Here is a 41,417-nt window from a genome sequence, read left to right on the forward strand (position 1 = left end):
TGATATGTTCTTTAACAGGGTGGGAAACAGTGGCGAAGAAAAAGGCTGCTAAATCAGGGGGAAAGGTCCGCTCAACTGTATGATGGCGTCGGGATAGTGCCTAAGACCCGATTGGATTAGCAGGGGGCATAAACCTATACACGTATGCCCCCAATCCGATGACATGGATCGATCCTTGGGGATGGAGTTTTCTTGAAATCGTTGGTGATGCGGCCCAAACAACTGGAAAGAAATTTCAAGGGGCTGAAATTTATAAATTTACAAACAAAGTAAAAGTTGAAGGCGTAGCTTTTAAGAAAAATGATTATTTTTATTTAGATAATCTTCACAAAGATCACTACGAGACATTTTCATCATTGGATAAGTCCAAAGGAGTGTTCAATTTAGATGGCTCCTATAATGAGAAAAAATCAATTAAAGCAGCAAAAAGAAAAGGGCCAGGTTGCTGATATGAATGAGAATATTAAACTTCGTCTTCTAGAAAATAAGGATGATTTAATTGAGGGAACATTTTGTTACTCATTATTTGAAGAATCCATTTTTTGCCCGAATTTGATGACGGAATTTATTGAAATTTCTGAGTTTTTCTTGAGTTATAATAATGATCTTGAAATTAAACAATTATTGGAATGGATTATTAGCTGTGTTGAACAATGCTTTTTATCTCATCATGATGAGAATGATTATTACCATATAAAGAATTATTCAATAGATATAGAAAGTAAATGGGAAAACATATGGAAACCAAAACTTAATTATTTACTTGATATAAAGGGAAATTGATTTAATACGTAATAAATAAAATTTGAAACCGGAAGATCTTTATTATCTTCCGGCCTTCTTATGATCTATCTTGGCCAATACCCACGGTAAGCCAGAGCAGATTGAAGCTTAGCGATCGCATCTTTGATCTGATACGCTTCCTCGTCATTCACGGCACAGGCCCGTATCTCCGCCCAGTTCAGCCGCTTAGGGCCAATGCTTCGGTGTGGTTAAGGTTAATGTCCTGTAAATGTTCAACCACTATCGTCATCTCATCCTCTCCCCTTAACCCATAAAACCGGTTATCAGCACCCGCAGTTGAGCCTGTTGCCGCTGGTACTGCTGATGCTGCTGTTGCGTGGCTTCACTGTCAGGAATGAGCACCAGACAGCCGACCATTACCTTCACGTTATTAAGCAAATTTCCCTTTGCCAATCGCTGCATCAGTCCACGCGGTCGCTATGGCGATTTTTGCTTTACTGTCCAAACTCGCAATAAAACCATTATCACCCGCTGTCGGAGAAAAACTACTCATTGCCTGAATCAATGAATCAACGGCATTGTCAGAAAGTGCAGTAAATTCTCTCTCACCTGATTTGTCTTTATCCCCCATCTGCCTCACCAATTTGGCTCGATGACCATTAAAGTAATCATCAAAGGTGACTGCTCCCACTGATTCAAATACGCCTTGAGCGGTTTTGTCCCTGGGATGACGATTCACCGATAGCACCAGATCATATCCGCTGCGTTGGAACCACAGGTTTTTCCAGTCAACATTGTGTAACAGAATGATATCTTCTGCGTTGATATCACTAACCCGACTATCAATCACTTCGCCACTGACCATAAAACTGTCTACGCCTGCCCCACCCTGGAAGCGGTTCTGATAACCGCCCAGCACTAACAAATCCTGACCATCACCACCGTCAAATTGGCTGAACTTCGAAATCGCAGCGGCTATCAGGTGATCATCACCTTCTCCACCATTAATCACCGCATGGTAGCCCATTAGTTTGATCTCATCGTTACCCGTGCTGCCATCGATTCGGTTATCGTTGCCAAACACTCTGGCACTGTCATTGCTTTTACCTAAATCAACCCGGTTGTTATTGCCGATGATCACCGTATAGTCCCGACCGGCCCCGGTATCTACCCTGTTATAGTTACCGGAAGCAACAACGTAATCCTGCCCGTTACCCGCATCAATAAAACCACCTTCACCAAAGACAAAAGCTTGATCATTACCTTCTCCCATAAAGACTTGGTTAATACGTCCGGCTACCACGGCGGTATCATCACCATTGCCGCCAAACATCCAGTTTTCACGCCCCATCAGGACGCCCATGTCATTCCCTTCGCCGCCCGTAAAGATGTTGGAGGTACCCATCGAGTAATAAACATCATCACCACGACCACCCCAGAAGTTGTTGTTATCACCCAGATAAGCGCTGAGATCTTTACCGTCACCACCCCAGTTGAAGTTGTAGTTCCCCAGCGAGATATGGATGTCACTATCCCCTTGCAGATGACCGCTGTTACACAGGAAATCAAAGGTTTTTTGCTCCATGTTAAGCAGATCTGCCGTTAAGTTTTCTTTTAAGTTAGCCATTAATGACTGCATTTCTGTTTGCTTATCTTGACTGAACATCGTCGCAAACAGGTTAGGTAAATTCAGTGAATTAAAGCCAAATTTACGCTCTGATTCGTCGCTAGCCTGAGCATCCGCTCTGTTGTTAATAACAACCGGAGATCCCTGTTCCGGGGTTTCATCAGGCGTTTGCTCTATCAGACCATGACTTTCCGCAAATGACCTGACACCCTCTGTCCCCATATCGATGCCAGCTCGCAAACCATTAAGTAATTTTTCTGGGTTAGTGAAGGCTTTCAGTTGGTCACCACTAAATTCTCCTATCACTTCCAGCATCTCTCGCAGAATAGCCTCGCCATCAACAGGCTCGCCTGTACGGGAAACAATTTGCCCCTCTGCGGTGTAATCCACTCCAAAGATATCCGATAAGGTGGTATCCGCACTGACACCCGCCAACCGACCAAGTAATTTGTTTTTAAGCTGACGCGGCAAGTCCTGCGGGTTATAGGTGAAGGTGGTCTTTACCAGCCCGGTTGTCGTGAATTGCTGGCTCATCAGACCAAACAGTGAACCCAAGTTGGTATCCAGAATTGACTGGATATTGTCACCGAACATTAAGTTCCAGTTACCGGTTGTCACCTGGATATCTGCCCCACGTCCGCCAACAGCAAAGTTGAAAGCCAGCTTCTGATTGGCCTGGCGGAATTTATTTGCGCGGCTCATTTTGCCTGTATCAGTACTATTACCACTTAGCCATTGGTAGTATCTCTTGTTCAACGCTGCTTCCGCGTCACTCTTCAAACCACGACTGCTTCGTTCATGTTGTGAATCCAGATTAACCAGTGTCTTGTAGTCCACACTGCTGGTTTGGTCTAAGCCAGACATATCCTGCACAAACTTCTCCGCACCAGATAACGTCCACTGCTGATCTTGCGCCACCAACCAGTTCCATTCTTCACCAGAACGGGCTATCGATTGCAGTACACCAGTAACACGAATCGCACCATCAAATGGATTGACCAGTGGTGGCGTTGGAATGGATTTATCCATCATGACGATCAGATCATTACTTCGCCCCCGGTTGAAACTGACGTTACGGTTACCGATAAACATCTGTGCTCCCTCAAATGCCTGGTAACCGTCAATATCGAAGCTGTGTTTGCTATCACCATGACCAATGTGAACCATCACATTGTTGTCACCGAAGGCCAGTGATTTAAAACCACCACTTCCCACTTTAACGCCTACATTCGATGTTCCCCAATTGAGCGCAGTAAACTCACCTTCCCCTACGTTTATCTGAATATTGCCAGTGTAACTGAGCGAGCGATTCAGTTTATCGTTTGCGTCAATCTCAATATTCTTTGTACGTTTTTTAGGTGCTGTAAAAGTACGATGGTGATCCGCAATCGCCCCTTTAGCCATGGCATCAGCGGATGTGTAACCTACTTTAGAAAGGGTGATATCACTTTCATCAACACCGCGAATAACCCTTTCTGTATTGGTTGTCAGTTCACTCTGTTTATTCCATTTGAATACGATTTTGTTATCAGGCAGGTTATTGACCCATTGGTTATTTTGGTCACGGGTAAATTTACGACCACTGATATCAACCGCCACTTCGCTACGGCGAGCGGAAACATCACTGCGAATACCTTGTTTATCCATAGCGACGATAAAACGACGGGCAAAACCGTCCCGTTTGTCATCACTGATCAAAGAACAACCCACAATGCTGATATGGATAGGTTTACCGGCCCGCTTAAGATCCTGACTGAACTGTTTTAGTTTTACTGCCAGTTCATCGGCACTGTAACCACTCAGGCGAGTGTTATTGTGTGCTGATCCGTCACGACCATGACCCACAATCTGCCAACGTAATACGCCTGATAATTTGGACGGGTCTCCATAAACCACCTGGTATTTACCATTGGAATCGAGCTGTACAACCACGCTAGAATCAGGATGTTTACCCGCCAAATTAGCGGCAGCTTTAGCAACTACCGGGTCATCCTCCAACTGAATAATAACCTGACCAGTGAAACGTGTTTCACGATTATCAGTTTGGGATGTGATAGCAACACGTTCCCAATTTTCGACATTTTTGTTTTTAACACTGTCATTTGATGCCAGTTTTTCCAATCCGGGGAATATCATGTCACCGTCAGCCGACGCTTTTAGTATCAGTTTGTTTGCTGCCGGATAAGTCAGTATTTTGTTGATATTCGACTGCACGAAACCAGCAGCTTGTTTAAAATTATTGTTCTCAACTTCGACTAGGATTTTCTTACTTTTCTTACCTTGCTTCGTTGTGACTTCCAACGTTATCTCACGCTCACCGTAATCAACCACGCGTCCAGTAGCATCTGAACCCAAGGTAAAGATCTTGCCCTGCTCTTTCAGAGCGCGCAGTATGTAACCTTGTTCGCCCTCACGCGCCTGTTTCCAAACACCGTCATATCTCGCAATGGTTCCCTTTTCAAATTTATTGAATTGAACATAGAAACTTTGGTCTGGTTTTTCACTCGCCTGGAATTTGTAACCCGTGAAGTACGTTTTAAGGTACCCGTTATGGAAAGAGTCCATAAAACGGTAGAAATCATGATAATTAGCAAACGATTTGGCACCATAGTTAGGATCGTAGAATGACCAAACCATTTGAGTGCTATTTTTATCCACCACAACCGACATGGCATGATCTTCAGACATAAATGTCATGTAAGTTGATTTTCTTACATTGCGCAACTTATCCATGACAGATTCATAGCCTTCTGCTTCATAATTCAATGCAGCGTGGATATTCGGCCCGGTCAGCCCATTGGCTTTTAATTTTCCGCCATAAGCGGCGTTGGCTTTGTGATACGCAGCAACCGTAGAGCTATCCATCGATTGGCTGTACTGCATCGACAATAAATCTTCAATCAGTGGGCCGATATTTTGGCGACGATATTGAACCAGCAAAGAAGATTCAATGGAGTTAATATCGGTTTTCTTATTAACTGATGTGTCGTTGTAAGCTTTAACAGCATCCTTCAACCACATCATATAAGCTTTACCCCCCCCTGAGCCATGTACCCGTTCTTCTATCAGATAACGGGCAGATAGGGCAAAACATAATCCCTTACGCAATGATTTTGACTTAACTTTATCTCCGTCCGTCAAGAGTACACTGCCAATTTCTGGAATAATCTTATCAAGTTTCTCCAGCAGGTTATCACCCTGACTGAAATGGAATGAAGAAGCCTTCAGCTCTTTCCCACGTGCCATAAAGTCAAAGATTTTGTTGTCAATTTTTTGTAACACATCTCCCTTGATAACATCACGATTTTGAGAATTAGCGATTTGTTTATCAGATGCCGATATTGCAAGTAATGTTTTTTCTTTCTTGTCGATTGGTGTATCCGTCGATAAATTTTTACGGTTTTTCTCTACTGAGAATTGATCGTTCATCGAATAGCGGAAATTGGCATTAATTTGCAATCGGTTGATGGCACCTTTCGCCTCTTTCAGCTCGTCCAGATCTTCTTCTGTCAATCTTGTACTGAATCGTCCATCGGCATGTATGACAGATTCAGCGTTAACATGGCTGCCAGTTTCTACTATCTCCGTCGATTCATAAGCCTTGCCAGATAAACTACTACCAGATGCACCTACACGCTGTGGTTTTGTATGCTCATTCTGCTTTGCCCCTTTTGCATCGGTTTGTACCTGAGCCACTGTATTCTCAGCCAGTGTAATGTCACGTTTGCCCCGATTTTCTGCATCTTGATAGACGATATTGGCGTCATTTGCCGCTTTTTCTGCCTGCTGTTGCTGCAACAACGCCTCTGCTTTTCTTAACGCTGCTTTTTCCTGAACCTCTGCAATATCTTGCTTCACGCTGACACGATGTTGCTCACTTTGTGCTACGCCGACCTCTGATTTCGCAACCGCTTCTTTTACTTGTTGTTGGTTATCCGTAATAATCTGTTGAGCATAAACTAATTTTTCCTGTGCAATATGTTTAGTGTGATTCAATTTATCCTGCACACTGCCTAATAATTCGCTAGCAAATTGATCACGCCACTGGTCACCTGATTCGCCGTGGTAATTCGCATAGCCATTGAGCGCATCCAGACCTTGAGTCATTGAGATAAGTTCGTTAGTGACGGCCTGTGATTCTTCTTTCACTGCATCACACTGCATTTGCCCATTGGTGTTTAACACCGTCTGATCTGTTGATTCAAGTTGAGATTGTGTTTCTGCAATCGCTGCCAGTTGTTTATCTTTTTCTTGCTCCAGAAGACGATGATCTTTTTCGGCTTTTTCTTTATCGTTTAACGCACCTTGCGCCGCTTTATCCTGTTTCGCTTGTTCGGTAACAGCATTGGCTTGTCGGGAATTCTTAAATTTTGCAACGATATTATCCACAATATAGCCTATCCCATCACTCAAACCGGTACCTTTAAACTCAATTCGGTTACTACCCGTTTTTGCTGTCAACTCCAGTGTTTTATTTTGCCATTGAGTGACATCTCCAGACGTTGAGAATACAGATTTACCGTTCCAAAAAACCTCCATACCATTGCTGGTGAGAAAAGCCTTGGAACGATTGGCAAAATCAAAGCTCAGTACAATCACTTCTCCTGCAAACAAGTTTCGCAGGTCCTGATAAATAGCCGTGTTTTTATCCGCATCAAGTTCACTGACTCGATCTCCATGACCTACATTATCCAGACCGTAAACACTCGCTGAGTGATTTGCTTCCATACCATTGGTTACTAACCAGCCATGATTACCTTGTTCAAAATTACCATTGATGATCAGATTGGATTCCTGGCCTGAACCAAAATTTTCATTAATATCTAATGAACGATGAATCTTATCAAGATCAGGCGTTGCTATCTCTGTCACAGAACCACTCAAGCGACGGTTTAAATCCGAACTTATCGGGGCAATTTCCCCTATTTTAAAACCATCAATCGCAGAGACTTCAGCTACATTAATCGCCCCTCGCCCCTTATGGGTGCCAGATGTGTTAGCCTCATTCCCCTGAATCAGATAGTTGATCGCCTGGCTGCCACCTACACCTAATGCCGTCTGTTTGATATTTTCAAAGAAGGCAACGAGTTTATTACTTTCGGTACTACTTTCTGCAACTGCAAGGCTGTAGAAATCGCCGTTACCAATCTTAATCGCCACGTTATTGTGTGCATAAGAAGCATTGATACCCAAACCATCACCAATATGGATATTGGCATTACCTTTGCCTTTCATAACTGCAACATTAAGACCATCCCCAACTTTGGTATTGACGTTATATTTCCCCCACGCCACATTAACTGAAACACCATTACCCACTTTGGTATTCACATTAAGATCACCCTGCGTTGCGGTCACACTTAAGCCGTTACCTACCGTTGTCGTGATGTTAGCTTTCCCTTTTGCTGCAATAACCTGTACACCATCACCGACTTTGGTGATGATATTGCTTTCGCTCCATAAGGCATTAAAACTGTCTCCCTTCCCCACTTGGGTGACGATGTTGGCTTTACCTTTAGCAAGCACCACATTGCGGCCTTCTCCCACTTTAGTGATAACATTCGCCTCGCCCCAGACCCCAGTATAATCATCACCGCTACCCGCATGAGTGATAATATTGATATCCCCCTGAACAACCGTAACTTCCTGTTTATCCCCCACTTTGGTAATAATGTTCGCTTTACCTTTCGCGAAGTTGTAACGGTCGCCATTTCCCACTTGTGTCAGGATATTAGCCTCTCCCCAGACAGCATTAATCCCAGTGCCGCCTCCAACTTTGGTAATAATATTGGCTTTACCTTTGGCAAAACCAACCGTAGTACCATCACCAATATGAGTCATGATGTTACCCACATCGGAAATAAGCAGGCCAACCGTGGTACCGTCTCCCACTTTGGTCAGAATATTGCCTTTGCCAAGCAGTACGCCAGCGGTTACCGAGTCACCCACATGCGTGATGATGTTAGCTTTCGCTGTGGCAACAACTCCCATAAAATCATTACCCACTTTAGTAACAATATTCGCTTCACCCAGTGCTAAAACACCGGTTAAGCCATTGCCTGCATGGGTCATAATGTTGGCTTTGCCAAACATTGCCGCCAGCGTTGTACCGTCACCGACTTTGGTCATCACGTTCAGTTCACCGGCGAACAAGCCAATACTGGTACCATCACCTATATGCGAATAGATATTAGCTTTACCCATCATTAAGGCCGCGGTCAGGTCATTACCGACTTTGGTCAGCACATTGGCACCTCCGATCATGGCAGCAAAAGTATTGCCATCCCCCACGTGGGTAAAGATATTAGCCTCACCTATCATTGCCGATAGCGTCATACCGCTACCCACTTTGGTCGCGATATTACCTTTTGCTAACATCAGAGCAACGCTCGTGCCGTCACCAATATGGGTAAACACATTGCCGACAGCTAGCATCAGCGCCAGTGCATTACCGTCACCCACTTTGGTAAAGAGGTTTATTGCGCCGCCCATCAACGCCCACGCATCACCCTTGCCAACATGGGTAAAGAGGTTGCCCGCGCCGATCATAGCGGCAATCGCGCTACCCTCCCCAACTTTAGTGAAGATATTGCCTGCCGCACCCATCACACCCAGCGTCTGACCGTCACCAACATGAGTCAGCACGTTACCGATACCCAGTATGGTACCAATCGTATCGCCGTTTCCTATTTTGGTCAGAATATTGGCACCACCCAGCATAACGCCCGTCGTATTGCCGTTACCGATATGGGTTAGAACGTTTGCGCCACCCCCCATCACAGCTAACACATCTCCCCACCCTTTCCTGGTAAGAATATTAGCGCCACCTAACGCAATTGCCTTGGTATTGGACATTTCAACATCACTACTAATATGCGTAATAATGTTGCCCCCCCCTAACATGCCAGAAACCAAATCACCTGCACCAAGCTTAGTCAGCACATTAGCACCGCCCACCAGCACCGAGGACACATTACCGTTACCCTTTTGGACCATGAGATTAAAACCGCCAGCACCTGACCAGTTCGCTCTACCATTACCAATATGCGTGTGCGTATTATAACCACCCAACATCATCACTTGGCTGTTGCCATTGCCTTTATGAATCGAGATATTACCAACCGCCAGAAGATGGGCCAGATAACGGCCATCACCGACTCGTACAAGAACATTTGCTGCACCGCCAGCGTTAACATCCATTTCTCCATGCTGACTTTGGTTAACGATAACGTTTGCTAAACCAGCACCACGGAATGTTAAATCGCCCTCTTCACCACTTTTTACAATAACGTTAGCAGCACCGCCGCCTGCAAAATCGACATTGCCACGGGTAACACTAGAGTTAATAACGTTTCCACCACCCACGCCGTTAAACTGGATGTTACCGGAACTATCACCATTGTTGGTTAATGAGTTCACAAGCTCTTGCTGGCTATATTCTTCGGTATGTGCTAACCGATCAAAGGCACGACGTACCGTTGTATTATGGCTATATTGAAGCTGGCTCAACATGTAGCCACCCGCACTCATAGAGAGATAACCGTTTGCAAATGAAATATCTTCATCAGCCAGATTACTGGTATGATCGCCTGCTTTGAACCACGCGCTAGCAAAGTATTTGAGTTCCTGCGTAATTGGATCGTTTTCTAGCTCAACGACGACTACCTTGGTGTATGATTCCAGATATTTGGCATACACATAAGTATTCGGCTGACGATTCGATTTCACTGCGGAAACATCAACTTTTTGACTATTGTAAAAGATCGATCGTCCCCCCATTTTTGCATTAAGGAGCATGATATCTTCTACTTTAACCGTCGTTCCGCCAGCATAAACAACCCACTCGTTTTCAGATAAACTCTCCCCAACCACACAACAACAAATAGTAATAGGCTGACGGTGCTCAACAATTAAATTGGAAAGACGGTAGGCACCATTAATGTTTATATCGATAAATCCATTAGCTGAAGATATATCCGTTGAAGCAAGATCTTTAAGGTGATCGCCTTCTTTATACCAAGAGGTAGAGTAATAATTGAGATTACCGGTTTCAGGATCGTTAAAAAGATGCACTTTGCTGATCTTGGTATATATTTCGTCAACAAACGCAAAGAGATAAGTATCAGGCTCAATCGTTGATTTAATGCCTGTCACTGGCTGGGACTCCTGAATCCAACTTCCTCCCATCGTCGCTGTCGTTAAGACGATCTCACCAGCTTTAGCATATTCCAGTGATTCACCGCGAGGGCGGTCATTTGCGCCTATTCTTAATATTTCGTTGTAAGCACCGATACCGGAGAAGCTAATATTGCCGTGCCCAATATCAGAATAAATTTTGTTATAACCGCCAATACCTTCAAAAGTAATATCACCGCGAGTCCGTACGTAGATATCTTCTTTTTGGCGAATACGCTTAATCCGGTTAGATGCTCCAGCACCGCGCAAAGTAATATCACCTTCTTTACCTTTGCGTATAATGTGATTATCTGCTCCTGCGCCAGTGAAATTAATATTACCGCTTTCAATCCGCGAGCTGATGCTATTTGCAGCACCAGCACCATTAAACGTTACATCTCCATTGCTTCCACTGTAACGGTCATACCAGGTGTGATCGATTTGGTTACCTGCTCCTGCGCCATCAAAGTACAAATTACCCTGATTAATTTCATGCCATAATTTATTGTAGCCACCAGCACCTTTAAAGCTTACGTCACCAGTCAGACCTTTACGGATCATTTCGTTATAAACAGCCGCACCAGCAAAATCCAGCTCACCGTGGTTACCTGTGTGATTCAGGGAAGCGCCACCTGCAACGCCAGAAAATAAAACATCACCATCACCTCTTTTATCAATATCGGCGTAACCTGCCCCTCCTTTTACGGTCAAATTACCCGTAGAATCCTCGATTTCTAAATACGCGGCACCACTAACCACTGTGTCATTACCTGTACCGGTATATACCTTAGCCGCTATCGAACCCAACGTAATATAGTCATTCCCTCCGCGGGCATAAATGTAACCACCAAATCCAATAGCATCAATGTCATTATCATCATCATCAGCGAAATAATTCCCGGTAAAAAAATATTCTGCACTCCTGTTTGATGATTTACCCATAAGCAATCCCTTAGTTTGATATCAAAGTTAAAACTGTATCCGACGGACAATGTTGAATATCCTATTTCACGCACAATACAAACCCACTGCGCCTTCCAGAGAAAAAGAGCCGACAGAACAAATTATTAATAAATAATGCACAACAACGACAACATTAAACTCAGAAAAATATTAATCTGATGTATCTATAAACACGTTTAAATAAATAAATCGAATAAAATAAAAATTCAAAAACAATGTTTAACGAAGAATATAACGAATTAAAACTAAGATATAACGTTTTACAAATTATGACCAATTATTTATTATCTCTTTATGAAAATATTAATTACACTTATTACCAACGGCAATTAATACTTAAGAAACAATATTATTTTGAGATAATTACATAAAGAAATTTATAATGGTAATCTACCTGAAGAAATTAGGTAAGATAATGAATACATAGAAAAAATCCGGCATAAGCCATTTATACCCTATGGATTTCAAGATGGATCGCGACGGCAAGGGAGCGAATCCCCGGGAGCAGAGATAACTATGTCATAGAGAACTCTGTGACCGGGGTGAGTGAGTGCAGCCAACAAAGAGGCAACTTGAAAGATAACGGGTATATACCGGATTATGAAACAAACACAGGATCATTAGCCTCAATTAAATCATCACTGAACCTCTCCGTCACAACTGATTGTCAGTGCCATATTTAAAGCTCGAATTAAAACGACTTTATCCTCGCTATCTTCCAGCAAACTAAAATGGTTACCCGAAATAGGAATTAGCCGCAGCAAAGGAGCCGGTACTATCTGCGCCCAACCTAATGACGGCTCCATACTTAAAGGCCGTGGGTTGTCATCCGTAACCAAAGGAACGAGTGGAGAAGGTTCCATTGCATAGAACTGATGAAGAGTTACCGTTAATACTTGCGGTTCATAATCCCTGACGATTTGTGCATAATTTTCTATCTGTTCCCAACGCTTCGCGATCAAATTAGGACTCAGATTTAACGGGTATAACGCCAGTTCCTGCGCCGCGGCAATAAATTGCACCAAACTCAGTTCGTCGATTCTTTGGTACAATGCGGCAATCTCTTCAATGCGTTCTTCCCCTAAGTGCCTTACCAATTCAATAAAGAACTGAAGCTTAGGCGGTATTATCTGTTTCCTGGAATAGTGAGGCGCAGGCGTATCAATTAGCCCCAGAAAATTGATCGTCTCACCGGCATTCAAAAGTTGCTGAGCAATGGCATAAGCCAATATACCGCCAGAAGAGTAACCACATATTCGGTACGGGCCTGCCGGTTGAATGGCCTTCATAAAGATGATCATTCTTGTCACCTGCTGCTCTATCGTTGACATGGGTCCTTCACTGATAGACGGCCAAGGCAGCGCGTAAATTGGATAGCCTGATTGAATATGCTGGGCCAGCCCAAAAACATAGGAATAATCACCCATCCCACTGGGAACAAAGAACAACGGTAGCCTGGTTCCGTCAGGTCGCACAGGTATGGCATGACTCCGTGGCTGAGACAGCCAATCTGAGGTCATTTTTGCCGCCAGTTCCATCAGAACCGGAAATTGAAACAAATCATTCAATGTACATACCAAATCATAACCTGCGGCAAGGTTTACCATCCGCATGGCAAGTAATGAATGTCCTCCCAACGTAAAGAAGTTGTCATGTCGGCTAATCCGCTCAATACCCAATAACTCACGCCAGATAACCGCCAATGTGGTTTCTATTTCTCCCTGCGGAGCTTCATAAATCTGACGGGCAAAAGCCTCTTTACCCGGAGCAGGTAACGCCCGGCGATCTAACTTACCATTAGTGGTCAGCGGGAAGGCATCCAGACGCACAAAGGCTGTCGGCACCATGTAGTCAGGTAAAATTGTGCTCAGATAGGTACGCAGACTATTAACCAGCCCGTCCTCTGTGTCTGCCACCACATAAGCAACCAACCGCTTATCCTGTCCATCACTCAACGCCAGCACAGCCGCCTCACGCACCGCAAAATGCTCCGTTAACCGGGCTTCAATTTCTCCCGGTTCAACGCGGAAACCGCGAATTTTAACCTGCTGGTCATTCCGGCCAAGGAATTCCAAATTACCATCTGGCAGGTAGCGAGCCAGATCCCCGGTTCGGTACATACGCGCGTTCGGTACATCACTAAACGGATCTGTCAAAAAGCGTTCAGCGGTCAATTCCGGGCGATTGAGGTAACCACAAGCAACCCCATCACCGCCAACATAAATCTCACCAGCCACCCCTAACGGCACCGGCTGACCATCATCATCCAGCAAGTAAACACGCGTATTGGCTATCGGTCGGCCAATGGAGACCCTTGTCGCCCCCGGTGGTAACGCGGCAATACGGTACATGGTAGTAAAGGTAGTTCCTTCACTCGGACCATAAGTCTGCAATAATCGTTGTGGCGGACTGTTGTCCAAAACCTCAGCAATCACATGCAGAGCGGGGATATCTCCCCCGAAAATCAGAATTTTTATCTGCGGAAGAACCGGTGACAACGCTACAACCAGCCGATTAAATAATCCGACAGTTAGCCACAGAATCGTGACTCGATGATCCTGTAACACCCGTACCAACGCCTGCGGCGTTAACAAAGTGGCATGATCAATCACCACCAGTGCCCCACCGTTGAGCAAAGGCGCCCAGACTTCAAAGGTGCTGGCATCGAAAGCCGGGTTAGCGGTAAAGGACACCCGATCATCTTGCTTAATTTCCGCATAGCCATTGTTAATGACCAGCCGAACCACCGCGCGGTGAGGCACTACCACGCCTTTTGGTATACCGGTCGAGCCGGAGGTATACATGACATAAGCGGGGTCTGAACTGTGACCAGACCAATCAAGATTGAAACCTTCTTCTTCCCTGCTTGTGTCTGCCTGATCAGTAAGTCGAAATAACGGAACAGTAAGGCTAATCGGAATATCAACCCGCCCATCAGTAAGCAACAATTTGGCTGAACAATCGTTTATCAACCAATTTTTCCGCTCATCCGGCGCTCCGGGATCAATAGGAACATAAACGGCACCTACTTTGAGAATCGCCAACTGTGCCACCACCAGTTCAATCGAACGCTCTAACAGCAGTGCAACATGGTCATTCGGGCAAATTCCCTGTGCAATCAATTGACGGGCTAGCCGGTTAGCTTGAGTATTCAGTTCGGCATAGCTAAGGGTTTTATCTCCTGCGATCAATGCCGTGGCTTCCGAGGTTTTCTCCACCTGTTGTTCAAATAATTGATGAATACACAACTGATCGGGATAGATTGTTTCAGTGGCATTCCAGGTTCCCAGCAATAACGTGCGTTCAGCCTCCGGCAGGATGTCTGGCATCTGCACCGATATTTCCGGGGTCTGTTCAAGTGCTCGCACCAAACTTTCCAATGCTTGTTGCATATAACCGCATATACGTTTCGGATCAAACGGCTGAACAATTTGAGCCGTCAACCCTAGTGCATCACCAAAATCTTCCACCGACATGACAAACGGATAATTAGTACGCTCCTGTCCACCAAAGAGTTCAATACCACTTATCGTTTCATGCAAGGTTTGCAAAGAGGCATTATGTCGATAATTCAACAGAGTATTAAAGAGTGGCGTTCCGCCCGGTACACCACTACAACGCTGAGCTAACACCAGAGATGCATGCTCATGTTCCAGCAACTCAGCCAGCCGGGTATGTACTATCTGTACACTATCTCGTACTGGAGTATCATCTACATCCAGTCGTAATGGCAGGGTATTGATAAACAATCCCATTCCATTATCAACCCCTTCCCCCGCTTGCATACGCCCAAACAGGACAGTCCCGAACACCACCTGCTGTTGTCCGCTGGTACGCGACAACACCTGCGCCCAGGCAAGATGACACAAAGAAGCCAAACTCACACTCAAACGCCGGGCTTGACCCCGTAAGCGGTCATTAAGTTCAGCTGCCAGCATCTGGTGTGATTCTGTGACTTGCGAACCATCATGATGCACGTCTGTCAATCCGAATGGTAACGTCGGCTCATTGACTCCAGCCAACATGTCGGTAAAGAAGCGGGTATGCTCTTCCTGACTTACCCCCAATCGTGCCTGAGCCACCAGATTGCGGAAGGGAACCGGAACAGGCAAATTGTCCCCTTGTCCGGCAAGATACGCCTGAACTTCACGGTTCATCACCCCCAATGTTGTATGGTCACCAATCAGATGGTGCAGTAATTGCAGCACTATCCAGCGGCCATCCTGCTCCTGTGCCACCGCAAAGCGCAGCAATGGCGCCTGTTCCAAGCCAATACGATGTTGGCGTGTATCAAAACGTCGCATCAATTGATCACCAACCGGACCATCATCCGGGTGTAGGGTCAATTCAGTCACGGATAAAGGTGCTTGACGCCAAACCACCTGAACTGGAACCGATACCCCTTGCCAGATAAAAGCGGTACGCAAAATATCGTGACGATCAACTACCTGTTGAACCGCGGCCAGATAACGATCCAATAAAGGCCGGTCAGCAAAAGCCATTTGACTGACCAGTAGATACGGATCACCTTTATTTGCCAGTAGATGATGGAACAAAATACCATCCTGCAACGGTGACAAAGCATAGATATCCTGAATATTGGTCATCCCGCCCGGCACTTGCCCGATGATACGGTCAATTTCCGCCTGAGTCAGATCAATCAGTGGTAACATCTCTGGTGTCAATGTAGTCGCTGCCGGTGTCATAACATTAGGCGGTACCACCACAGCCCAGTACTGTCCCAGCGTTTGGGCAAGTTCAGACAACACCGGAAATTGGAACAAGTCACGCACGGCCAGCGTCAATCTAAGAGTACGCAAGCGCTCAACCATCCGCACAGCAAGCAACGAATGTCCCCCCAGCGCAAAGAAACTATCATGCCGACTGATCTGTTCAATTCCCAGCAATTCGCGCCAGATAGCCGCCAGTGTAGTTTCTGTCTCCCCCTGCGGGGCGGCATAAACCTGATGAGCAAAATCTTCCTCTGCCGGAACCGGCAGCGCCCGGCGATCCAGTTTGCCGTTAGGCGTCAGCGGAAAGGCATCCAGACACACAAAAGCCGCCGGCACCATATAGTCAGGCAAAATTATGCTCAAGTGGCGACGCAAGTTATTAACTAACCCGTCATCCGCTTGCGCCACCACATAGGCAATCAACCGTTTGTCTTGCCCGTCACCAGCAACTAACACGAGTGCTTCACGTACCGCAGAGTGCTCCATCAACCGAGCTTCTATTTCCCCCGGCTCAATACGGAAGCCCCTAATTTTAACCTGCTGATCATTACGGCCAACAAACACCAGATTGCCATCCGGCAAGTAACGCGCCAAATCTCCGGTTCGGTACATGCGCGCATTCGGGTCATTGCTAAATGGGTCCGTGAGAAAACGTTCAGTGGTCAGTTCTGGTTGGTTCAAATAGCCACGTGCTACACCAATACCGCCAATATACAGCTCACCTACCGCCCCCAGCGGCACCGGCTGACCGTCGGTACCCAGTAAATAAACACGTGTGTTGGCCGTCGGGCGACCCATCGGCACCCATTCATCGGTATAGTCTAGCGGGCAAGACCAGACAGTCGCACAAACAGTAATTTCCGTCGGGCCATAAGCATTGAACAGATTCACCCGACCACTCAGAGCCTGAAGCAGTGCTGCACTGGGTGCTTCACCACCCAATATTAATGTCGGTCTTATCGTCATCACCGGCAAACCCGCCCCCTCCCGGAGCATAGCTGGTGTCAAACAGGCATGTGTCACCGCCTGCTCTTCTAGGTAATGCCAAAGGTGATGTGGCTCCTGACGAACCATGTCGGCAGGAATATCTAAAGTGGCACCACCACATAGCGCCATCATGACTTCCCAAACACTGGCATCGAAACCAAACGAGGCGAACTGCAACATTCGGCTGCCTGAATGAACATCAAACTGAACAATTTTTTCCTGAATAAGATTAACTAACCCACGATGTTCAATCATCACCCCTTTCGGTGTGCCGGTTGAGCCAGAGGTATAAATCACATAGGCCAGATGACGGGAAGTCAATGAAGACACCAAGGGATTGCTGTCCGGTTGGTCAGGCAATGAATTCGGATCAAATAGAGTTAATCCGGCTAACGCTTTCTCGCCTAACGCATCACATCCAGCACTATCCGCCAGCAAAATCGCTGGCGCGGCATCGGTCAGAATATGTATTAAACGCTCACCCGGATAAGCCGGGTCCAGAGGTACATAGGCTCCGCCAGCTTTTAGTATTGCCAACAGCCCTATGACCATTGCAGGTGAGCGTGTTACGCAAATCGCTACTCGCTGATCCGGTACCACACCCAATGTAATAAGCTGGTGGGCCAGCCGGTTAGCACAGGTATTTAATTCGGCATAACTTAAACGCTGACCTTCATGCACCAACGCAATAGCATCAGGATGCTTTTCAACTTGTTGTTCAAATAACCGATGAATACACCATTGGTCAGGATACCAGGCATTTGTGGCATTCCAAGTTTCCAGTAATAGCCTGCGTTCCGCTGACGCCAAAATATCGATTTTTCCAACCAACTGCTGAGGATTAGCGGCCATCTCTTGCAGTATCGTATACAAATAACCTGTATGTCGTTCAATTGTCTGCCGATCAAACAATGCGGTGGCATAATTCAGATAACCCACAATCCTGCCATCCACCTCAGACAGATTCAGCTCAAGATCAAACTTAACCACATCAAAAGCGTGATCAACGGGTGAGATGGTCAACCCCGGTAGCCTCAATTCCATATTCTCATTGTTCTGCCAGGCAAACATCACTTGAAACAACGGGGTATGCGCCAATCGGCGCGGTGGCTGCACAATTTCTACCACCTGTTCAAATGGCAAATCCTGGTGTTCCTGTGCCGCCAGCGCGGTTTGCCGCACACGCGTAAGTAACTCGGTAATGTTCAGCGAACCTGATAAATCAATACGTAAAGCTAACGTATTGACAAAGAAACCGATCAGCGATTCCACCTCTTGGAGACTACGGCCCGCACTCGGCGTACCGATAACCAGATCTTCTTGACCTGACAAGCGCGACAGGACTATAGCCCAGGCTGACAACAGGGTCATAAATAGCGTGACACCCTGCCGTTCACTCAAATGTTTAAGGGATTTCGTTAACTCTGCATCCAAATTAACAGGCAATACATGTCCGACAAACGACTGGTGAGATGGACGTAGCCGATCAGTTGGCAAATCTAATAGGACCGGCGAGTCAGCTAGCGCAGCACGCCAATAATCAGATTGGATTTGGACTCGTTCAGCTGAAAGCCATTGACGTTGCCACGCGGCATAATCAGGGTATTGAATCGCCAACGGTGGCAACGGATCGGGCTGCTCTAGCAAGAAAGCCGAATAGAGGGCATTCAGCTCACGCATTAACACGCTAACAGACCAGCCGTCTGAAATAATGTGATGCTGGGTCAACAAGAATACATAATCATTGTCAGCCCGTTGTATCAGACAGGCACGGATCAACGGGCCACGGGTCAAATCGAATGACGTCTCAGCTTCCTGTATACACAAATGTTCAAGTTGTTGATCCACATCAGGCACTTTACGCAGATCGTATTTTTTCATTGGCAAGCCAAATTCCACTGACAACAGTTTAACTTGAGGCTGACCATCAACAGAGATGAATACAGAACGTAACGCTTCATGACGAGCAAACAGGCGATTAAGCACCTGCTGCCAGACAGCAATATCAAGCGGCCCCTGCAAACGCAGTGCTATGGGAATATGATAGGTATCACTGACTCCCTTAAATTGAGCCAGGAACCACAAGCGTTGTTGCGCGAATGACAGCGGCAACTCACCCTCACGAGATATTGGCATAATGGCGGGTAGTTTACTGCCTTGTTCTGTCAGTTGCTTACTCATCACCTCAGCAAAGGCGGCTAAAGAAGGGGATTTAAACAACATGGTCAGCGGCAATTCGATACCTAAAGCGGCTATTCGATTGATCATCCGCACAGCCAATAGTGAATGACCGCCCAGTGCGAAAAAGTTGTCATGGCGGCTAATCTGTTCAACCCCCAATAACTTGCGCCAAATAGCGGCCAAAGTAGTTTCCATCTCTCCTTGCGGCGCTGCATAAACCTGACGAGCAAACGCTTCTTCTCCCGGCGCGGGTAATGCCCGACGGTTCAGTTTACCGCCAGATGTCAGTGGAAATGTATCCAAACGCACAAAAGCCACCGGCATCATATAATCAGGCAAAATCATACTCAGATGGGTACGCAAACTATTAACTAATCCGTCATCCGCGTCTGCCACCACATAGGCAACCAGCCGCTTCTCCTGTCCGTCATCGAGAGCTAACACCGCGGCTTCACGCACCGCAAAATGTTCCGTTAACCGGGCTTCGATTTCCCCCGGTTCAACGCGGAAACCGCGAATTTTAACCTGTTGGTCATTACGGCCAAGGAATTCCAAATTACCGTCCGGCAGGTAGCGAGCCAGATCCCCGGTTCGATACATCCGCCCATTCTGTTCATCACTAAAGGGATCTGTTAGAAAACGCTCAGCCGTCAATTCCGGGCGATTGAGATAACCGCAGGCCACCCCATCTCCGCCAACATAAATCTCACCAACCACCCCCAACGGCACCGGCTGACCATAATCATCCAGCAAGTAAACACGCGTATTGGCTATCGGTCGGCCAATAGGCACTCTCATCGTTCCTTGTGGTAACGCGGCAATACGGTACATGGTGGTAAAAGTGGTTCCTTCACTCGGACCGTAAGCCTGCAATAATTGTTGCGGCGGGCTGTTGTCCAAAACCTTAGCAATCACATGCAGATCGGGGATATCTCCGCCGAAAATCAGGACTTTTATCTGCGGGAGAACCGAGGATAATTCTACTACCAGCCGGTTAAATAACCCGATAGTCAGCCACAGAATCGTAACTCGATGAACCTGTAACACCCGTACAAACTCCTGCGGCGTCAGCAAAGTGGCATAGTCAATTACCACCAGCGCCCCACCATTAAGCAAAGGCGCCCAGACTTCAAAGGTACTGGCATCAAAAGCCGGGTTAGCGGTGAAAGCAACCTTGTCATCCGGCCTGATTGCAACATAGCCGTTATTAATAACCAATCTGACCACCGCACGATGAGGCACCACCACGCCTTTTGGTGTACCGGTCGAGCCGGAGGTATACATGACATAAGCTGAATCTGAACTATGACAAGGTAAATCAAGATTGGCGCGATCTTCCGCTCTGATTGTTCCCATCTCACTGGAAAGACAGAACAGAGGAACTGCAAAATTAGTCGGAATATCAAATGGTAAATCAGTGATCAGTAACCGTGCTGAACAATCGTTTATCAACCTGTTTTTCCGCTCGTCCGGTACGCTGGGATCTATCGGCACGTATACAGCATCGACCTTGAGAATAGCCAGCTGGGCCACCACCAGTTCAATCGAACGCTCTAACAGGATTACAACGCGATCACCCGGACAAATCCCTTGTGCTACCAATTGACGGGCCAGCCGGTTAGCACTGGCATTCAGCTCTGCATAACACAGCGCCTTATCTCCTGCTATCAACGCGACGGCATCCGGGGTTTTATCCACCTGTTGTTCAAATAACTGATGGATACACAACTGGTCAGGATAAGCGACTTCCGTCGTATTCCAGATTTTCAGCAGTAAATTCCTCTCTGCTTCCGGCAAGATTTCCAGCGCCCGAACGGGTTTTTCCGGGGTCTGTTCAAGCGCCTGTACCAGACTTTCCAGTGCTTGTTGCATATAGCCGCATACGCGTTCCGGATCAAACGGCTGGACGATTTGCGCTGTCAGTCCCAACGCATCACCAAAATCCTCCACCGACAGCACAAATGGATAGTTGGTCCGCTCCTGCGCACCAAGGAACTCAACACCGTTTATCATTTCATTCGAAGCTGCTAACGGCGCATTATGCCGATAGTTCAACAGAGTACTAAAGAGCGGGGTTCCACCCTGCACACCACTGCAACGCTGAGCCAATGCCAGCGAGGCGTGTTCATGCTCTAACAGCCCTGCCAACCGGGTATGTACCGCCTGTATGCTGTCCCGCACCGGGGTATCATCGATATCCAATCGTAGCGGCAAGGTATTAATAAACAGTCCCATGCCACTGTCAGCGCCTTCGCCCGCCTGCATACGCCCAAATAGCACCGTGCCGAACACCACTTTCTTCTGGCCGCTGGTACGAGACAACACTTGCGCCCAAGCCAGATGGCACAATGTGGCTAAACTTACCCCCAGACGCCGAGCCTGATCACGTAAACGGTCATTCAAGTCAGTCGTCAGCATCCGATGCGATTGTGTTACCTGTGAACCACCATGGTGTACCTCTATCAACCCAAACGGCAACGTCGGTTCCTCCACCTCCGCTAACATGTCGGTAAAGAAACAAGTATGCTCAACCTGATTGACACCCAATTGAACCTGAGCAATCAAATGACGGAAAGGTACCGGAACCGGCAGCCTGTTCTGCTGCCCGGTAAGATACGCCTGAACCTCACGGTTCATGACTTCCATCGTAGTATGATCGCCAATCAAGTGATGCAACAATTGCAACACCACCCAACGGCCATCAGTCTCCTGCGCCATCACAAAACGTAGCAGCGGAGCCTGACTCAAATCGATACGATGCTGGCGTGGATCAAACAATTGAGCTAACTGTTCGCAGATCGGTCCGTCAGCCAGGTTCAGCACCCGTTCCGCCACGGGTAATTGAACTTGACGACAAACCACCTGAGCCGGAACAGATAATCCCTGCCAAATAAAGGCAGTGCGCAAGATATCATGGCGATCAACCACCTGCTGAACCGCCGCCAGATAACGATCCAGCAAAGGTCGGTCAGCAAAAACCATTTGACTCGCTAACAGATACGGATCACCTTCGTTCGCCAGCAGATGATGGAACAAAATACCATCCTGCAACGGCGACAAAGCATAGATATCCTGAATATTGCTAATTCCGCCAGGCACCTGCTCGACGATGTAATCAATCTCTGACTGAGTTAGCGCAATCAACGGCAACATCTCCGGCGTCAACGCCTCAGTTACCGATGTAATGATATTAGGCGGCACCACCACAGCCTGATATTGTGCCAACGTTTGAGCAAGTTCAGACAGCACTGGAGATTTAAACAGATCACGCACTGCCAACGTTAAACCCAGATTACGCAAACGCTCAACCATCTGCACAGCGAGCAACGAATGTCCTCCCAGCGTGAAGAAACTATCGTGCCGGCTAATCTGCTCAACTCCCAACAAATCACGCCAGATAGCGGCCAAAGCAACCTCAGTGTCCCCTTGCGGTGCTTCATAAACCTGATGAGCAAAAGCGTCCTCTCCCGGAGCCGGTAATGCCTGACGATCTAATTTACCGTTAGAGGTCAACGGAAAAGCATCCAGACACACAAAAGCCGCTGGCACCATATATTCAGGCAGAATTGCACTTAAATAAGTCCGTAAACTATTAACCAATTCGTCATTCGCATCTGCCACCACATAGGCAACCAACCGCTTATCTTGCCCATCTCCCAACGCCAGTACAGCGGCCTCCCGTACCACAGGATATGCCATTAGCCGCGCTTCAATTTCCCCCGGTTCAATGCGGAAACCCCGAATTTTCACCTGTTGGTCATTACGGCCAAGGAACTCCAGATTACCGTCAGGCAAGAAGCGGGCCAGATCCCCGGTTCGATACATCCGCCCATTCTGTTCATCACTAAAGGGATCTGTTAGAAAACGCTCAGCCGTCAATTCCGGGCGATTGAGATAACCGCAGGCCACCCCATCTCCGCCAACATAAATCTCACCAACCACCCCCAACGGCACCGGCTGACCATAATCATCCAGCAAGTAAACACGCGTATTGGCTATCGGTCGGCCAATAGGCACTCTCATCGTTCCTTGTGGTAACGCGGCAATACGGTACATGGTGGTAAAAGTGGTTCCTTCACTCGGACCGTAAGCCTGTAATAATTGCTGTGGCGGGCTGTTGTCCAAAACCCCAGCAATTACATGTGGATCGGGGATATCCCCCCCGAAAATCAGAACTTTTATTTGCGGAAGAATGGGGGATAACCTTGCCACTAACCGGTTAAACAACCCAATAGTCAGCCACAGAATCGTGATTTGATGAGCCTGTAACGCTTGTACAAATTCCTGTGGTGTCAGCAAAGTAGCGCGATCAATAACCACCAATGTGCCACCGTTAAGCAAAGGCGCCCAGACTTCAAACGTACTGGCATCAAAAGCCGGGTTCGCCGTAAAAGCAACCTTGTCATCCAGCCCGATTGCGGCATAACCGTTATTAATAACCAGCCTGATTACCGCACGATGAGGCACCACCACGCCTTTTGGTGTGCCGGTCGAACCGGAGGTATACATGACATAAGCTGAATCTGAACTGAGACAAGGTACATTGAGATTGAAACACGCTTTCTCCCTGATGGTGTCCATCTCACTGGAGAGACGAAACAGCGGAACTGCAAGGTCAATCGGGATATCAAACTGCAAATCAGTGAGCAGCAATTTGGCTGAACAATCGTTTATCAACCCGTTTTTCCGTTCGTCCGGCACGCTGGGATCTATCGGCACATAAACAGCACCAGCTTTAAGAATGGCTAATTGTGCCACCACCAATTCAACCGAGCGTTCTAACATAATCGCCACGTGGTCATCCGGGCAAACCCGCAGTTCAATCAGTCGATGGGCCAATCGGTTAGCATAAGCATTCAGTTCCGCATAACTGAGGATTTTATCTCCCGCTATCAGCGCTGTCGCTACCGGGGTTTTCTCTGCCTGTTGTTCAAATAACTGATGAATACACAACTGGTCAGGATACGGTGCTTTAGTCGCATTCCAGATTTCCAACAGCAACCTGCGCTCCGCCGACGTCAGAATATCGATCTCCCCGACTGATTGCTGAGGGTTAGTCACCATCTCTTGCAGCACCGTGTACAGATACCCCAAATGCCGCTCGATGGTTTGTTGATCAAACAGGGCCGTTGCATAACTCAAATAACCAACAATCTTGCCATCCTTCTCAGACAAATTCAGTTCAAGATCAAACTTAGCGGTATCAAGGCATTGCTCGGCAGGTGAGACTGCCAACCCCGGCAGTTTCCAATCTGGATTCTCATTGTTCTGCCAGGCAAACATCACCTGAAACAGGGGCGTATGCGCCAATCGGCGCGGCGGTTGCACTATTTCCACCACTTGTTCAAATGGCAGATCCTGATGCTCCTGAGCTGCTAATGCCGTCTGACGCACACGAGCAAGCAACTCAACCACATTTGGCGCACCCGATAAATCGATACGTAAGGCCAACGTATTAACAAAAAAGCCGATCAACGATTCCACTTCCTGGCGACTGCGACCCGCACTTGGTGTACCAATAACCAGATCTTCCTGACCTGACAGACGCGATAAGACCATAGCCCAGGCTGACAGCAAGGTCATGAACAATGTGCCCCCCTGCTGCTCGCTCAAACGCTTCAAGGATTGGGTTAATTCGGCATCCAGATTGACAGGCAATAAATTCCCCGCAAATGATTGCTGGACAGGACGTGGTCGGTCAGTTGGCAAATCCAACAATACCGGCACATCAGCCAATATCGTGCGCCAATAGTCAGATTGGTTCTGAATACGCTCAGCCGAAAGCCACTGACGCTGCCAGGCGGCGTAATCAGGGTACTGAATCGGTAATGCAGGCAATGGATCAGGTTGCCCGGTCAGAAAAGCCGTATAGAGAGTACTTAATTCACGCATCAGTATGCTGACAGACCAGCCATCGAAAACAATATGATGCAGGGTCAACAGGAATAGGTAATCATCGTTAGCCAGTTGTATCAAAGCAGAGCGGATTAACGGCCCACGAGCGAGATTAAACCGTGTTTCAGACTCCTGCATGCGCAGATATTTAAGTTGTTTCTCCACATCAGGTACTTTACGCAGATCGTATTTTTTCATCGGCAGGCCAAATTCCGTCGGCAACAGTTCGATCTGGGGATGACCATCAACTGTCACAAATATGGAACGTAAAGCCTCATGACGAGCAAATAGGTGATTAAGTGCGCGCTGCCAGGCAGCGATATCGAACTGACCACGCAAACTCAATGCTACCGGGATATGATAGGTATTACTGACCTCGTCAAATTGGGCGAGGAACCACAAACGCTGTTGCGCAAATGACAGAGGTAACTCGCTATCGCGGGATATCGGCATGATTGCGGGTAATATGCTATCTGGTTCACCAAACTGAACACTCATCTTCTCGGCAAAAGCTGACAATGAAGGAAATTCAAATAACGTGCTCAACGGCAGTTTGATGCCTAAAGCGGCTATCCGGTTCATCATCCGAACAGCCAATAGTGAATGACCACCCAGTGCGAAAAAGTTGTCATGCCGACTTATCTGTCCAATTCCCAGCAATTCATGCCAGATAGTCGCCAAAGCAATCTCAGTTTCCCCTTGCGGCGCTTCATAGATCTGACGGGCAAAATCCTCTTCCCCCGGAGCCGGTAGCGCCCGGAGATCCCGTTTGTCGTTAGGTGTGAGCGGAAAGGCATCCAGACGCACGAAAGCCGCTGGCACCATATAGTCAGGTAAAATTGTACTTAAATGCTCACGCAGACCAACCACTAACCCGTCATCTGGCTCGGCCACCACATAAGCAACCAGCCGTTTATCTTGTCCATCACTTACCGCTAATACCAATGCTTCACTCACCGCCGGATGCTCGGTCAAACGCGCTTCGATTTCTCCCGGTTCAATCCGAAAACCCCGGATTTTAACCTGTTGGTCATTACGACCAACAAACACCAGATTGCCATCCGACAGGTAGCGGGCCAAATCCCCGGTTCGATACATGCGTGCATTCGGTACATCACTAAATGGATCTGTCAGAAAGCGTTCAGCGGTCAATTCCGGGCGATTAAAGTAACCACAGGCAACCCCATTGCCGCCAACATAAATCTCACCGGTCGCACCTAGTGGCACCGGTTGCCTATACGCGTCTAACAGATAGAGGCGCGTGTTAGCAATTGGCCGGCCAATAGGGATCTTTGCTACTCCCGGCGGTAACGCCGTAATGGGATATATCGTGGTAAAGGTGGTGCCTTCACTTGGGCCATAAGCTTGTAATAATTGTTGCGGCGGATTGTTGTCCAAAACCTGAGCGATCACATGCGGATCGAGGACCTCTCCGCCGAAAATCAAAATCTTGATCTGAGCAAGCACCGGAGACAACTCCGCCACCAACCGGTGAAGCAAGCCAACACTCATCCACAGAATAGTGATTCGATAAGCCTGTAAAGCTCGTACAAAATCCGATGGCGTCAGTAAAGTAGCATGGTCGATAACCACCAATGTTCCACCGTTGAGCAACGGCGCCCAAACTTCAAATGTGCTGGCATCAAAAGCGGGATTCGCTGTAAAGGCAACCCGATCATCCTGTCCGATTTCCGCATAGCCATTATTCATCACCAGTCGGACCACAGCACGATGAGGCACTACCACCCCTTTTGGTGTACCGGTCGAACCGGAGGTATACATAATATACGCTGACTTGGCGCTGAAACCGGGTAAGTCAAGATTGCAACGCTCCTCTTCCCTGTCCGTAATGGGATCGCTGGAGAGATGAAATAACGGCACAGCAAGACCAGTTGGGATATCAGCCTGCTCATCAGTGAGCAGCAATTTGGCTGAACAATCGTTTATCAGCCAATTTTTCCGCTTATCCGGCATTCTGGGATCGACGGGAACATAAACGGCACCAACTTTGAGAATAGCCAGTTGTACCACCACCAGCTCAACAGAGCGTTCTAATAAGATCGCCACATGGTCATCTGGTAAGATGCCCTGTTCAATCAGTTGACGAGCCAGTCGATTCGCACAAACATTCAGTTCCACGTAACTGAAAGTCTTATCTCCTGCTATCAGCGCTATGGCCTCTGGGGTTTTCTCCACCTGCTGTTCAAACAACTGATGAATGCATAGCTGGTCAGGATACGGCGCCTCGGTGGCGTTCCAGATTTTCAGCAACAGCTGTTGCTCTGCTTCTGGCAAGATGTTCAATCTGCGTACCGGTGTTTCTGGCGCCTGTTCAAGCACTTCCACCAGGCTTTCTAATGCCTGTTGCATATAACCACATACCCGTTCTGGATCAAACGGCTGCACCACTTGGGCGATCAACCCCAAAGTGGAACCACCGTCCTCTACCGACAGCACAAACGGATAGTTAGTACGTTCTTCTTCGCTAAGGAATTCAATACCCGGCACAACCTTATCCAGCGTCATCGGCTGATCGTTATGCAGATAGTTCAATAAGGAACTAAAAAGTGGCATTTCGCCCTGTACACCACTGCAACGCTGAGCCAGCGCTAACGATGCATGTTCATGATCCAACAATGCTGCTAATCGGGTATGTGCGGCCTGTACGCTGTCCCGTACCGAAGTGTCATCAATATCCAACCGCAACGGCAAGGTATTGATAAACAGCCCCATCCCGCTATCAGCCCCATCACCCGCCTGCATACGCCCAAACAATACCGTGCCAAACACCACCTGTTGCTGCCCGCTGGTACGCGACAATACCTGCGCCCAAGCCAAATGACACAAAGCAGCCAGACTAACGCCCAGACGCCTCGCCTGATTGCGCAAGCGGTCATTCAGCGTGGCTGTCAGCATTCGGTGCAATTGGGTGACTTGTGAACCATCACGATGGACCTCCACCAATCCAAACGGTAACGTCGGTTCATCTACCTCAGCCAGCATGTCAGTAAAGAAGCGGATATGCTCTTCCTGACTTACCCCCAATCGGGCTTGAGCCACTAAATTGCGGAAAGGTACCGGTGCAGGCAGACTACCCTCCTGCCCGGAAAAATACGCCTGAACTTCGTGGTTCATGATTTCCATCGTGGTATGGTCGCCAGTCAAATGATGCTGCAATTGCAATACTATCCAGCGACCATCCGTTTCCTGTGTCACTATAAAGCACAACAACGGTGCCTGGCCCAAATCGAGGTGATGCTGACGTAAGTCAAAACGCTGGGTTAACTGGTCAATAATTGGGCCATCAGCGGGATTCAGCATCAACTCAGTCACTGACAAAGGTGCCTGACGCCAAACGACCTGAGCCGGAACTGACAATCCTTCCCAGAGAAAAGCCGTACGTAAAATATCGTGACGATCAACCACCTGTTGAACCACTGCCAGATAACGGTCCAACAAAGGCCGATCATTGAAGGCCATCATATAGGCCAACAGATACGGGTCACCTTCATTTGTGAGTAAATGGTGGAACAAAATACCGTCCTGTAGCGGCGACAGGGCATAGATATCCTGAATATTGGCGATCCCTCCCGGCACCTGTCCGACGATACGGTCAATATCAAGCTGAGTTAGATCAATCAGTGGCAGCATCTCCGGCGTCAATACTGTCGTTGCCGATGTAATCACATTAGGCGGTACCACGACTATAGCCTGATGCTGCCCCAACATATGAGCAAGCTCAGACAATACTGGATATCGGAATAAATCGCGGGCAACCAACGTTAACCCAAGGTTACGCAGACGCTCAATCATCCGTAAGGCAAAGAGAGAATGACCACCCAACGCAAAAAAGTTGTCATGTCGGCTAATCTGCTCAATACCCAACAATTCACGCCAGATAGTCGCCAACGTGGCTTCTATTTCCCCCTGCGGTGCTGCATAAATCTGACGAGCAAAAGCCTCCTCACCCGGAGCAGGCAACGCCCGGCGATCTAACTTACCATTAGGAGTCAGCGGGAAGGCATCCAGACGCACAAAAGCCGCTGGCACCATGTAGTCAGGTAAAACTGTACTCAGGTAGGTACGCAGATTATTAACCAACTCCTCATCCGCGTCTGCCACCACGTAGGCAACTAACCGCTTATCCTGCCTATCATCCTGAACCAGCACAACAGCCTCACGTATCGCAGAATATTCCGTTAGTCGAGCTTCGATTTCTCCCGGTTCAATGCGGAAACCCCGAATTTTAACCTGCTGGTCATTACGGCCAAGGAATTCCAAATTACCGTCCGACAAATAGCGCGCTAAATCCCCGGTTCGATACATCCGCGCATTCGTCTTATGACTAAATGGATCGACCAGAAAGCGCTCAGCGGTCAATTCCGGGCGATTGAGATAACCGCTGGCCACCCCATCACCGCCAATATAAATCTCACCGCTACCCCCCAACGGCACCGGCTGACCATAATCATCCAGCAAGTAAACACGCGTATTGGCTATCGGTCGGCCAATGGGAACCTTCGCCATCCCCGGAGGTAACAACGCGATACGATACATCGTGGTAAACGTCGTTCCTTCCGTCGGGCCATAGGCTTGCAATAACTGTTGAGGCGAATTTTTGTCCAAAACCTTAGCAATTACATGCCGATCGGGAATATCCCCCCCGAAAATCAGCATTTTTATCTGTGGAAGCACCGAGGACAACTCAGCTACCAATCGGTTAAATAACCCAATCGTTAACCACAAAATCGTGATGTGATGAGCTTGTAACTCCTGTATAAACGCTTGCGGCGTCAGCAACGTGGCATGATCAATCACCACCAACGCTCCACCATTAAGTAAAGGCGCCCAGATTTCAAAGGTACTGGCATCGAAAGCCGGGTTAGCGGTGAAAGCAACCCGGTCATCCTGCCCGATTTCTGCATAGCCATTATCAATAACCAGCCGAATTACCGCATGATGAGGTACGATGACTCCTTTGGGTGTACCCGTCGAACCAGAGGTATACATGACATAAGCAGCGTCTGAACTGCGACAAGGTAAATCAAGATTGAAATCCGTCTCATCTTCCCCGGGCGCATCTACCTCCGCAGAAATACACAATAACGGAACAATCAGGCCAATCGGGATATCAGACTGTACATCAGTGATGAGTAACCGAGCTGAGCAATCGTTTATCAACCTGTTTTTCCGCTCGTCCGGCACACTAGGATCGATAGGAACATAAACGGCCCCCGCTTTGAGGATAGCCAACTGTGCTACCACCAGTTCAATCGAACGCTCTAACAGGATTACAATGTGATCACCCGGGCTAATCCCCAGAGCAATCAATTGACGAGCCAGTCGGTTAACACCCGCATTGAGTTCAGCATAGCTAAGGGTCTTATCTCCTGCTATCAATGCGGTGGCCGCCGGAGTTTTCTCCACCTGTTGTTCGAATAGCTGATGAATACACAGCTGGTCAGGATAGATTGTTTCAGTGGCGTTCCAGGTTTCCAACAGTAGTGTGCGTTCGGACTCAGGTAATAAATTAAGCTGCCAAACTGGTATTTCATCACCTACTTTTTCCGCTGATGCCAACACCTGTAAATGTTCACTCATCCGCTGAACATCTTCTACGAGCAAACGAGTTGCATCGTAGATCCAGCGAAAACCACCCTGTGCATTAATCTGCAATGTCAGAAGTTCACCTGACACATCCTTCTCCCACTGTCTGTCATCCTTTATGACCGAGACAGCAATCCGCCATGGCTGGCAGGTTGTTAACGCTGGAATAACACTTAATGCAGGAGAACGGGAAAGAAGGTCACAACAAAATGTACGGTGTTGCGCTAAACATGTAAGTTCGTTACTAATCCAGTCAGCGACTACACTCCACGGCTTATCAAATGCTACCTCAATCGCCATGGGAACCACCGGTGACAAACCAGCCAATAAACCCAGTTCATCTTTTGCTTCATCCACATACCAACCGATTTGGAACTTGGTCTGATGAGTCAAACGCGCCAGATAAATGGCGAATGTCTGCAACAACATCGGCAATGGATCTGTTTCACTGTTTTTCGGCAACGGAGGTTGCCAGACACTCATTGCCCATCTGGGTTCTACCTGCTCCCCGGCAATTTCGAAAGGTAATTGGAATGGCTGCCAAGAGGCAAGACGCTCACACCAGAATGATTCACTGGGTGCCAATGACTGGAGAGTATTTTTTACATTCTGTGCTTGTTGTGGAGAAAGCAAAGGTAATGATTTACCCGGCCTGAGTTCTGATATAGCAGCCAGTTCACCAGCAGATAATAATTTGCCTTCAAGAGTGGTAAACCCACCAATCCGCACATCTCCACTGCCCGTCGTGACTTGCCAGGCGTTCTCTTCTACATCAATCAACGTACCTGGTGCCGCCTGAGAACAACAGTTCAACCGTTCAAGCCAGGAAATTCGCACGGTGCCCTGCTTAAGCAACACTTTCGGACAGCCCAGTGGATTTAGATAATTCTCGCCAAAATCTAAGGCCCGTACCAACGCTGACAATACTTCACCCGGCTGCTCCCAACACAGATATCCCCCACCATCAGGCCGATGTGACTGAGCATAAAAACTCCGTTGCGAGAGATCTTGTAGATGGGTCACCAACGTGCCCTGACCAAGATCCTGCAACAATTTAATAAATCCTTCCTGAGCAGCCTGATAACATTTTAGATTCAATGAAAATGCACTATCGTGTTCCCCAATAGATACCGGCCATTGCACAGCAATATCACAGGTATCCACACCCGCTTCAATGCAATGCCAGGAAATAGCATAATGTGCCTCCTGCGCTAACAACGCCCAAGAAGTGGCATGACAACCCGCATAGCGGGGTAAGGGGCTATCGTGATAGTTAAAAGCGCCGCCGCGAATCTGTTCAATCAACGACATAGGCAGAATGATCGGACTAGCGATTGAGAAAAGCCAATCGACAGGGTGTAGCATGATTTGCTGTTGTAATGCGTCAACAGAGTCCACACAAACGATTCCTTGCTGGACAGCCCAAGTTTGCAAAACATCATCATCAGTTAGCACCGCTTGTATTGTATGCCCAGCCGATTGAATTTGCTCGGCACAGAATACTGCAAGAGTTGTTCCTCCCACCACGACACAGATACGTGATGAAGTAGGAATATTATTTACGTTATTGATTATATTTTCTGACGTCTGAGAGGGGAGTGCTACTTTAAGGACATTTCCCGCGTTAGCAATGCTATCTTTCATTTACAACCTCAACAATTCTGTTAGATATTTGAAAACTGTCTTTCCCGACAGTCATCAAAGTGCTTTCTTTTACTTTTCCCCGTTTTATCTTTGGAGGAATAAAGACGGACTTGCCAAGCATCAATCAAGATACTCAGACAATACTTTCTCTCTGGCATTGAGTGTAAATAACCGCTTGATTAACCATGCTGTGGTGATAATTCACCTAACAATGGAATAAATGATTCATTCTATGAACCGTAAACAAGCACTCTGTTTCGTCCCTGTTTTTTATATCAATGTCTATGATGAGTTGGCGTTTAATTCCATGACTTAAAAAGGATTTATAGACGACTAATTGGTATGAGTTGACTTCGATCACGCTCCAAAAATAAAGATTATCATTCTAATAATGAACAAAAAACCCCTGCCAAAGCAACTTATTAAACATTTACAAATACATCCTGTATATTTAATTACTCAAAGATATAAGTTTAGGTTAGAATCAATTTCACCACATGTTATTTAATAATAAAACCCTATGATTAATGTGAAAGTTAATTATATTTAACTTCGTAAAGAAATAATTTCAAATTAAAATCAACCTTATTATATACCCAATGGATTTCAAGATGGATCGCGACGGCAAGGGAGCAAATCCCCGGGAGCATAGATAACTATGTCATAGATAACTATGTGACCTGGGTGAATGAGTGCAGCCAACAAAGAGGCAACTTGAAAGATAAAGGGTATATATTATTGGATTATAATATAGCTAAGATTACCATTAATGCAATACCGTATTGATTATCAGGCAACATATTCTAAGAAAACTATTCTTTGATGTGATTTATCGGATGGTGCAAACAGGATTCAAGCTTTATACCCAATAGATTTCAAGATGCATCACGACGGCAAGGGAGCAAATCCCCGGGAGCATAGATAACTATGTCATAGATAACTCTGTGACCGGGGTGAGTGAGTGTAGCCAACAAAGAGACAGCTTGAAAGATAACAGGTATACCTCAATTAAATTAAACACCGATTTTATATATCTAATTTTCATTCAATAAATTAATAATAATTTACCGAAATAAATAATTAATAAACACCCACCTCACTACAATAATTAACCGATAAATGATTCGTAATAACTCCAATTTAACATCAAAAAAATGATTCATATCAACAAGAATAGGAATATTATTAATAAAATACGCAATAGTTAATCCTATAGCTATTATAGCCTATATTTCTACAATATCTTTCAGAAAAAAAACTCACCTTCGCCACAGGATGGCAAAAAGAACAGCACCGCAAACCCTGCGGTGCTGTGTTATTATCGTCTTGATTATTTACCGATTTTCGGTAATGGCCCTAATTTCACCCCTTCTGGATAGTATTTCCATCCATCACGAATACGGATGTTTTCCTCCCAAGGCAGTTTATATTCACCGTTTGCCAAGTCACGTACCCAAGTCAGATAGTTAGCTCTCTCACCACCGGGTTTACCAACATAACCCCGACAACCAAGATTAAAAATACTGTTTTCCAGCGCCCAATTCTCACGAGCTTTATCCACCAGACGCGGGAACAATTCGGCGGTAACAATTTCCCACGGGTTACGCTGCCCTTGTTGAATAACGTTACCATCGTAGTTACAAATTGTACCTTCACCGAAGTAATAGAAAACCTCATCGTAACCGGCCAAATTAACCGATACGGTATACATCAGGTTTTGCCAAGCATTGGTACGATTAGTCCAGATCCACTGGTCATTAACTTGAGTAGAATAACCGGAAATGCGAATAAAGACGTTACAACCTTTATAAGCTGCCTCACGTGCCAACTCAGGAAACATACCATCATGACAGATACAAACCGCCAATTTTGAACCTTTAGGTCCCTCACAGACCGGCATACCCATATTGCCCGGCATCCAAGGTTCAATTGGCACCCAAGGTTGTAACTTACGGTAATGCAGTACAATCTCACCTTTATTGTTAATAATAATAGCGGTGTTATAAGGAGATAGTAACGGATCTTCATTACGCTCCATTACCGAGAAAACGCCCCAAATATCATTGTGAATACAGGCCGAACGAAAACAGTCAACTTCTGGACCGTCCAACAATAACAACATCTCATCATAGGTCCAGATCTTCGTATTTAATCCCTGTGTGGAATATTCCGGGAATACGATAATATCCAGATCAGGATAACCCACTTTCGTTGAATCTATCGTTTTACAAATCTGTTTCACCTGAACCTGAATATCTTCAGGTCCTTTAATTATAGGAACAGGATATTGAATAGCCGCAATTAATAATGCTTCATCCCATGCACTTACACTTCCAGTACTGCCCATAGTAAACCTCTAAATAAATCATAGTGACAAATTAAATGACAAGTTTCATCATTATACTGACCAAATAGGCCACGACTTTATTTTCATCTGTCGTTAAGCGATCTTACCAACGCATAATAACGCCGCTTTTCATCACCAAAATGCGATCCATAACATCAAATAAAAAAATTAATAATTTTGGAGTAAGAAATTCTTTTATTAACGCGGGCATGAGTTTGTCCGATCTGAGTTGCTAATAAGAGAGTAAATAAGTTAACCGGTCGGATGGGGGATGTGGAAAGATAGATTTAAAACTATTGCATGTAAGTTAAACAGCCTTATCTTGATAATCATATTCATTTTTGTTAATAAAAAATCGTACTGATATAACTTTTCTACAAGATTCAGATAACATTTTACTATTATATGTCATTCATGCCTGAGGACTTCGTGAACAACTTTATTGTAAAAGATCTGATAGCCCCTCAGACACTGCGGTTTCTGCTTATTAACCCACTCAGATCATTTACTCACTAACTATTCTTTTTCTGATAGTTACCTTCCAGAATCCAAAGGTTTAAATTCAAATTATCGTAAGTAACTTTGATTAACACAAACATTTAATTCTATTTAAATTAATGGATTTCCGGCAAGGGTAGAAAAAGGAAGGAAACAAACAGATTATAAATGAAATTATTTCTACCATTTTATTTTCCCTGAATAAATCATTAACAGCATTAAAATAAAATCACACAAGGTAATCATGCAAATCATTAACAATTAATTGGAATAAATAATTTTAGAAGTCATTTAACAACATCATCATATCAATACAATTAATTAAAAAATACGATATTAATTTCAACCATTATTTGATTAGGTAGCTTAATTTTCTACAAATAAATTCAACCATAACATTGATACCGACATTAAATAATCATGCTGACAAATCCATCAAATACTATAACCAATAGATTTCAAGTTGCAGCGCAGCAGCAAGTGAATGCATCCCCAAGAATAGGGGTAACTATAGTCCCTCCAACAGCAGAAACACCTGCTCCCCAAGCGACTCACAATCCTCTTACCGGATCTTGTCCTTCCGGGTGATCACCTTTGGCATGTTTTGACAATGCTGCCGAAATCTCTTGAGGAGATTTACCTTCATTTAGCATAGCGGTAGCCAGACTGGATGCTGACCGACCGTAATCCATCATTCCTTTGAGTAAGCTCAGGGCATTATTGTCAGTAACAACGCATTCCATTGCGAGGCTAACCGCCGAACACCGATTTTTCAAATACAATCAATAAGTTACGACTAGATTTATCCCTGTGCAGCTTGATACCCAGCCTATAATGCCCCGATGCGCTTCTTCAGCCTAATAGTCCACTTTACCCAGATGCAGTTAAAGAACAACAGTCTGCTCAGTAAGTAAGCGTTTAACTTTACTTCCTCCATTGTGATGTTGACGGAGTAGGCTAAAAAAACAGTCCCGGCTTTTACAAACCGGGGTGGGTTCTAATCATCATATTAAATCTATGTTGATTTTTATTTTATCCAGATCAACAGTGATTTCACACCCTGACCATAGCACCGGCATGACCCGTTATTACAGTCAGCATCCCAGCTTGCATCTTAAAGGCAACTGGCTGGAAGAAGCCGGATTTGCCACCGGACAAGAGGTAAACATCACCATTGAACGGGGACAGTTGATTATCCGGCTGGCTAATGAAGGATAATTAGCTGGTATATAAAGTAAAATCTCAGCGTTGTTGGCCGAGATTTATTTTTAAAACATAAATTCTTACCTTTAGTTAACTTCACCAATATACCAGTATTCAGAATAATAAGGCTTTCCCTCGTCATCTTCACTTATTCTAAGAACACCTAGTTCTGAAAAACCATCGGGTAATCGTAAGTTCCATTCTTTGCATAAGCTTCGTTCACTCAATAAAGTTATTTTACCAAACCGACTATATCCATTACGTGTATGTTCATTAAAATACTCCTCAGATGTGAATATACATAATTCACTTGAAAACATATCAGGAAATACAATGGAACAAGTAATTCTTATATTATTTTCGTTGTTTGGCTTCGTTTTATAAATGTTATAAGCTGCATCTATCAAATCTTGAGCACAAATAGATTGAATGTTTTTATTTGTCTGTTTTCCTTGCACCAATGCTGAATGCACTGGAATTTTCACATTCCAGTAACCATAAGAATAATCATTTTCAGTGATAACAGGAAAATAGGTTCTATATGACTCGGACCATATTTTCAAGGAACGTAGTCTACGTGGTATACCACGTAGTTTTTTATTGCTCAACGCTATTCTACGCATAGACATTTATAATTTCCTTCCTTTAGCAGCATCAGTTTTGGTCTGGTTTACCGTACCATCTAAGTTTAAGACAGCCTTAAATTTCCCTTTGTTATCAAAAATTTCAAGATGGTTTTTATGTTGACCATCAAGATATAGATGATCACCTTTTTGAATCACTTTTCCAATATTGTTATTGGCTTTGTAAACACTCTGCCCCTGATATATTTGGCTGGTTTTTTGTGTACTATTTTTTATTTGAGTACCAAAACCGGGTTGAGTAAGAAATTCTTTCATATTCCCAACCGCTCCCTGATTCGGTTGATACGATTGCTTGTCTTTTCCAACATCTCCACCGCTTTTTGCTCCAGCTTTACTGATCCCTCCAGCAATCCCCGCAGACGCAGTAATTCCCGTCTGCCCCATAATCTTCATGATTTCCTGGGTGGTTTCTTCTGAGCCGCCGGTGATTTGGGCACGATGGAGCACTAAATTCCGTGATGCGTCAATATTCGACATAGCACCCCGTAAATCAGCCCATTCCCGTACTTCCGCTGGCGTGAGGGAATCCAGTCCTTGCATTCTGGCTTTTTCCTGAATTTCGCCTATCCGAGCACTGTAGTCACCTTGCAATGCCCGCAGCTCTTTAGCAACGGCAACGCACTGGTCAGCCCCTGAACACGTTGCTATCCGCTCCTGAACCTTGTCATACTCTTGCCGATATTTATCCCTAACGGCAGAACGGCAACTGGTATCCCCCTGACAATTAACCAGTTCCTCACTGCGCGATTGGTTCTTCTCCACACTTAGGTGGTTGTTGTCCACAACAACGCATTCCATTGCGAAGTTGATTACCGAACTCCGATTTCCCCAATGCCCTCAGTCAGTTACAATCCGTTTTTTCCAGTGTGGTTTGAGGCTCGACCCACAACGCCCCGACGCGACTTTTTAGACCGATAAGTAACTTTACTTGACGCTGTTAAAAGGCAGTGCCTAAGAGCTGAGTATTTCCCTATATGGCTATTAACTGAATTGAGTTCTATTCCGGTGGGTTGATGCTGAAAGCTATAAAGTGAAATAGTCGTTCAAACAATTTCAGAAGAAATCTTGCCTCTTAAACTAGATGTCCGTTCAAGAGGCAGGAAATTACTTGAAATTATCCTATATTGGTTAAAATATTTTTGATTATAGATGTTACTGATTCATCTAGCCTTTTTTCATCGACTGTATAGATCAATAGCTCTATCTCATTCTCTGCATCAAATAAAATTGTGCGAAGCCACTTTTCTTCAAGTGCAACTATTTGATTTTCTGCTTTATAAATCTCTGACTGAATATCCTGTATTGTTATCTTTCCTTCAAGAAAGCTCCTACAAGCTCCTTTCAGACACTCAATTACTTCAGGGTAGATCCAATCATTCATTTCACACTCCTACGAAGGATCGTAACAATTACATTACCATTTTTTTCAGTCACGACACCAACATCACCATTCCAATATGTTGTCCGGGTAACACCATTAACAACACTGTTTTGTGGAGTACCAGTTTTAATTACATGATCTACAATGTTGGGCGTCACATTTCTACCAGGTCCGGTTGTTCCTGCTGGTGAACCAAGACCAGAAGGTTGCATTCTATCCACAGCATGTTGTGAATAAAGACGATCACCAATTTTGGCGTATTGCCGTCCATCAACAGTAGTTTTTTGATAATGTTGCCATGAATTCCACTCTAATTTTTCAGAAGGAGTTGTCGTCTTATTTCCAGTAATATTTTTATCAGCTAGAGAGCTTCCTTTCCCCTCAATGACGTCTGTCGACTGATACTTACTTAAAGACAAAAACGCTTTCGCTGCCGCAAACTGTATCAGCTTTGCTTCACTGGTAGGTATGCCACCGGCAACAATTTCCGCCGCCTTTTGCGGTGTCATCTGCTCATTTGATAACACGACATCCAATGGAACACCAAAGAAGTTCCCCCACGCAATAATCAGACCTTTTGCCGGGTCCTGACCATCCGGGACTTGCCCTTTTAGGTAGTGAGTTAAGGCTGCGTTGATTTCTTCAGGTGTTGCCCCGGATTGAGCCATCTTTTGAGCCAGCGACTCCGCACCTTCAAAATGTTTAGCGCCTTCGGCACCAAACAGACTTCCCATGCTAAGGGCATTATTATCCGCTGCGTTCTTCCCTGCCTGCGCCCCAGTGAGGGCGCTGGCGGTGGAGTCACCAGCAATACCGCCTGCCAATCCTGCCGCCAGGGTGGAAAGGGTGCTGATAGTTTGCTTCTGCTCCTCCGTTAACTCACTGACTTTGGCCCCATCACCGTAAAGTTGCTTAATCAGGACCTGAGCCGCCAGCTCCCCCGACGCGGCACCGGCTGCGCCTGACAAGGCATTATTGCCGCTGACCTCTGCCGCTACCGCGCCTAAAATCGCATGGGCTAATGTATTGGTGGCGATATCTACCTGATGGGTTTGCGGGTCGGTGGTCATCTCCTTAATCACCCCGGCCAGATACGGTGAAGCCCCCCCAGCCAGCGCTTGACCCAGATTGTTCCCCGCCAGTCCCTGAATGGCGGCGGTCGCCGCCTGTAACGCTTTCTGATAGGTGCCGCCAGTCCCAAAACCCGAGTCATTCAGCGCCTGATGATAGGCGGCGGTGTAGATTTGGCTTTTAATGTCTTCCATGCTCGGGTCGGCGTGACCCGTTTTCGCCAGGGTGGCTTTGGCAGCTTCAATATCCTGTTCACTAAGATGGTCCAGTTTCGCTTTCGCCGCGTTGGTGGCGATAATTTTCCCTTCCGTCCCGGCTATTTCGGTCATCTGGGCGCTGAGTTCGCCCATCAGTTGCGCCTGTTTCAGCCGCTGTTGTTCCTTTTCCTTATCAAATATCGGACTCAGGACATTGGCGGCGTTATCGGTGTCGCGGCTAAGGGTCGCGACATCCTGCGTCTGGTGCGCCTTATCCCGGATAATCAGGGTGCCGTCACTGACGGCGGCGTGCGTGGTGGTGCTGTCATGGCCCTGGTTATTGGAACCGCTCAGTGCATTGACTGCCAGATTGTTCAGCCGCTGACCAGCGGTCGGTTTGCCGACGCTGACCCCCGCACTCTGCTGCTCAACCTTAAAATCCGCCTGATTCTGAATATCTTTAAAGCCCAGTGTGCCGGTGTTGAGGGTGTTTTTGGTTTTGTCAGCGTGACTGGCTATCACCGCACCGTCCAGCTGGGTGTGGTCGCCGACATTCACCTGATAGCCCCCTTGACCGGCAAACAGCCCGGTCTGCTCCTGCACGCTGTCATAGCTGCTGTGGAGTTTGCTGCGGCTGGCATTCAGGCTTAATGTGCCGTCCGGCTTCGGACCCACGGTGGCATTGACCCCGGCTCGGGCATTGTGCTGCTGGCTGTCATAGCGCTGGTGGTCCTGTTCACTGCTTAATGTCAGATGGCGTTTCACCTCGGCGGTCAGCTGTTCGCCACTGACCTGCGCCCCCTGCAGCGTGGTATCCCGGCCACTGTTGAGGGTAACGGTCTGTCCTGCCTCTAATGTGGTGTGCGTGTGACTGACCCCGTTGCCATTTTCATGGCCGCGGCCCCGACTGACATTGGCCGACGCCGTCAAACCGGTGCTGCCCGGGCCGGCGGTGACACCCACGCCCAGCGCGCTACCGTGGCTACTGTTTTTGCCGACAGTCTGTTCGGTGTTCTGGCTGGAACTCAGTTGGATGTCTCGGCTGGCATTGAGTTGCAGGTCTTGACCCGCCTGTAACTGGCTGCCCTGCACGCGGATATCGCCATTCTGGCCTGATGCGCCTTTGCCATCCCCTTTGGCGGTTATCGTGAGGTTATCCCCGGCAGTGAGGTGGCTGCCCTGTTGGGTGGTCTGGCGGTGCTGCTGTTCTGAACGTGAAGACTGGCGACCGTAAGACAGGCTCACCCCGGCCAGATTATTATTGCCTTTTTCGTCACTGCCCTGCGCTTCCGCCAGTCGGGCCGCCTGGGTGGCCTGAACCCCGCTGAGCGCGGCCTGGGTATTTTGCAACGCTTTCAGGCGCGGGTCGGCGGTCTGCTGCGCGGTCCGGGCCGTCTGTACCGCGCTGTTGATGGCGCCGCCTGCCGTGCCACTGAGCGCCACGGTTAAGCCGCTTTGCTTTTGTTCGGTTTTCGTCAGGGTGGTGTGATGATTTTCCGCACTGGTGATACTGACGCTCT

The 41,417-nt window shown here is 46.7% G+C and carries 12 protein-coding genes and 1 pseudogene; 3 read left to right on the forward strand and 10 right to left on the reverse strand.

Features of this window, described 5'->3' with window-relative positions:
• The first annotated feature begins 158 nt into the window (after positions 1 to 158).
• Together AM629_RS25265 and AM629_RS13895 are read left to right on the forward strand one after the other, a co-directional pair.
• Positions 159 to 449 carry a hypothetical protein gene (locus AM629_RS25265; protein WP_023046497.1) on the forward strand — a complete coding sequence of 97 codons (291 nt, stop codon included), beginning with the start codon at positions 159 to 161 and terminating at the stop codon, positions 447 to 449.
• Positions 388 to 783 (forward strand): hypothetical protein, encoded by a 396-nt coding sequence (locus AM629_RS13895; protein ID WP_235525478.1) that lies wholly within the window; start codon positions 388 to 390, stop codon positions 781 to 783. The genes AM629_RS25265 and AM629_RS13895 overlap by 62 nt, the downstream gene beginning before the upstream one ends.
• Before the next feature lie 65 nt (positions 784 to 848).
• Here the strand turns inward: AM629_RS13895 and AM629_RS25270 are convergent, their stop codons facing one another.
• The 6 genes from AM629_RS25270 to AM629_RS13915 all read right to left on the reverse strand — a co-directional run bounded on the left by AM629_RS25270 (position 849) and on the right by AM629_RS13915 (position 36,144).
• On the reverse strand, positions 849 to 935 hold the full coding sequence (locus AM629_RS25270; RefSeq protein ID WP_420806676.1) for a DUF7706 family protein: 87 nt from the start codon (positions 933 to 935) through the stop codon (positions 849 to 851).
• A 112-nt stretch (positions 936 to 1,047) separates the two neighbouring features.
• Positions 1,048 to 1,170: a hypothetical protein gene (locus AM629_RS25015; RefSeq protein ID WP_268794975.1), complete on the reverse strand. Its 123-nt coding sequence runs from the start codon at positions 1,168 to 1,170 to the stop codon at positions 1,048 to 1,050.
• Positions 1,171 to 1,174: 4 nt separating this feature from the next.
• Complete coding sequence (gene rtxA / locus AM629_RS13900; RefSeq protein WP_054479886.1) at positions 1,175 to 11,488, reverse strand: MARTX multifunctional-autoprocessing repeats-in-toxin holotoxin RtxA; 10,314 nt, start codon at positions 11,486 to 11,488, stop codon at positions 1,175 to 1,177.
• A gap of 659 nt (positions 11,489 to 12,147) precedes the next feature.
• Positions 12,148 to 32,556 (reverse strand): non-ribosomal peptide synthetase, encoded by a 20,409-nt coding sequence (locus tag AM629_RS13905; RefSeq protein WP_054479887.1) that lies wholly within the window; start codon positions 32,554 to 32,556, stop codon positions 12,148 to 12,150.
• A gap of 1,330 nt (positions 32,557 to 33,886) precedes the next feature.
• Positions 33,887 to 34,903, reverse strand: a complete 1,017-nt coding sequence (locus AM629_RS13910) for a formamidase (RefSeq protein WP_054479888.1) — start codon at positions 34,901 to 34,903, stop codon at positions 33,887 to 33,889.
• Between the two features lie 1,049 nt (positions 34,904 to 35,952).
• Entirely contained in the window at positions 35,953 to 36,144 is a 192-nt protein-coding gene (locus tag AM629_RS13915) for a hypothetical protein (RefSeq protein ID WP_235525479.1), read from the reverse strand.
• Positions 36,145 to 36,457: 313 nt separating this feature from the next.
• Between AM629_RS13915 and AM629_RS13920 the strand changes: the two are divergent.
• Positions 36,458 to 36,619 (forward strand): annotated as a pseudogene (locus tag AM629_RS13920) (SymE family type I addiction module toxin); the annotation flags it as partial.
• A 71-nt stretch (positions 36,620 to 36,690) separates the two neighbouring features.
• Here AM629_RS13920 and AM629_RS13925 read toward each other — a convergent pair.
• The 4 genes from AM629_RS13925 to AM629_RS13940 all read right to left on the reverse strand — a co-directional run.
• Positions 36,691 to 37,233 carry a DUF3916 domain-containing protein gene (locus AM629_RS13925; protein ID WP_054479890.1) on the reverse strand — a complete coding sequence of 181 codons (543 nt, stop codon included), beginning with the start codon at positions 37,231 to 37,233 and terminating at the stop codon, positions 36,691 to 36,693.
• Positions 37,234 to 38,046, reverse strand: coding sequence for a hemolysin BL-binding protein (locus AM629_RS22290; RefSeq protein WP_072161893.1), 813 nt, complete (start codon positions 38,044 to 38,046; stop codon positions 37,234 to 37,236).
• A 316-nt stretch (positions 38,047 to 38,362) separates the two neighbouring features.
• Complete coding sequence (locus AM629_RS13935; protein WP_036773806.1) at positions 38,363 to 38,629, reverse strand: hypothetical protein; 267 nt, start codon at positions 38,627 to 38,629, stop codon at positions 38,363 to 38,365.
• A partial coding sequence (locus AM629_RS13940; protein WP_235525480.1) for a hemagglutinin repeat-containing protein occupies positions 38,626 to 41,417 on the reverse strand: 2,792 nt, incomplete at its 5' end. The genes AM629_RS13940 and AM629_RS13935, both read right to left, overlap by 4 nt.

It is taken from the genome of Photorhabdus heterorhabditis, from assembly GCF_001280945.1.
Taxonomy (GTDB): Bacteria; Pseudomonadota; Gammaproteobacteria; order Enterobacterales; family Enterobacteriaceae; genus Photorhabdus; species Photorhabdus heterorhabditis.

Coding starts and splice junctions, on each gene's coding strand:
- AM629_RS13905 (WP_054479887.1), bottom strand. CDS start 32,556: ATGAAAGATAGCATTGCTAACGCGGGAAATGTCCTTAAAGTAGCACTC.
- rtxA (WP_054479886.1), bottom strand. CDS start 11,488: ATGGGTAAATCATCAAACAGGAGTGCAGAATATTTTTTTACCGGGAAT.
- AM629_RS13925 (WP_054479890.1), bottom strand. CDS start 37,233: ATGTCTATGCGTAGAATAGCGTTGAGCAATAAAAAACTACGTGGTATA.
- AM629_RS13935 (WP_036773806.1), bottom strand. CDS start 38,629: ATGAATGATTGGATCTACCCTGAAGTAATTGAGTGTCTGAAAGGAGCT.
- AM629_RS13915 (WP_235525479.1), bottom strand. CDS start 36,144: ATGGAATGCGTTGTTACTGACAATAATGCCCTGAGCTTACTCAAAGGA.
- AM629_RS13910 (WP_054479888.1), bottom strand. CDS start 34,903: ATGGGCAGTACTGGAAGTGTAAGTGCATGGGATGAAGCATTATTAATT.
- AM629_RS13895 (WP_235525478.1), top strand. CDS start 388: ATGGCTCCTATAATGAGAAAAAATCAATTAAAGCAGCAAAAAGAAAAG.
- AM629_RS25265 (WP_023046497.1), top strand. CDS start 159: ATGACATGGATCGATCCTTGGGGATGGAGTTTTCTTGAAATCGTTGGT.
- AM629_RS22290 (WP_072161893.1), bottom strand. CDS start 38,046: ATGGAATGCGTTGTTGTGGACAACAACCACCTAAGTGTGGAGAAGAAC.